General features: G+C 71.1%; 55 protein-coding genes and 1 pseudogene (2 of these 56 running past the window's edge). 38 read left to right on the plus strand and 18 right to left on the minus strand.

The annotated features are described in order from the left end of the window. The 8 genes from AB0O15_RS09745 to AB0O15_RS09780 form a co-directional block, all read left to right on the plus strand. Positions 1 to 351: the final stretch of a histidine kinase gene (locus tag AB0O15_RS09745; protein WP_364316361.1), read on the plus strand. Its footprint begins 777 nt before the window's first position; 351 of the gene's 1128 nt are visible here — the last part of the coding sequence; the start codon falls outside the window, past its left edge; it ends in the stop codon at positions 349 to 351. Then, positions 348 to 1007: a response regulator transcription factor gene (locus AB0O15_RS09750; RefSeq protein ID WP_364316363.1), complete on the plus strand. Its 660-nt coding sequence runs from the start codon at positions 348 to 350 to the stop codon at positions 1005 to 1007. Before AB0O15_RS09745 ends, AB0O15_RS09750 begins: the two co-directional genes overlap by 4 nt. 124 nt (positions 1008 to 1131) lie before the next feature. Then, the gene (locus tag AB0O15_RS09755) at positions 1132 to 5319 is read left to right on the plus strand and encodes a GH92 family glycosyl hydrolase (RefSeq protein WP_364316366.1); all 4188 of its coding nucleotides are present in this window, start codon (positions 1132 to 1134) and stop codon (positions 5317 to 5319) included. Between the two features lie 140 nt (positions 5320 to 5459). Then, on the plus strand, positions 5460 to 6122 hold the full coding sequence (locus tag AB0O15_RS09760; RefSeq protein ID WP_364316369.1) for an HAD hydrolase-like protein: 663 nt from the start codon (positions 5460 to 5462) through the stop codon (positions 6120 to 6122). 88 nt (positions 6123 to 6210) lie between these two features. Next, a complete protein-coding gene (locus tag AB0O15_RS09765; protein WP_364316371.1) occupies positions 6211 to 6969 on the plus strand; it encodes an SDR family oxidoreductase in 759 nt (252 codons plus the stop codon). Beyond that, entirely contained in the window at positions 6969 to 9986 is a 3018-nt protein-coding gene (locus tag AB0O15_RS09770) for an SUMF1/EgtB/PvdO family nonheme iron enzyme (RefSeq protein ID WP_364316374.1), read from the plus strand. Before AB0O15_RS09765 ends, AB0O15_RS09770 begins: the two co-directional genes overlap by 1 nt. After that, the gene (locus AB0O15_RS09775) at positions 9983 to 10204 is read left to right on the plus strand and encodes a hypothetical protein (protein WP_364316376.1); all 222 of its coding nucleotides are present in this window, start codon (positions 9983 to 9985) and stop codon (positions 10202 to 10204) included. Before AB0O15_RS09770 ends, AB0O15_RS09775 begins: the two co-directional genes overlap by 4 nt. A gap of 122 nt (positions 10205 to 10326) precedes the next feature. Continuing rightward, positions 10327 to 11178 (plus strand): hypothetical protein, encoded by an 852-nt coding sequence (locus AB0O15_RS09780; RefSeq protein ID WP_364316378.1) that lies wholly within the window; start codon positions 10327 to 10329, stop codon positions 11176 to 11178. Here AB0O15_RS09780 and AB0O15_RS09785 read toward each other — a convergent pair. The 5 genes from AB0O15_RS09785 to AB0O15_RS09805 form a co-directional block, all read right to left on the minus strand. Further along, on the minus strand, positions 11143 to 11595 hold the full coding sequence (locus AB0O15_RS09785; protein ID WP_364316380.1) for a hypothetical protein: 453 nt from the start codon (positions 11593 to 11595) through the stop codon (positions 11143 to 11145). The genes AB0O15_RS09780 and AB0O15_RS09785 overlap by 36 nt on opposite strands. Positions 11596 to 11690: 95 nt before the next feature. Continuing rightward, entirely contained in the window at positions 11691 to 12635 is a 945-nt protein-coding gene (ligD, locus tag AB0O15_RS09790; protein ID WP_364316383.1) for a non-homologous end-joining DNA ligase, read from the minus strand. A gap of 1 nt (position 12636) precedes the next feature. Further along, positions 12637 to 12978 carry a hypothetical protein gene (locus AB0O15_RS09795; RefSeq protein WP_364316385.1) on the minus strand — a complete coding sequence of 114 codons (342 nt, stop codon included), beginning with the start codon at positions 12976 to 12978 and terminating at the stop codon, positions 12637 to 12639. Between the two features lie 45 nt (positions 12979 to 13023). Further along, complete coding sequence (locus AB0O15_RS09800) at positions 13024 to 14028, minus strand: MerR family transcriptional regulator (RefSeq protein ID WP_364316387.1); 1005 nt, start codon at positions 14026 to 14028, stop codon at positions 13024 to 13026. A 67-nt stretch (positions 14029 to 14095) separates the two neighbouring features. Further along, a complete protein-coding gene (locus AB0O15_RS09805) occupies positions 14096 to 15187 on the minus strand; it encodes an acyltransferase (protein WP_364316390.1) in 1092 nt (363 codons plus the stop codon). Positions 15188 to 15354: 167 nt separating this feature from the next. Here AB0O15_RS09805 and AB0O15_RS09810 point away from each other — a divergent pair, with 167 nt between their 5' ends. From AB0O15_RS09810 to AB0O15_RS09825, 4 genes are all read left to right on the plus strand, one after another. After that, a complete protein-coding gene (locus AB0O15_RS09810; RefSeq protein WP_364316393.1) occupies positions 15355 to 16356 on the plus strand; it encodes a LacI family DNA-binding transcriptional regulator in 1002 nt (333 codons plus the stop codon). A gap of 118 nt (positions 16357 to 16474) precedes the next feature. Further along, positions 16475 to 17737 carry an extracellular solute-binding protein gene (locus tag AB0O15_RS09815; RefSeq protein WP_364316396.1) on the plus strand — a complete coding sequence of 421 codons (1263 nt, stop codon included), beginning with the start codon at positions 16475 to 16477 and terminating at the stop codon, positions 17735 to 17737. 86 nt (positions 17738 to 17823) lie between these two features. Continuing rightward, positions 17824 to 18696: a sugar ABC transporter permease gene (locus tag AB0O15_RS09820; RefSeq protein ID WP_364317158.1), complete on the plus strand. Its 873-nt coding sequence runs from the start codon at positions 17824 to 17826 to the stop codon at positions 18694 to 18696. After that, positions 18693 to 19583, plus strand: a complete 891-nt coding sequence (locus tag AB0O15_RS09825) for a carbohydrate ABC transporter permease (protein WP_364316399.1) — start codon at positions 18693 to 18695, stop codon at positions 19581 to 19583. The genes AB0O15_RS09820 and AB0O15_RS09825 overlap by 4 nt, the downstream gene beginning before the upstream one ends. A 221-nt stretch (positions 19584 to 19804) precedes the next feature. Here AB0O15_RS09825 and AB0O15_RS09830 read toward each other — a convergent pair whose 3' ends face one another. Continuing rightward, positions 19805 to 20152, minus strand: coding sequence for an MmcQ/YjbR family DNA-binding protein (locus tag AB0O15_RS09830; RefSeq protein ID WP_364316402.1), 348 nt, complete (start codon positions 20150 to 20152; stop codon positions 19805 to 19807). Between the two features lie 46 nt (positions 20153 to 20198). Continuing rightward, the gene (locus AB0O15_RS09835) at positions 20199 to 21515 is read right to left on the minus strand and encodes a hypothetical protein (protein ID WP_364316405.1); all 1317 of its coding nucleotides are present in this window, start codon (positions 21513 to 21515) and stop codon (positions 20199 to 20201) included. Positions 21516 to 21591: 76 nt separating this feature from the next. On the opposite strand from AB0O15_RS09835, the gene AB0O15_RS09840 reads away from it, so the two are divergent. Continuing rightward, positions 21592 to 22464 (plus strand): DUF1932 domain-containing protein, encoded by an 873-nt coding sequence (locus AB0O15_RS09840; RefSeq protein WP_364316406.1) that lies wholly within the window; start codon positions 21592 to 21594, stop codon positions 22462 to 22464. Positions 22465 to 22478: 14 nt separating this feature from the next. Here the strand turns inward: AB0O15_RS09840 and AB0O15_RS09845 are convergent, their stop codons facing one another. The 3 genes from AB0O15_RS09845 to AB0O15_RS09855 are packed head-to-tail and all read right to left on the minus strand — an operon-like array spanning position 22479 to position 25069. Next, positions 22479 to 23621 (minus strand): epoxide hydrolase family protein, encoded by a 1143-nt coding sequence (locus tag AB0O15_RS09845; protein WP_364316409.1) that lies wholly within the window; start codon positions 23619 to 23621, stop codon positions 22479 to 22481. Beyond that, entirely contained in the window at positions 23618 to 24445 is an 828-nt protein-coding gene (locus AB0O15_RS09850; protein ID WP_364316411.1) for an LLM class flavin-dependent oxidoreductase, read from the minus strand. Before AB0O15_RS09850 ends, AB0O15_RS09845 begins: the two co-directional genes overlap by 4 nt. A 12-nt stretch (positions 24446 to 24457) precedes the next feature. After that, positions 24458 to 25069: a TIGR03086 family metal-binding protein gene (locus AB0O15_RS09855; RefSeq protein ID WP_364316414.1), complete on the minus strand. Its 612-nt coding sequence runs from the start codon at positions 25067 to 25069 to the stop codon at positions 24458 to 24460. A 51-nt stretch (positions 25070 to 25120) separates the two neighbouring features. Here AB0O15_RS09855 and AB0O15_RS09860 point away from each other — a divergent pair, with 51 nt between their 5' ends. Next, positions 25121 to 25564 (plus strand): MarR family transcriptional regulator, encoded by a 444-nt coding sequence (locus AB0O15_RS09860; RefSeq protein WP_364316417.1) that lies wholly within the window; start codon positions 25121 to 25123, stop codon positions 25562 to 25564. A 21-nt stretch (positions 25565 to 25585) separates the two neighbouring features. On the opposite strand, the gene AB0O15_RS09865 is transcribed toward AB0O15_RS09860, so the two are convergent. The 3 genes from AB0O15_RS09865 to rnhA form a co-directional block, all read right to left on the minus strand. After that, positions 25586 to 27097, minus strand: coding sequence for a multicopper oxidase domain-containing protein (locus AB0O15_RS09865; protein ID WP_364316420.1), 1512 nt, complete (start codon positions 27095 to 27097; stop codon positions 25586 to 25588). Further along, the gene (locus tag AB0O15_RS09870; RefSeq protein WP_364316421.1) at positions 27094 to 27579 is read right to left on the minus strand and encodes a hypothetical protein; all 486 of its coding nucleotides are present in this window, start codon (positions 27577 to 27579) and stop codon (positions 27094 to 27096) included. Before AB0O15_RS09870 ends, AB0O15_RS09865 begins: the two co-directional genes overlap by 4 nt. 73 nt (positions 27580 to 27652) lie before the next feature. Further along, complete coding sequence (gene rnhA, locus AB0O15_RS09875) at positions 27653 to 28168, minus strand: ribonuclease HI (protein ID WP_364316424.1); 516 nt, start codon at positions 28166 to 28168, stop codon at positions 27653 to 27655. 272 nt (positions 28169 to 28440) lie between these two features. On the opposite strand from rnhA, the gene AB0O15_RS09880 reads away from it, so the two are divergent. From AB0O15_RS09880 to AB0O15_RS09985, 22 genes and pseudogenes are all read left to right on the plus strand, one after another. Then, a complete protein-coding gene (locus AB0O15_RS09880; protein WP_364316426.1) occupies positions 28441 to 29469 on the plus strand; it encodes an ABC transporter ATP-binding protein in 1029 nt (342 codons plus the stop codon). Then, positions 29466 to 30224: an ABC transporter permease gene (locus tag AB0O15_RS09885; protein WP_364316428.1), complete on the plus strand. Its 759-nt coding sequence runs from the start codon at positions 29466 to 29468 to the stop codon at positions 30222 to 30224. The genes AB0O15_RS09880 and AB0O15_RS09885 overlap by 4 nt, the downstream gene beginning before the upstream one ends. Before the next feature lie 144 nt (positions 30225 to 30368). Continuing rightward, on the plus strand, positions 30369 to 31229 hold the full coding sequence (locus AB0O15_RS09890) for an ABC transporter ATP-binding protein (protein ID WP_364316431.1): 861 nt from the start codon (positions 30369 to 30371) through the stop codon (positions 31227 to 31229). Beyond that, a complete protein-coding gene (locus tag AB0O15_RS09895) occupies positions 31226 to 32035 on the plus strand; it encodes an ABC transporter permease (protein ID WP_364316433.1) in 810 nt (269 codons plus the stop codon). The genes AB0O15_RS09890 and AB0O15_RS09895 overlap by 4 nt, the downstream gene beginning before the upstream one ends. A gap of 228 nt (positions 32036 to 32263) precedes the next feature. After that, on the plus strand, positions 32264 to 33556 hold the full coding sequence (locus AB0O15_RS09900; RefSeq protein WP_364316436.1) for a sensor histidine kinase: 1293 nt from the start codon (positions 32264 to 32266) through the stop codon (positions 33554 to 33556). 41 nt (positions 33557 to 33597) lie between these two features. Continuing rightward, positions 33598 to 34248: a response regulator transcription factor gene (locus AB0O15_RS09905; protein WP_364317160.1), complete on the plus strand. Its 651-nt coding sequence runs from the start codon at positions 33598 to 33600 to the stop codon at positions 34246 to 34248. An 89-nt stretch (positions 34249 to 34337) separates the two neighbouring features. After that, positions 34338 to 34562, plus strand: a complete 225-nt coding sequence (locus tag AB0O15_RS09910) for a hypothetical protein (RefSeq protein ID WP_364316438.1) — start codon at positions 34338 to 34340, stop codon at positions 34560 to 34562. 2 nt (positions 34563 to 34564) lie between these two features. Continuing rightward, positions 34565 to 35467, plus strand: a complete 903-nt coding sequence (locus tag AB0O15_RS09915) for an FAD:protein FMN transferase (protein WP_364316441.1) — start codon at positions 34565 to 34567, stop codon at positions 35465 to 35467. Next, positions 35464 to 36099, plus strand: a complete 636-nt coding sequence (locus AB0O15_RS09920; RefSeq protein WP_364316443.1) for a ferric reductase-like transmembrane domain-containing protein — start codon at positions 35464 to 35466, stop codon at positions 36097 to 36099. Before AB0O15_RS09915 ends, AB0O15_RS09920 begins: the two co-directional genes overlap by 4 nt. 364 nt (positions 36100 to 36463) lie before the next feature. After that, positions 36464 to 37531, plus strand: a complete 1068-nt coding sequence (locus AB0O15_RS09925; protein WP_364316446.1) for an NADH-ubiquinone oxidoreductase-F iron-sulfur binding region domain-containing protein — start codon at positions 36464 to 36466, stop codon at positions 37529 to 37531. After that, the gene (locus tag AB0O15_RS09930; RefSeq protein WP_364316449.1) at positions 37528 to 37737 is read left to right on the plus strand and encodes a ferredoxin; all 210 of its coding nucleotides are present in this window, start codon (positions 37528 to 37530) and stop codon (positions 37735 to 37737) included. The genes AB0O15_RS09925 and AB0O15_RS09930 overlap by 4 nt, the downstream gene beginning before the upstream one ends. Positions 37738 to 38068: 331 nt before the next feature. Continuing rightward, positions 38069 to 39586, plus strand: coding sequence for a sugar transferase (locus AB0O15_RS09935; protein ID WP_364316451.1), 1518 nt, complete (start codon positions 38069 to 38071; stop codon positions 39584 to 39586). A gap of 82 nt (positions 39587 to 39668) precedes the next feature. Next, entirely contained in the window at positions 39669 to 40469 is an 801-nt protein-coding gene (locus tag AB0O15_RS09940; protein WP_364316454.1) for a phosphatase PAP2 family protein, read from the plus strand. Then, on the plus strand, positions 40466 to 41416 hold the full coding sequence (locus tag AB0O15_RS09945; RefSeq protein WP_364316457.1) for a glycosyltransferase: 951 nt from the start codon (positions 40466 to 40468) through the stop codon (positions 41414 to 41416). Before AB0O15_RS09940 ends, AB0O15_RS09945 begins: the two co-directional genes overlap by 4 nt. Before the next feature lie 8 nt (positions 41417 to 41424). Continuing rightward, the gene (locus tag AB0O15_RS09950; RefSeq protein WP_364316460.1) at positions 41425 to 43344 is read left to right on the plus strand and encodes a hypothetical protein; all 1920 of its coding nucleotides are present in this window, start codon (positions 41425 to 41427) and stop codon (positions 43342 to 43344) included. Between the two features lie 30 nt (positions 43345 to 43374). Continuing rightward, positions 43375 to 44994, plus strand: a complete 1620-nt coding sequence (locus AB0O15_RS09955) for a hypothetical protein (RefSeq protein ID WP_364316462.1) — start codon at positions 43375 to 43377, stop codon at positions 44992 to 44994. After that, positions 44987 to 45898 carry a glycosyltransferase gene (locus AB0O15_RS09960; RefSeq protein ID WP_364316465.1) on the plus strand — a complete coding sequence of 304 codons (912 nt, stop codon included), beginning with the start codon at positions 44987 to 44989 and terminating at the stop codon, positions 45896 to 45898. Before AB0O15_RS09955 ends, AB0O15_RS09960 begins: the two co-directional genes overlap by 8 nt. A 1-nt stretch (position 45899) precedes the next feature. Further along, positions 45900 to 47180: an O-antigen ligase family protein gene (locus tag AB0O15_RS09965; RefSeq protein ID WP_364316467.1), complete on the plus strand. Its 1281-nt coding sequence runs from the start codon at positions 45900 to 45902 to the stop codon at positions 47178 to 47180. After that, positions 47177 to 48685 carry a polysaccharide biosynthesis C-terminal domain-containing protein gene (locus AB0O15_RS09970; RefSeq protein WP_364316469.1) on the plus strand — a complete coding sequence of 503 codons (1509 nt, stop codon included), beginning with the start codon at positions 47177 to 47179 and terminating at the stop codon, positions 48683 to 48685. The genes AB0O15_RS09965 and AB0O15_RS09970 overlap by 4 nt, the downstream gene beginning before the upstream one ends. Continuing rightward, positions 48682 to 49566 (plus strand): sulfotransferase, encoded by an 885-nt coding sequence (locus tag AB0O15_RS09975; RefSeq protein WP_364316472.1) that lies wholly within the window; start codon positions 48682 to 48684, stop codon positions 49564 to 49566. The genes AB0O15_RS09970 and AB0O15_RS09975 overlap by 4 nt, the downstream gene beginning before the upstream one ends. 113 nt (positions 49567 to 49679) lie before the next feature. Further along, a pseudogene (locus AB0O15_RS09980) lies at positions 49680 to 49787 on the plus strand (GNAT family N-acetyltransferase); the annotation flags it as partial. Between the two features lie 88 nt (positions 49788 to 49875). Further along, positions 49876 to 50133 carry a GNAT family protein gene (locus AB0O15_RS09985; protein WP_364316474.1) on the plus strand — a complete coding sequence of 86 codons (258 nt, stop codon included), beginning with the start codon at positions 49876 to 49878 and terminating at the stop codon, positions 50131 to 50133. A 10-nt stretch (positions 50134 to 50143) separates the two neighbouring features. On the opposite strand, the gene AB0O15_RS09990 is transcribed toward AB0O15_RS09985, so the two are convergent. From AB0O15_RS09990 to AB0O15_RS10010, 5 genes are read right to left on the minus strand one after another with little or no spacing between them, the layout of a single operon-like run. Next, positions 50144 to 50824 carry a hypothetical protein gene (locus tag AB0O15_RS09990; protein ID WP_364316477.1) on the minus strand — a complete coding sequence of 227 codons (681 nt, stop codon included), beginning with the start codon at positions 50822 to 50824 and terminating at the stop codon, positions 50144 to 50146. Positions 50825 to 50884: 60 nt separating this feature from the next. Next, a complete protein-coding gene (locus AB0O15_RS09995) occupies positions 50885 to 51583 on the minus strand; it encodes a GNAT family N-acetyltransferase (protein ID WP_364316479.1) in 699 nt (232 codons plus the stop codon). Positions 51584 to 51592: 9 nt separating this feature from the next. Further along, a complete protein-coding gene (locus AB0O15_RS10000; RefSeq protein WP_364316482.1) occupies positions 51593 to 52831 on the minus strand; it encodes a hypothetical protein in 1239 nt (412 codons plus the stop codon). Positions 52832 to 52834: 3 nt separating this feature from the next. Then, positions 52835 to 53635: a glycoside hydrolase family 16 protein gene (locus tag AB0O15_RS10005; protein ID WP_364316485.1), complete on the minus strand. Its 801-nt coding sequence runs from the start codon at positions 53633 to 53635 to the stop codon at positions 52835 to 52837. A 12-nt stretch (positions 53636 to 53647) separates the two neighbouring features. Further along, complete coding sequence (locus AB0O15_RS10010) at positions 53648 to 54376, minus strand: alkaline phosphatase (RefSeq protein WP_364316487.1); 729 nt, start codon at positions 54374 to 54376, stop codon at positions 53648 to 53650. A 102-nt stretch (positions 54377 to 54478) separates the two neighbouring features. Here AB0O15_RS10010 and AB0O15_RS10015 point away from each other — a divergent pair, with 102 nt between their 5' ends. Together AB0O15_RS10015 and AB0O15_RS10020 are read left to right on the plus strand one after the other, a co-directional pair. Further along, a complete protein-coding gene (locus AB0O15_RS10015) occupies positions 54479 to 55666 on the plus strand; it encodes a hypothetical protein (protein WP_364316489.1) in 1188 nt (395 codons plus the stop codon). Positions 55667 to 55790: 124 nt separating this feature from the next. Next, the coding region annotated (locus AB0O15_RS10020; RefSeq protein WP_364316492.1) for a Calx-beta domain-containing protein crosses the window boundary (this coding region is incomplete at its 3' end): on the plus strand, positions 55791 to 55940 show 150 of its 3077 nt. Its footprint extends 2927 nt past the window's final position.

Here is a 55940-nt window from a genome sequence, read left to right on the forward strand (position 1 = left end):
GCCGATCAGGTGCGCGACGCGGGTCTGGCGGTGTCGGTGACCGAGGATGGCGACCGGCGGGACGTGTCGGCGCCGGTGGCGACGGCGATCTACCGGGTGGTGCAGGAGGCGTTGACCAACACGATGCGGCATGCGGGCGCGACCAAGGTCGCGGTGAGTCTGCACTATCGACCGACGGAGGTGCAGGTGGAAGTGGTTGACGACGGGCGCGGCGGCTCGGCTTTCACCAGCGGGCACGGCATTCCGGGGATGCGCGAGCGGGTGGCCGCGCTGGGCGGCGTCTTCTTCGCCGGCGATGGTGACGGCGGCTTCGCGGTACGCGCGACGATCCCGGTGAGCCCGGTCGCATGACCATCACCGTCCTGCTCGCCGACGATCAGCAGCTGGTCCGCGCCGGCTTCCGCAGCCTGCTCAAGCGAGACCGGGAGATCACCGTGGTGGCCGAGGCGTCGACCGGCGACGAGGCGGTCCGGACGACGAAGGCGACGAAGCCGGACGTGGTGCTGATGGACATCCGGATGCCGGGGCTGGACGGCATCGAGGCCACCCGGCGGATCGTCGCCGACCCCGGCCTGCGGGACTGCCGGGTGATCATCCTGACCACGTTCGAGACCGACGAGTACGTGTTCGCGGCGCTGGAGGCCGGGGCCAGCGGCTTCCTGACCAAGGAGGTCGACCCGGAGGGGCTGCGGCACGCGGTGCGGGTGGTGGCGGCGGGGGAGGCGCTGCTCTCGCCGTCGGTGACCCGCCGGGTGGTGTCCCAGATCGGCCTCCGGAAGACCACCCGGCCGGCGGGCAAGCGGCTCGCCGCCCTCACCGCCCGCGAGGTGGAGGTGGTCCGGCTGGTCGCGACCGGGCTGTCCAACGAGCAGATCGCGGCCGAGCTGGTGATCAGCCCGCTGACCGCGAAGACGCACATCACCCGGGCGATCGCCAAGCTGGGCGTACGGGACCGGGTGCAGCTGGTCATCCTGGCCTATGAGGACGGGCTGGTGGCACCCGGCTGACATCGATGTCATCAGGGTCTTGTGCATCGATGTCGGTGACGGTCAGGATGTGTCGGGTGTGTTAATTGCCCGCCCCCACCATCCTCTTGGAGTCCGCATGCAACCGGCTCGACGGGTCGCCGCCATGGCGTCCTTAGCGCTGCTGGCCTCGCTGGCCACCGGCAGCCCGGCGCACGCCGCCGACCCGCCCTTCGCGTCCTCGTTCGAGGCCGGCGACCCGCAGCCGACCTGGTCGGACACGGTGGACACCGGCGCGGACGGCCCGCGGGCGAGCGGCGTCTCCGGCCCGGTCCGCTCCGGCCCGCCCGGCAGCCTGCGCGACAGTGTCATCGCGATCACCGCGAACGCCCAGCCGAACTCCAGCGAGGGTGCGAACAACCTCAACGACGGCGATTCCGAGACCAAATGGCTGGTGGACACGCCGACCAGCTGGGCCCAGTACGCGCTGGACGCGCCGGCCCGGGCGATCCGGTACACGCTGACGTCGGCCAACGACGCCCCCGAGCGTGACCCGCGGGACTGGCAGCTCCTCGGCTCGAACAACGGCGCCGACTGGACCACGGTGGACGCCCGGACCGGGCAGACCTTCGCCGACCGGCACGTGACCAACACGTACGAGATCGCGACCCCGGGCTCCTTCTCGATCTACCGGCTGAACATCACCGGCCACCCGTCCGGCAACCTGACCCAGCTCGCCGACTGGGAGCTGAACGACGGCACCACCTCGGAGCCAGAGCCGTTCATGGTCAGCCACATCGGCGCCGGCCCGACCAGCTCGCCGACCGCCAAGGCGGGCGTGGGCTTCTCGGGGCTGCGGGCGTTCCAGATCGCCGGGCGGCACACCGCGGCCGGGCGCGCGTACTCGTACAACAAGGTCTTCGACGTCGATCTGGCCGTCACCGCCGACACGGAACTGTCCTACCTGGTCTTCCCCGAGAACACCAAGGACGACCTGAGCAACCCGGCCACGTGGACCGCGGTCGACCTGGCCTTCACCGACGGCACCTACCTGTCCCAGCTGAACGCCGTCGACCAGCACGGCGTCAAGGTCAGCCCGGCCGCGCAGGGTGAGTCGAAGACGCTGTACACGCAGCAGTGGAACCTCGTCAACAGCCGCATCGGTCAGGTCGCCGAGGGCAAGACCGTCGACCGGATCCTGATCGGCTACGACAAGCCGGCCGGGACCGCGCAGTTCAAGGCCTGGTTCGACGACATTTCGGTCGCTCCCGTCACGCCGGCGGCTTCGAAAGATCACCTGTCCGACTACGTCGACACCCGCCGCGGCACCAACGCGTCCGGCGACTTCTCGCGGGGCAACAACTACCCGGCCACCGCGGTGCCGCACGGCTTCAACTTCTGGACGCCGGTGACCGACGCCGGCACGACCCGGTGGCTGTACGAGTACCACCGGGACAACGACGCCAACAACCGGCCGAACATCGAGGCGTTCTCGCTCAGCCACGAGCCCAGCCCGTGGATGGGTGACCGGCAGACCTTCCAGGTGATGCCGTCGGCGGCGTCGGGCACCCCGGACGCGAACCGGGCCGCGCGGGCGCTGGCCTTCGGGCACGAGAACGAGGTGGCCAAGCCGTACGGCTACGGCGTCACCTTCGACAACGGGATGAAGACCGAGTTCGCGCCGACCGACCACGCCGCGATCTTCGACTTCACGTTCACCGGGAACAGCTCGAACCTGATCCTGGACAACGTGGACGGCGACGCCGGCCTGACCATCGACGCCGCCAACCGGACCTTCTCCGGCTGGTCCGACGTGAACAGCGGCGACGGCTCGGCCGGCGTCACCCGGATGTTCGTCTACGGCACCGTCGACGCCCCGGTCACCGCGAGCGGGCTGCTGCCCAGCGGCAACCGGCCGTCCACCGGCTACCTGAAGTTCGACACCACCATCGACAAGACCGTGTCCATGCGCGTCGCCACCTCGCTGCTCAGCGTCGACCAGGCCAAGAAGAACCTGAACCTGGAGCTGGCGGCCGACGCCACGGTCGACTCGGTCAGCGCCGCGGCCCGCGCCCTGTGGGACCAGAAGATGCACATCATCGAGGTCGAGGGCGCGTCGCCGGACCAGCTCACCACGCTCTACTCGAACCTGTACCGGCTGTTCCTCTTCCCGAACTCGGCGCACGAGAACACCGGCACGGCCGGCGCTCCGGTGTGGAAGCACGCGGTGCAGTCGTCGACCACCACCCCGCCCAGCACGCCGACCGAGACCGGGGCCCCGGTCAAGGACGGCAAGGTGTTCGTCAACAACGGCTTCTGGGACACCTACCGCACCACCTGGCCGGCCTACTCGCTGTTCACCCCGTCCGAGGCCGGTGAGATGGTCGACGGCTTCGTCCAGCAGTACAAGGACGGCGGTTGGATCTCCCGCTGGTCGGCCCCGGGCTACGCCGACCTGATGGTGGGCACCAGCTCGGACGTCGCGTTCGCCGACGCGTCGCTCAAGGGCATCAAGTTCGACCAGAAGGCGGCGTACGAGGCGGCGCTCAAGAACGCGACCGTCACCCCGCCCAACAACAACGTCGGGCGCAAGGGGATGGCCACCTCGATCTTCAAGGGCTACACGCCGAGCGACTCCACCGGCGAGGCCATGTCGTGGGCGATGGATGGTTACATCAACGACTTCGGCATCGCCAACATGGCGGCGTCGCTGGGCCACGACGAGGAGGCGGAGTACTTCCGCAACCGGGCGCTGAACTACGTCAACATGTTCGACCCCTCGGTCGGCTTCTTCCAGGGCAAGAACTCGGCCGGTGGCTGGCGGCAGGGCCCGCAGCAGTACGACCCCGAGGTGTGGGGCTACGACTACACCGAGACGGACGGCTGGAACATGGCCTTCCACGTGCCGCAGGACGGGCAGGGCCTGGCCAACCTGTACGGCGGTAAGGCCGGGCTGGCGAAGAAGCTGGACACGTTCTTCGCGACGCCGGAGACGGCCACCAAGCGCGGCTCGTACAACTCGGTCATCCACGAGATGCTCGAGGCGCGGGACGTGCGGATGGGCCAGTACGGCCACAGCAACCAGCCGTCGCACCACATCATCTACATGTACGACTACGCCGGTCAGCCGTACAAGGCGCAGAAGCTGGTCCGCGAGGCGCTGTCCCGGCTCTACCTGGGCAGCGAGATCGGCCAGGGCTACCCCGGCGACGAGGACAACGGCGAGATGAGCGCCTGGCAGGTGTTCGGCGCGCTGGGCTTCTACCCGCTCCAGATGGGCAGCCCGCAGTACGCGATCGGCTCGCCGCTGTTCACCAAGGCCACGGTCAACCTGGAGAACGGCAAGAAGATCGTCGTCAACGCGCCTTCGAATTCCGCGACGAATGTGTACGTGCAGTCGCTGAAGGTGAACGGTTCTGAGTATTCGTCCACCTCGTTGCCTCACGACCTGCTCGCCGACGGCGCGACGCTGGACTTCGAGATGGGTTCGCAACCGTCGTCGTGGGGCGCGTCATCGCCCCCGCCGTCGATCACCACCGGTGACGCGGTGGCCGATCCGCTGCGTGACCTGACCGGTCCGGGCAAGGGCACCGCGTCCGAGGCCGCCCTGGTCGACGACACCACGGCCACCCGGGCCACCCTGGCCGGGAACGCGTTCCAGTACCAGTTCGCCTCGGGCGGCGAGCAGGCCACCTTCTACACGCTCACGTCCGGCAACACGGCGGGCGACCCGGCGGCGTGGAAGCTGCGGGGCTCGTACGACGGAACCACCTGGACGACCCTGGACGAGCGCAGCGGCCAGACTTTCGACTGGCGCCTGCAGACCCGCCCGTTCAAGATCGCCAGCCCCGGCCGGTACGCCTACTACCGCCTCGAGGTGACCGCCGGCACTCCGGCGCTGGCCGAGGTCGAACTCCTCGGCAAGCCGAAGCCCGCCTGCACCACCACGATCGGTGACCGGGTCGTCGGCGGCTTCACCGTCCGTTCCGGCGTCACCTGCCTCACGGCCGGCGCCACCGTCAACGGCACGATCACGGTCAAGGACGGCGCCTCGCTCTACACCAACGGCGCCACGATCAAGGGCGACGTGACCGCCGCCGGCGCGGGCACCCTCTCCGTCCTGAACAGCACGATCACCGGCACCCTCAAGGCGGTCGACTCGGGCCCGGTCAGCGTGGAGAACTCAGTCGTCCGCGGCACCGTCACCATCCGCCGCAACAACACCGCCACGGTGATCGCCGCCAACCGCATCACCGGCACGCTGACCTGCTCCGGCAACGACCCGGCGCCGGTCGACAACGGCCTGCCCAACCGGGTCAGCGGCAGCAGACAGGGCCAGTGCGCCAAGCTCTGAGGTAGTTCGACATCGGGTGTGCCCGTACCGCTTTTCATGGGTACGGGCACACCCGCGTTCCGTCCCCACTCCGCGACCTGAGCGGCCCGTCCAGGCCGTGCCGCGCCCGCCGGGCGTGAGTGGTGCGAGACCATGACCCGATGAAGGCGCCTCTCGACTCCGTCCTGCTCGACCTCGACGGCACGCTGGTGGATTCCGAAGCGGGCATCCTCGGATCCCTCCGCGCGGCGTTCGCCGAGGTGGGGCTGCCCGTCCCTGAGCAGGGTCTCGGCCGTGACCTGCTCGGGCCGCCGCTCTACGTTAGCCTGCCGCCGCTGGTGGGCGAGGCCGCGACCGAGGCGATCGTGCTCGCCTACCGGCGGATCTACGCCGACACCGGCTGGCTGCTGAGTACCCCGTACGACGGAATCGGCCCGGTGCTGCGCCGCCTCGCCGACCGCGGTCTGACGCTCGCCGTGGCCACCAGCAAGCAGGAGGCCGCGGCCGAGTTGATCGTCGAGAAGCAGGGCTGGGGCGATTTGATCACCTACGTCTGCGGCGACACTCCCCGCGCGGAGCGCCCCACCAAGGCGGCGGTGATCGCCGAGGCGCTGACCCGCTTGGGCAGCAGGGCCGGGGTCATGATCGGCGACCGGCACTTCGACGTCGAGGGCGCCCGGGCGCACGGTCTGGGCTGCATCGGCGCGGGCTGGGGATACGCCGCGCCGGCTGAATTGATCGAGGCGGGCGCGCTGACCGTATGCGCCCATCCCGCCGACCTCATTCCGGCGATCCCTCAAATGATCCCCGCCGGACGAGGGTGATCGCCCTAGCCGATTCCGTGAGCGAAGTACTACCCTGCGCTATGGGAGACGCGGTCTCCAATAGACGGTCGTCCATGGCGGAGGCGATATGCTGGGTCCGGCCGGCAGTGAGGTCTCGAATCCACTCCAAGTGCTGGTCACCGGTGGAACCGGCACTCTCGGCGAGGCCATGGTCGTCGCATTCGCCAAGGCCGGTCACCGGATCACCTTTCAATATCTCCGCAACGACCGGGCCGCCGATCGGATTGTGGACACTTTCGGCGCCACCGCATTTAAGATCGACTTTTCTCGCGATTTCGAGCTTCCGACGGCCGACTTCGACGTCCTGATCAATTGCGCGGGCATCAACGTCTCCGAGGACGAGTCACACGCGGTCGACCCGGCCGTCTGGGACCGCATGCTGCGGATCAACGTGACCGTCCCGTTCCTGCTCGCCCAGGCGATCGTCCCGGGCATGCTGCGCCGCGGATGGGGACGGATCATCAACATCGGCTCGATCTACAGCCTGCGCGGCGCGACCCGGCGGGCTCCTTACGTGGCGTCCAAACACGCGCTGAGCGGGTTGACCAAGGTGATGGCGCTGGAGTACGCCCGCACCGGCGTCACCTGCAACGAGATCTGCCCTAGTGCGGTCGAGTCGGACATGATCAATCGCATCGCCCAGATCCGCGCCGGAATGCGCGGTTCGACGGTCGACGACGTACTCGACGAATACCGATCGTGGAACCCGTTCGGCCGGATGGCGACGGCCGGCGAGATCGCCGCCGCCGTTCTATTCCTGGCGAGCGCCGAGGCCGGATTCGTCAACGGCGTATCCATCCCGGTCGACGGTGGGCAGATCGTCTGATGACCGCGGAGCGATCGGGGCGGAACATTCGATTCGGGATCTGGGGTGAGAGCCACGTCGCGGCGGACGAGTTGCGGCTGCGACTGTCCGAGGGTGGTCAGCAGGCGGTGATCATGAACGGCGACCGGGACACGCTGATCGAGTGTCTGGTCGTGCTGACCCGTCGCGAGCTGCGCCGAACGGAACTGGCCGCGCTCACCGATCTCGCCAACCGCGCGACGATGACGGTCGGGGTGGAGCCCAGCTCGGACACCGGGAACCCGGCGGGCTGGCCGCGGGACGCGAGCCTGCGGTGGAACGGCCAGATCGGAGACCTCGTCAAGGTGGCCGGCGACCTGATGAGCCTGGTCCGGCCGACCGGTCCGGTGTTCAGCACCCTGCCGATGCTGCTGCCCACCGAGGAGCCCCCGCCCGAGGCCGCGGTCGCGGACAGCCGGGAGGCGCTGGTCGACCGCCTCAACAGGTCGGTACGCCCGCGCGTCGTCCCGGTGACCATGACGCTGTGGCAGGAGCTGTGCCGGCCGGGCCGAGCGGTCAGCGGCCTGGACTACGACCTGCGGCGCCTGGCCGCCTGGACCACCCACGAGCGCAGCCGCGCCTTCATCAACATGCGGCTGGCCCGGCCGGAGGACGTCACCGTGGGGCTCACCGGCCCGCTGTCGCTGGACGACGTCGTCGACGACCCGCTGACCCGGCCGCTGGTCATGCTCCTCGGCGAGCCCAGTTCCGGTAAGAGCCTGCAGCTGAAGTTCTACGACGCCCACGCGGCGTCCCACTCGATCCGGCAGCGGTCGGCGGGGGCCGTCGCCCCGACGACGTTCTACGTCGCGCTGGCCGAGCAACCCGCGAAGCCGAACATCTCGCTCGACTGGCTGCGGCAGCGGTGGAAGGCGGCCGTCGACGTAGCCCGCTGGTGTGACCTCGACCAGTTCCTCGGCGACGGCGGGACGGTGCTGCTCGACGGGCTGAACGAGGGCGGCATCCGGGGGCTGGCCCTCGAGCAGTGGATGCACCAGTGGCTGGACGTGATCCACGAATTGTTCGAGCGCGGCGCGGGGAAGGTCGTGGTGAGCTGCCGGACCCGCGATCAGGTGATCCGGATGCGCGCGCCCCGCGACCAGCCGCCCACCGCCGTCACCATCCTGCCGCTCTCCAGGCCGGACATCCTGGCCATCGCGGCCGAGCGCGACATCGACATGGCGCGCCGGCTGGCCCGGGCCTTCGACGCCGATCCGGGCCTGCTCGAGCTGTACTCGACCCCGTTCCGCCTGCAGACCTACCTCTCGTCCGGCACACCGTGGGTGGCGACGACCGGCGCCCGGCTGTTCGGCGTCGACCTCTCCGCCGCGGTCGTGCGGGAATGGGAACAGGACAACCCACACGGCCGGCTGATACCCAGCCGTCAGGCCAGCAGCCTGGACGCGATCGCCCGCTCGGGTGAGGACCCCTGGCCGGTGCTGGAGACCATTCCGCTGATCCGCGGGCTCGGCTTGCTGGCCCGGGAGCTCTCCCTGCCGGCGCTGCCGAACGGGCAGGCCCGGCTGGCGATCCCGCAGGGCGACGCGGGCAACCTGCTGGCCCGGGCGATCCAGCAGGTCGACGGCCAGGCGGTCGACCCGCAGGAAGCCCTCGACACGGCCAAGGACCTGCATGTGCTCCGGGTCGATCGGGGCAAGATCCGGTTCAGCCATCCGTCGGTGCAACATCTCTTCGCGGCCGTCGGCAGCTCGCTCGAGGAGATCGTGCAACTGGCCGAGCAGGAACGGGGTGGGTGGCAGTCGGCGATCTCACCGACCGGGGTTCCCTCCGGCGCCCCGCCGAACTACTACCACCACCGCTACGACGAGCTCTTCCAGTTCTCGGCCCAGCTGCGCGGCATCGAGGTGGCGGACCGGCTGCTCGCGGTCGATCCGGTGCTCGCCGCGCGGGTCTACCTCTCGATCCGGGAGCCGGACGCCTCGGTGGCCGACCGGATCGTCGCCCGCCTGCGCGCCGACCTGGACGAGGTGTTCGTCCCCGCGGCGCGCTCCGGCATCCTGGCCGCGCTCGGCGACCTGGGCTGGACGCTGCCGTCGGCCGCCGAGGGTGGCCGCGGGGCCACCATGCTCGTGCCGGCCGGGCTGTGGCATCTGGGACAGCGGGGCGAGGCCACCAGTGCCACGCGCAGTGTCGCGAGCGAAGTCCGGGCGATCGAGCTGCCCTCGTTCCGGATCTCGCGCTTCCCGGTGTCCAACACCGAATACGCGGGGTTCGTCGCCGACGGCGGCTACGAGGATCAGAGCCTGTGGTCGCCGGAGGGCTGGGAGTGGCGGACCCGCAGGCGGACGGTCGAGCAGTTCGTCGCCGACTGGGTCCGCCGGCAGAAACGGTTGCGGCTCGACCATCCCGGCAAGGCGATCCGGCTGCTGCGGGAGAGGAAAGCGACCCCGGCCGGGGCGGCGGCCCTGGTCCGGTTCGCAGCGATGGCCGAGTCGGAGATCGTCGACTACGCCCGCGCCCTGCAGGCCCGCCCGGTCACCGCTCCGCGGTACTGGCACAAGAAAGCGCTGCGCAACCGGCTCCAGCCGGTGGTCGGCGTGTCCTGGTTCGAGGCGAACGCGTTCTGCCGCTGGCTCGGCCGGCGCCTGGGCGCCGCGGTCCGGCTGCCCAGCGAGAACGAGTGGGAGGCGGCCTGCCTGCACTCCTGGGGTCTGACCCGGACCGTGGACGTGGAGAACGCCCTCGGCCCGGCCTTCGGTAACACCCACGACCAGGGCTGGCCCGCGACCACGCCGGTCGGGACGTTCGCCGTCCGGGAGCAGGCCCATCGGCAGCTCGCGGTGGAGATGCTGGGCAACATCTTCGAGTGGGTCTTCGACTTCTATGCCCCCGGCGATCACAGCCGCCGGATCGTGAAGGGCGGCTCGTGGCGGCATGACAGCTGGCGTGCACATCCCGCCTACCGTGGACGTGGCGACGTCGACGCGCAGAACGACGACATGGGATTCCGCTACGTGATCACGGAGGGCCCGACATGAGTGGCGGCACGACCGCCGGGCGGCCCGGCGACGAACGGTCACGAGGCGGCCCGCCCACCGCGGACGATCCGATCGGCCAGATCGTCGCGCTGGCCGACGACAAGGACTCGGACGACCGGGAGATCCTCCGGAAGCTCGAGGCTCTCGGCGCGACCCTGGACGCGGACGAGATCTTCGCGGTCCTGGTCCGTTACGACACCCCGGACGTGTTGGGCTGAACCGAAGATCGGGCGTCATCGGCCCGGTTGTGCTTCGTTGGAGACCTAAGGACGCGGAGTCCGACCAAGCGGTCTATTCTGTCGCCCTTCACCTAGCGTAGCGACGGTCAGCGGAGGTTCAGGTGGTCGTAGGCGGGGCGGAGCGGCGGCTCCGGAGGCTGGTGCCGCGGGACCGGCCGGCCCTCTGGCTTCCGCTGGATGACGGCCTCATCTCCGGCCCCGAGGACCATCTGCGCGACGTCCGCGCGCTGCTGACGCCCGACGTCGTCGAGAACGTCACGGCCGTCCTGGGCTTCCGAGGTTCGGTGGCCGCGGCCCACGAGAAGCTCCTCGAACTCCCCGTTGTGATGAATCTCAGCGCCAGCACCACCCTGGTGGACCACACCCGGAAGGTGGCGGTCGGCTCGGTCCTTGACGCGGTGCGGGCCGGTGCCGACGCGATCGCCTGCCATGTCAACATGACCTCGCCCTATCAGGCCGAGCAGCTGGCGATGCTCAGCACGCGGGTCAGCGAGGCGGACAACTTCGGGATGCCGGTGGTCGCCTTCGCCTATCCCCGTGGCCTCGACTCGCAGGGCGTCGACGACAACCATCTCGCGCTGCGGGAGCGGAGTCCCGAGGAATTCGCCGCATTGGTCCGACACGGTGTCCGAGCCGTGATCGAGCTGGGCGCGACCGTGGTCAAGACGATCTACACAGGCACGGTCGACTCGTTCCGCACGGTCGTGGAGTCGGCCATGGGAGTGCCGGTGCTGATCGCCGGCGAGTCCCTCAGCAACGAGGCCGAGGCGATCGTCAAGGCGACCCAGGCGATCCAGGCGGGCGCGTCCGGAGTGGCGTACGGGCGGCAGATCTTCTCCCGGCCGCGGCCCGTCCCGTTCCTGGCCGAGCTCCGCAAGACCCTGGAGGTCGAGTGGCTGAACAGCCGTTCCCCGGGCTCAGCGGAATTCCCATCGGAGCTGGGTTCCCGCTGACGGCGGCGAACCCGCGTGTGTGAGTCGTTCCAGGACACCGTCGCCGCGGCGGATCCAGGTTCGGCCGTGCGAGTCGATCACGATCAGGGCGAGGTCGCCGGAGCGGCCTTCCAGATCGACGGAGAGCATCAGATCCCGGGTCTCGCCTGGGCCGAGGCCGAGCGGGTCGGAGCTGGCCTCGTCGTCCGGCAGAGCGGCTCGCACGGTCACCGCGACGTCGTTGCTGTTGCGGACCCGTGCCTTGCGGGGGTTCGACCACCAGAGGGTCACGCGGGCCGCTTGGGCGCGTTCCGCCTCGTCCAGGGTTCGGCGGCGGTCCTTGGTCGCGCGGTAGTAGGTGAACGCGGCGATCACCAGCGATGACCCGGTGAGCAGCGAGCTGACCCAGGACGAGACGCTGCCCCACTCGGTGGTCATGCCGTGAGGATACGGGCAAGCCCGGAATTCGCGGCACGGCCCGGACGAGCCGCCTCGGTCGCGGAGCGGGGACGGGGGCTTGGTGGGCCCGTACTCTAGGAGGTTTTCTTGCGCTCCTGGGCCTTGCGCCGTTTGCCCTCGTGCATGGCGGCCACTCGGGCGATCGGGATGGTGTGGCCCTCCTCGACCAGGCCGGCGTCCAACGGCTGCGGCGGCGGCATCGCGTCGGCCCACGGGTCGCGGTCGGCCAGGCGCTCGACGGCGTTCCTGATGGTGAAGTCGGACGGTTTGACGCCGTCCAGTTCGGACCAGGAGAGCGGGAACGACACGGGGGCGCCGGGGCGGATGCGGGGGCTGTAGGCCGCCACGACCGTCGCGCCGCCGGCCCGGGTCGAATCGAGGAAGACCTTGCCGTGGCGGTCCTCGCGGATGAACGCGGTGGTGGCCAGGGCCGGGCCGAGGCGTTCGGCGCGGGCGGCGATGGCCCGGGTCGCGGCGGCCACGTCCTCGACCGGGGCGTCGTCGGGCAGCGGGACGAACATGTGCACGCCCTTGGAGCCGCTGGTCTTCAGGGCGTGGCCCATCCCGGCGTCGTCGAGGACCTGCCTGACGAGGCGGGCAGCATCGATCACCTGGGCGAAGGCGCCGCCCTCGGGCGGGTCGAGGTCCATGATCAGGTGGGTCGGGTGGTGGCGGCCGGCGAGCATCAGGGCCGGGTGGTACTCGATGGCGCGCTGGTTGCCGAACCACAGCAGGGTGCGGCGGTCGTTGCAGAGGGCGTAGTTCACATTGCGGTGCGAGGCCTCGGCCCACACCTCGGTCCGCCGCACCCAGTCGGGCGTGTACTTGGGCAGGTTCTTCTGCATGAAGGAGTCCTGGCCGCGCAGGACACGGATCACCGACAGCGGGCGGTCGGCGAGGACCGGCAGGATGCGGTCGCTCATCGCGTCGAGGTAGTCGATCAGGTCGCGCTTGGTCACCCCGGCCTCGGGGAAGATCTCCTGGTCGAGGTTGGTGAGGTTGACGCCCTCGAGCTCCATCTCAGGCCCACCCCGCGATGCCCAGCGCCGGGAAGACCATCACCAGGGTGAGCACGATGTAGAGGCCGCCGAGCCGGCCCTGGTGGTTGCTGACCGCGATGACCGCGGCCACGAACGGCAGCAGGATGGCGACCAGCGCGGCCGCGTAGCGTTCGGCGCCGGCCGGGCCGGGGCTGGCCAGGCTCCAGCCCAGCAGCAGCGCCATCGTCACCAGCCAGGCCAGGGTGACCGCGGTGACCCGGAGGACCACCTCGGTCCGCCGGGCCACCTCGCGCCGGGGTTCGACCTTCGCCTGGGCCAGCCGCAGGGCGAACCCGGACTGCTGCTCGTCCACCGTCGTCACGGGGTTCAGCCTAGGGGCGCGCGGCCCCGCCCGCAGGGTTCGTCATCAGTCCGCGACCAGCACATCCGCGACGACCACGGCGACGTTGTCGGGGGCGCCGTGCGTGTGGGCCAGCTCGAGGAGCCGGTCGGCGGCGGCGGCCGGGTCGCCGCCGGGCAGCGCCGCCGCCAGGTCGGCCGGTGGCACGGCCGCCCACAGGCCGTCCGAGCAGAGCAGATAGCGGTCGCCGGCCAGCATCGCGCGCTGTCCCAGGTCGGGTTCGTCGGCGGTCGCGCCCAGCGCGCGGACCAGCACCGGGCGCTTGGGGTGCCCGGCCGCCTCGCCCGGCGCGATCGTCCCGGCGTCGACCAGCGTCTGCACGTACGAGTGATCCTGGGTGAGCCGGAACATCTCGCCGTTGCGCAGCAGATAGGCGCGGGAGTCGCCGATGTGGGCCAGCAGCAGCCGGTCGCCGGAGCGGACCAGCGCGGTGAGGGTGGTGGCGGGGCCGTCCATCGCCTTGATCTCCCGAGCCGCGGCGGCGATGCGGTCCCCGAGGTCCCCGAGGTCGCTGATCCCGCCACGCAGGGCGTTGACGGCGGATGTCGAGGCGTCGCGGCCGTCCGGGCGCCCGCCCAGGCCGTCGGCGACGGCGAGCACGGTGTCGTCGGCGTACGCCACATCTTCGTGGCTCTCCCGCACCGACCCGATCGCGTCGCGGGCGGCGGACTTCAGTCGCAGCGTGGTCATCGTCGTTCCTCTCAACGAATCGACGAGGAGGTCGACCTCATGGGCCCGTCGTTCGAGCCCGGACCGGAACGCCGCGACCGCCTCCGCCACCTCGGCGGGCGGCAGGTCGCACAGTTCCCGGATACGGGCGAGCGGCATCTCCACCCTGCGCAGGCGGGCGATCAACCGGGCCCGATCGAGCTGTTCCGGGGCGTAGAACCGGTATCCGGTCACCGCGTCCACCGCGGCCGGGCGGAGCAGTCCCTGCTCGTCGTACAGGCGCAGGGCCTTGGCGCTCAGCCCGGCGGCGCGGGCGAACGCGCCGATCGTCAGCAGCTCCACTCGTACCCTCCTCGTGCCGGCCTGGTGACCGGCACGAGCAAGCCTGGGGCTTCACCCAACGGGAAGGTCAAGCAGCGACCGGCTGGGGTTCGACCGATCTGGCGGGTACGGGCGGAGCACGGCGCTTCGGCCGGGGGAACGGGGACAACCGTGGCTTGCGACGGGCCGCGATGTCCTCGACCCAGCCGAGGCTGAGCACGGCCACGGCGAGCAGGGCGATGGCGATGCTGAAGTCGGTCACGTCCTCGAGGAACTGGGTCGGGATCTCCCACAGCCTCAGCGGGTCGAACAGGACCACCGCGATGGTGATCGCCACGTTGTGCCACAGATAGATGGTGACCGCCCGGTTGTTGACCATCGACACGAACCCGTCCAGCGGCCGCACCTTGGCCAGCCACGCCATGGTCGGCGACCAGCGCATCAGGGCCAGGACAAAACCGATGCTGAAGATCGCGTACGCCGGCGGGATGCCGACCAGATCGAAGCCCTGGTCCGAGGGGTGGGTGAAGGCCCAGGCCAGCGCGCCGCCGACGCAGGCGACGGCGAGCGGGTAGACGTACCGCTTGCCGACCTTGCGCAGGTCACCCTCGCGGTGGGCGAAGCCGAGCATCCAGCACGTCGCGTAGGCCAGCACGTTCTGCACGACCTCGCCGGCCCGCTGGCCGAACATGTCCGGCCGCATCATGAACACCGCCAGCAACGCCAGGGGGAGCAGCAACGTCGCGATCCGGGCCCGGCGGTAGAGCTTCAGCAACAGCGGCGAGAGCAGAACCAGCCAGAGGTACGTCACCAGGTACCAGAGGACACCGGCGGCCGGGAAGCCGAACTCGGACGACGGCGGCTGCGCGACCGGGACGACCCAGAGCAGCAGCGACCATCGCGCGTGATCCTCCCAGCCCAGCCGGAGCATCAGCGGCACCAGGATCAGGCCCATCGCCCAGAGCGCCGGCAGCAGCCGGCGGATCCGGTTGCGGATGGTCCGCGACACCGACCGGTCGAGCGACTTGACCATGAGCGAACCGCCCAGCGCGAACATCACGCCCATCGAGGGGAAGACCAGCTCGAGAGCGGCGAACGGGAAAGCGTGGAACAGCACCACCCGGATCATCGCTAATGCACGCAGAGTATCGAAGTACCGATCTCGGCTCGCGGCCTTCATGCTCGGCATGGTGCTCCTAGCTGCGTCTTTGTCGGAACCTGCTCTGGGCAGCAATTACCGAACGTAGTTTCTTTCGCGTGGTTGCGCCCCGCCCGAACGGCCAGAGGGCGGGGGCCGACAGTTCGCGGCAGATGATCCGAAACGACATCGATGTCATACTTGCCGCCATGTCCGCGCTGCGTCGTCCCACGCTCACGCAGGTGGCGTCGCTGGCCGGGGTGAGCCTGAAGACCGCCTCCCGCGCGCTGAACCGCGAGCCGAACGTGGCCGAGGACACCGAACGCCGGGTGCGCGACGCCGCCGACGTGCTCGGCTACCGCCTCAACGGCATCGCCCGTGAGCTGCGCCGGGGCGCCACCTCGGCCCTGGTCGGGCTGATCAGCGGCGACCTGGCCAACCCGTTCTACTCGGCGGTGGCCAGCGGCATCGAGCGCGAGCTGCGCCAGCACGGTCTCCAGCTGATCACCGCCAACACCGACGAGGACGCCGAGCTCGAGCGCAGCCTGGTCGACGCGTTCCTGGAACGGCGGGTGCGGGCGATGCTGGTGGTGCCCAGCGCCGAGCGCCACGACCACCTGGCCGCCGAGGGCGCGGGCGGGGTCCCGTTCGTCTTCCTCGACCGGCCGCCGCTGGGTGTGGCGGCCGACGTCGCGCTGATCGACAACCTCGGCGGCGCCCGGTCGGCCGGGGAACATCTGCTGGCCGGTGGCCATCGGCGCATCGCCCTGGTCTCCGACCTGGCCCGCAAGGCGCCCCAGCGGGACCGGATCGAGGGCTTCGTGCAGGCGATGCAAGCCGGCGGCAACCGTGACTGGTTCTTGACGACCGACGTCCATGACGTACGCCGGGCCGAAGACGTCGTCCGTGACCTGCTCGCCTCGGAGCAACCACCGACGGCGATCTTCACGACGAACAACCGGCTCACCACCGGTGCTTTGCGTGCGTTCCGTGATCACCCTGGCGCGCCGCCGGCCCTGATCGGCTTCGACGACTTCGACCTGGCCGACGTCCTCGGCATCACGGTGGTCGCCCACGACATGGTCGCTTTAGGAAGGGAAGCCGCGCGCCTCGCCTACGCCCGGATCAGCGGCTACGAGGGTCCAGCTCGGACAGTGGTGATCTCGACGACGGTGATCCCTCGCGGTTCGGGTGAGCGCGCGCCCGCTTAGCGTCACGTTACGGCCCGGAAACGATGCCGCAATCGCTCTTGACGATGTTCGGTGTTGAGCGGCAGTGTGCGACCGGTTGTCTTTGACAACGATGTCAAATAACGAGCTTGGGGGACATATGCGCTTCACGCGAGCGGCGGTTGCCGTTGTCGGCATAGCCGCCCTGTTGACCGCTGCCGCGTGTGGCAGCGGCGACGAGGGTGGCGAGGGTGGATCGACCAAGGTCGAGGTGTTCACCTGGTGGGCCGACGGTGGTGAGAAGGCCGGTCTGGACGGCCTGGTCAGCACCTTCGGCACCGCGTGTGCCGGGCAGACCTTCGAGAACGGCGCCGTGGCCGGTGGCGCCGGGGCCAACGCGAAGTCGGTTCTCGCTTCGCGGCTCCAGCAGAACACGCCGCCGGACACCTTCCAGGCGCACGCCGGCGCCGAGCTGCTCGACTACATCGACGCCGGCCAGGTCGAGGACATCAGCGCCGACTACGACAGCTGGGGACTCAAGCAGGCCTTCCCGCAGGGCCTGATCGACAACCTCACCGTCGACGGCAAGATCTACTCGGTGCCGGCCAACATCCACCGCGCCAACGTGGTGTGGAGCAACAAGAAGGTCACCACCGAGGCCGGCATCACCGCCGACCCGAAGGACCTCAACGAGTTCTTCGCCGCCCTGGACAAGCTGAAGGCCAAGGGCGTCACGCCGCTGGCCGTCGGCAAGGACTGGACCCAGCTGATGCTGTTCGAGTCGGTGCTGATCACCGACCTGGGCCCGGAGAAGTTCACCGGCCTGTGGAACGGCACCACGCCGTGGACCGACCCGGGCGTCGCCAAGGGCATCGCGGACTTCAAGAAGCTGCTCACGTACACCAACAAGGACCGTGACGCGCTCGACTGGACCGACGCCGAGAAGCTGGTCATGGACGGCAAGGCCGGCTACCAGCTGATGGGTGACTGGGAGGCCGCCGACCTCGACGCCAAGGGCTTCAAGGACTACGCCTACTTCACGTTCCCGGGCAACGGCACCACCTTCCAGTGGCTGGCCGACTCGTTCGTGCTGCCGAAGGGCGCCAAGAACGCCGAGGGCACCAAGTGCTGGCTGAAGACGGTCGGTTCGGCCGAGGGCCAGAAGGCGTTCAACACCAAGAAGGGCTCGATCCCGGCCCGTACGGACGCGGCGCCCGCCGACTACCCCAAGTACCAGCAGGCCGCCATGGCCGACTGGAAGTCGGCCAAGCAGGTGCCGTCGTGCGCCCACGGTTCGGCGTGCTCGCAGGGCTGGCAGGGCGCCGCCAACTCGGCGCTCGGCGCGTACAGCACCAACCAGGACGACGCCGCCCTGACCAAGGCGCTGACCGCGGCCGCCGAGCAGTTCGGCAAGAAGAAGTAACTCTTACTGCGCATTTTCTGCGTGACGAGCGGGTGGGGCGGCTCCGGCCGTCCCACCCGTGTACCTGAGGAGCTCCGATGCGCCGCATGCGGCAATGGGGGCCGGGCCTGCTGCTGCTGTCCCCGTCCCTGATCCTGCTCGCCGTCTTCGTGTACGGCCTGATCGCCTGGACCGCCAAGGTCTCCTTCTCCGACGAGCACAACGCCCGCGGCTCGAAGGGCTTCGTCGGGCTGGAGAACTACGCCAACCTGTTCACCAACGACATCAACGACCGGTTCCAGCACTCGCTGAAGAACCTGCTGGTCTTCACGGTCGTGTTCCTCGTCGGCACGATGCTGCTGGGCCTGCTCTGGGCGTTCCTGCTGGAGCGCGGGGTGCGGGGCGAGGGCTTCTTCCGTACGGTCTACCTGTTCCCGATGGCCGTCAGCTTCGTCGCGTCCGGTGTGGTGTGGCGCTGGCTGATGAATCCGGCCGACGGCGGCTTGAACGCCGTGTTCGACGGCTTCGGCCTCGACTTCCTGAAGAACACCTGGTGGACCAACCCCGACTGGGGCATGGCGGCGATGGCGTTGCCGGCCGTCTGGCAGCTCAGCGGCTATGTGATGGCGCTGTTCCTGGCCGGTTTCCGGGGCATCCCGCAGGAGCTGCGCGAGGCGGCGGCGATGGACGGCGCGAGCACCTACCGGCTCTACCGCAACGTCATCTTCCCGCAGCTGACTCCGGTCGCCCTGTCGGCGCTGATCATCCTCGGGCACATGTCGATGAAGATGTTCGACCTGATCATGAGCGTGTCCGGCGCGCAGTGGCTGTCCGAGGTGCCCGCCGTCTACGTCTGGCAAGCCTTGCTCACCAGCGACTACTCGAAGGCCGCGGCGATCTCGATCATCCTGCTGCTGCTCGTGGCCGTCGTCATCGTGCCCTACCTGATCTACACCAACCGGGCGGAGAAGAGCCGATGACCACTGTCGCTTCCGCGCCGCCGACCGGCCTGGAGCCGTCGCCCGGGGTCCGCGCCCGCCGTCGTCGGTCCTTCGGTATCGGCCCGGTGATCAAGTACGCCCTGGCCATCATCTTCGTCCTCATCGTGCTGATGCCGGCCTACGTGCTGGTGGTGACCAGCTTCAAGGCGGGCAACGAGATCGGCGTGACCGGTCAGTGGAACCTGCCGACACACTGGACGGTCGCCTCCTGGGGCAAGGCCTGGACGGCGTTGCAGCCGGCCTTCCTCCGCACCTTCCAGCTGGCCATCCCCGTGGCGCTGATCAGCTCACTGATCGGGGCGGCGAACGGTTTTGTGCTGTCCCGGTGGCGGTTCCCCGGCGCCGACGTCGTCTTCACGCTGATCCTGTTCGGCATGTTCATCCCGTACCAGGCGGTGATGATCCCGCTGCGCGAGATCGTTACCCAGATCAACCTGCAGCCCGGCATCCCCACGCTGATCTTCGTGCACTGCATCTACGGCATCCCGATCTGCACCCTGATCTTCCGGAACTACTACGCCACCACGGTTCCGGAGGACCTGATCGAGGCCAGCCGCATGGACGGCGCGGGCCTGCTGCGCACCTTCTGGTCGATCATCCTGCCGATCTCGATCCCCGGCTTCGTGGTCACCATCATCTGGCAGTTCACCAGCGCCTGGAACGACTACCTCTTCGCGATCTTCCTGTCCAACACCCGCAACGGGCCCATCACGATCGCGTTGAACGCCCTGGCCGGGGCGCAGAGCCCCGACTACGCCGCCTCGATGGCCGGCGCCCTGATCACGTCCTTGCCGACGCTGATCGTCTACATCCTGCTGGGCCGCTGGTTCATCGGCGGCCTGATGGCGGGCTCGGTCAAGAGCTGAGCCCCTCCGGCGGCGCCGCCCTCCTGACCCAGCCGGGCGGCGCCGCTGGTCCCTCTCCTTCTGCTCGCCGCCTTGTCTGCGCGCTGGTTCCACCGCGCTGGTTCCTTTTCGCGCTGGTCTCCCCGCGCTGGTTCCCTTTCGCGCTGGTCTCCCCGTGCGGGCTCCTTTTCGCGTTCGTCTCCCCGCGCTGGTTTCTGTCTGCGCGGGCCTTCTCCCTGCGGCTAGCCTCTCGCGGCGATGTAGGCCGCCGAAACCTTCTTCGGCACCACCATCCGCCAGGCGTCGATCACCAGCTCCTCCATGAGGGCGTGATCGAGCTCAGCCATCCAGGCCTGCACCCACTGAAAGCGCATGTTGGCGGCATCAGGCAGATGAAAGACCCGCGGCTGGGTAGCGACCAGAGCGGCCCGTTCCTCCCGCGGAAACGCGAACCCCATGACAGTCTCATCCCGCGAGAACGCCACATAGACGATCGCCCCGACCCGAAACTTCACCCTGTCTCGAATCAGATGCTCCGAACTGCGTGGCAGCGGCCGCGCAACCTCCCGCACGTCATCAACGGTGACCATGCGAGAACGCTATCCCCGAGGTACGACACTCCTCATCCCACCGCCATCACGACGACCGAGGCTTGGGCACAGTCCGAGGAACCTCGTCCCCTTCCTTGATGCTGCCCGGCACCTTGGCCCGAGCAACCCGATCAGCCGACAACCGATAGGTCGAAGCCTGCACCAACTCATCCGGCACGTAATGCCGCCCCCGCCGCGGCACCTCAGCCTCCTGCCCTTCACCGCCCGGCTCCCCGACCATCCGTCCTGCCGCTACTCCTGGGTCTCGCCCTTCGGCCGCGCCGCCCGCTTCTCGCCTTCCGGCCGCGCCGCCTCGGGCTCGCCCCTCGGCCGAGCCTCCTCGATCTCCCGTCTCGGCCGCGCGTCCTGGGTCTCTCATCTCGGCCGGCGCTTCGTCCTGGATCTCGGCTGCTCGTCCTGCGTCTCTCACCACCGGCGCGAAGAATGCTCCCGAGTCTTCAACGGCACGCCTCCTGGCCGCTGCACCGTCTCGCTCAAGCTGATGCGCGTCCTCAGCGCCGTGCCGACGTCCGGCCGCAGCGTCCGCCGACTCGCCGCCGAAGGAATGAGGCGCAGGCGCCGAAAACTCTTCCTCCAGCTGCTCGCGGTGGCTCATGTGCCGATACCCGAGCGGCATGCCAACAGCCGACTCGGCAATCGGCGACAACACATCCGCGGTCTCGTCGTCTTCGCCGACCCCGCCCCGGCCGTCCCAACCCGCCGGAGCCGACCGAACACCGGCACTTGCCGCGTCACGGCCGCGCCCATCGGAGAACGTCGCAGCGCTTTCCGCCAACTGCCCAACCCCGTCGACGGCCGCCTGTTCGCGTTCTTGCGCTGCGCGTGCGGCGTGTTCGCGTTCTTGCGCCGCGCGTGCCGCTTGTTCGCGCTCCCTGACCGCACGTGTTACGTGTTCGAGTTCCTGTGCCGCCAGCGCCGCGTGCTCACCTTCTTGAGCCTCGCGCGCGGCGTGTTCACGTTCTTGCGCCGCGTGTGCCGCATGATCGCGTTCTTGAGCCGAGAACGCCGCGTGATCGCGCTCCTGGGCTGGGAGCGTCGTCGGTGGCGCGGTTGGCGCGAGGGCCGTTCCCAGGGCGCCGGCGGATGACGTTGCCAGGGCCGCCTGTGCGGCGATGGGCGGGTCGGACAGGGTGGCGGTCGGAGTGGCCGCGGTGGGCTGCGCGGGCTGGGAAGCGATGCGCGCGGCCGTGCTGAAGGTGCTCTCGGTGGCCGCGTCGAAGCCGTCGCGGTAGGCGTCCTCGCGATCCGTCGCGCTCCGCTGCCATTGGTGGTAGCGACCGGCGGCGTAACCCGCGAGCGCGAAAAGGACAGCGAAGATCGACGACACGAGGGGGGCGGTCATCCCCCGATTCTGGCGATAAGTATCGACTGAGAGCTATGGCCCGTTTGATTTACCCCGATCGTGTAAGGATCAATAAATGACGACTGTGGGTCTGGTGAGTCCGGGATACATGGGGTCCGGCATCGGCTGGGCCCTGCGACAGGGCGGCGCCCGGGTCGTGGCCACGGTCGCGGAGAGGTCGGCTCGCACGCGCCGCCTGGCCGACGAGGCCGGCCTCGAACTCGTGCCCACCCTGTCCGACGTGGTGGCCGACGCCGACGTCGTACTCTCGATCACCCCGCCGGGCCGCAGCCTCGCCGCGGCCGGGGCCATCGCCGCCGCCTTGAAAGCCACCTCATCGCGCGCCATCGTCGCCGACCTCAACGCCGTGTCGCCCACCACGATGACCGCCGTGGCCCACGAACTGTCGCCCGCGCCCGTCGTCGACGGCGCGATCTCGGGCGCGCCGCCGAACGTTCGCCCCGGCGCGCGCATCTTCCTGAGTGGCGAACACGCCGCCGCCATCGCCGATCTGCCCTGGTCGGGTCAGGTTCAGCCGATCATCGTGGGCGCCGAGGTCGGCGCCGCCAGCGCGACCAAGATGTGCACCGCCAGCGTCTACAAGGGTTTGGGCGCCCTGCTGACCCAGGCCATCCGAACGGCCGGCCACCACGGCGTCCTGGACGCGGTCGTGGCCGACCTGAGCCGGAACGACGTGGCCGACCTGGCCGGCGTCGTCTCCTCCGCCACCAAGGCCCACCGTTTCGTGGACGAGATGCACGAGATCGCCACCACCCAGTCGGCGGCCGGCCTCACCCCCGACCTCTTCACCGCGATCGCCGCCGTCTACCAGGACGTATCCACCACGACCCTCGCCGAGGGCGACCCTGAGACCACCGACTTCGCCCTCCCGGCCGCCGAGATCGTCGACCGCCTCAACCATCGACGTCCCGCTCCACCATCGGCCTGAGCTCTCCGCGGAGATCATGAGCTGGGGATATCGCTGGTCAGGGCACGAGCGCAGGCGATCACTTCGGCGGCAAAGAGGGCGGGTTGTTCGAAGGCCGCGAAGTGGCCGCCGCGCGGGGGCTCGCTCCAGTAGCGGATGTCGGTGAAGCGGCGTTCCGCCCAGCGGCGCGACGGGCGCGGGTTCTCCTTCGGGAAGATGGTGCAACCGGTCGGCACGTCCACCCGGTCGGCGACGCCGCCGCGGAAGCGGGTCTGCACCCGGGCGAAGCTCTCCGCGTACAGTCGCGCGGCCGACGCTCCCGTCCCCGGCAGCCAGTAGTGCATGAGGTTGTCGAGCAACTCGTCGCGCGTCAGCACGCTCGCGAGGTCGCCGTCGCAGTCGGTCCACGCCTGGAACTTCTCGATGATCCAGGCGCACAGCAGCGCGGGGGAATCCACCAGGCCGTAGCCGATGGTCTGCGGCCGGGTCGCCTGTTCCAGGGAGTAGCCGTCGCCCGTGCTGGCCGAGGTCAGCGACGCGGCGGCCGCCTGCTCGGCCGGGGTCCAGTCGGCGGCGGTGGCCGTGTCGGGCGGAACCAGCGGCGGCATCAGGTGTAGCCCGATCACCCGGTCGGGGCGGCGCTTGCCGATCTCGGTGCTGACGCTGGTGCCCCAGTCGTGGCCCTGCGCGATGAACCAGCCGTAGCCGAGCCGCGTCATCAACTCGGTCCAGGCATCGGCCGTCCGCTCCACCGTCCAGCCGGGGCCGTCCGGCCGGTCGCTGAAGCCGTACCCGGGCAGCGACGGGCAAACCACGTGGAAGTGTTCGCTCAGCGGCCCGAGGACCTTCTCGAACTCGATCACCGAACCGGGCCAGCCGTGCGTCATGATCAGCGGAGTCGCGTCGGGCCGAGCCGATCGCACATGCCAGAAGTGGATCGCGAGCCCATCGATCATGGTGCGGAACTGTGGCACCGCGGCCAGCCGCGCCTCGGTGGCCCGCCAGTCGTACTCGTCGGCCCAGTAGCGGCAGAGCTCACGCACGTAGGCCAGCGGCGGCCCCTGCTCCCACCCGGGCGTCGTGGCCGGCTCGGGCCAGCGGGTCCAGCGCAGGCGGTTGCGCAGCTCGGCGATCTGATCGTCGCTGACCCGGAAGCGGAACGGCTCGATCGTCGTCATGCCGGGCTCCGGGGCGGCCCGGCCGCGATCCGCTCGGTGATCTGAGCCATGCGGTCGTCGCTGTTGTGTGGCATCTCCCAGCGCGTCTCCATCCACCACGTGCAGCCCGCCGCGGCCAGCGGCCGCACCGCCTCCCACGCGGCGGCCGCGTCGTCGGCCGGCGTCTCGCCCTCGGCGAGGATGTCGAGACCGGCCGGACCGCCCTGTTCGGCGAGCCAGGCTCGGGTGTCACGGATGTTCGCCGGCGTCTGCTCGTGACCGGGAATGAGCCCGTCGCACTTCAGGACACGGCGCATCGACCGGGGCCGCGGCCACTTCGCCACCACCCAGATCGGCACCCGCTCCTGCACCGGACGGCCGACCTCGGCCAGGTCGTTGCGGTCCACCGCGTACTGGTAATGCACGCCCTCGGCCCGGGCCTCGCCGGCCCACAGCGCGCGTATCAGGTCGATGCCCTCGTCCATCATGTCGGCGCGGGTGTGGAGGTCGAGCTCCTCGCCGGTCTGTGGCAGGTCGGTGGTGATGGCGCCGACCCCGATGCCGAGGATCGCCCGGCCGCCGGAGAGCTGGTCGACGGTCGCGACCTGACTCGCCACCTTCCACGGCCGGCGCCACGGGAGCGGCGTGAGGATCGTGCCCAGGCGGACCTGGGAAGTCTGCACGGCGATCGCGGCGAGCAGGCTCCACGCGTCGACGCCGTAGGCCGCCTCCCACACGAACACGCCGTCCCACCCCGAGCGGTCGGCCAGGACCGCCTGCTCGAGCTGCTGAGTCGCGGTGCCGCCAGGAAGGATCACGCCGTAGCGCATCGTCTGCTCTGCCATGCTCCTGTCCTATCAGGCGAGCCCGACAGTTTTCGGCCGCCAGCTCACCGACCTGCCCAGCCGAGCGAGAAATTCGGTCTCGGGCGACACACCGGGCGGGAACGGAACGCCCGGCGCGAAGGCGGCGCCCGCCTGCGTGCGGGAGTCGTCGTCGGGCACCTGGCGGGCGACGGGCAGCGCCGCCGCCAGCGCGTCCGGCGGCGGCGACCAGGGCAGGCCGAGCGTGGCGGCGACATCCCAGCCATGCGCCAGGTAGTCGACCAGGTGGAAGCTGATCGCGAGGCGCCCGGGCACCGGTTCGGGACGGATCTCGGGCAGGTGGAACGGGTGGTCGAGCACACCGTCGGCTTCGAACGCCGAGAGCACGACGGCGGCGCTCACGGCGTACCCCTCGAGGGGTTTCGGGTCTTGCCACCTCGGGCGCCAGGCCGCCTCATCGGGCCCGCGCTCGATGGCGGCCGCGGCGAAGCCCTCGTGTTGGGCGGTCATGTGGGCGAGCAGGGCGCGCAGATTCCACCCGTCGCACGGCGTTGGCCTGGTCAGGTCGTCGGGCGTCACGCGGCTCACCAGGTCGACGGTGGCTCGGACGGCTTCGGCGTCGGCTCGGATCAGATCGATATGCATGCGCTTACGATCTACCTGAGCGTACGATCTGTCAACGGGTATCGTCGCGGCGTGACAAGCGACACGGATCGGCCCGATCTGGGCGCGATGGCGGCCCGGCTGGCGCGTCTGCTGATCACCCTGGAGCAACCGATCCTGGCCGAGAACAACCTGTCGATGTGGGCTTATGTGGTGCTTTCGGCCCTGCGCGACGAGCCCATGCGTACGCAGGCGGCGCTGGCCAAGGCCATCGGCGCGGACAAGACGCGGCTCATACCGGTGCTCGACGACCTGCAGCGGCGGGGGCTGATCGAGCGCGAGCCCGACCCGGCCGATCGGCGGGTCCGGCTGCTGGCGCTCACGGCCGCGGGGCAGGACGTCCACTCGGTGGTCCGGGTGGCGATCCGAGCGACCGAGCGAGGCCTGCTCGATCGGTTATCCACAGGGGATGAGCAGGTCTTTCTCCGTTGCCTCGAACATTTGTCGGAGGGTGGTGCTAAACCTGACGCCAACTGAGGGAGGTCCTCGATGCAGGCGTCAGATCACGTCGAAGTTGGCCATCATCGCCATGTCCTCGTGCTCGAGGTTGTGGCAGTGCAACATGTACTTGCCGCGGTGGCCGGCGAACTTCGCCAACACCTCGACCGTTTCGTACGGTCGTACGTCCACCGTGTCCTTCCAGCCCGTCTCCCACGGCTCCGGCGAGCGACCAGAACGCGACAGCACCTGGAAGTGGGCCAGGTGCACGTGGACCGGGTGGTGGAAGTCGCTGGTGAAGCGCCACAGCTCGACGGTGTCCAGCCGAGGCGCGGCCAGGCTGCCGGCGGGGTCGTAGAGCTGGCGGTTGACCGTCCACCGCCCCTCGTCGTAGCGGAAGTCGAACTGCCGCTCGGTGACCGCGTCGGCCGTGGTGAGCGGGGACTCCGCGGCGGGCACGAGCCGGTCCGGCACCCGGCTGTCGTCGGCGGCCTTGCGGGCCACCGCGAAGCGCATCACCTCGGCGGTCGTGCCGATGCCGAAGTCGTTGACCAGGGTCACCTCGGTGCCGATCGGCAGGGCGGCGAAGTCCACCACGACGTCGTAGCGTTCGCCGGGCGTGACGATGATCTCGGTGTGCGTGATCGGCGCGGGCAGCAGCCCGTCGTCGCTGCCGATCTGGATCATCGGCAGCCGTTTCCCGCCGGCCTCGAGGGCGAGCCGGTAGCGGCGGGCGTTGGAGGCGTTGACCAGCCGCAGCCGATAGCGCGCGGCGTCCACCTCGTGCCGGGGCCACGGGGCGCCGTTGACGAGGATCACGTCGCCGAAGACGCCGGTCACGAACTGGCCGCGGGCGCCCGGCCGGTGCATCGCCATGTCGTGCGACGGGTAGGCGAACGAGCCGTCCTCCTCGAAGGCGCGATCGCAGATCATCAGGGGCAGGTCGCGGTCGTCGCGGGGCAGCGGCAGCGCCTCTTCCCGCGGGTCGGTGATCTGGTAGAGGCCGAGCAGCCCGCGCCACACCTGCGGGCCGGTGAAGTCCATCCGGTGGTCGTGGTACCAGAGCGTCGCCGCCCGCTGATTGTTCGGGTAGCGATAGTCGCGGCTGACGTCGTGCACCTGGCGTGCCATCGGCGGGGCCGGCGAGTAGCCGCGCGGGACGGTCAGGTCGGTGGGGAAGCCGTCGGAGTCGGGCGGGGTGACGCCGCCGTGCAGATGGGTCGAGGTCGGCACGGGCAGTTCGTTGCGTATCGTCACCACGGCCGGTCGGCCGGCACGGACCCGCAGAGTCGGCCCGGGGAAGGTGCCGTCGTAACCCCAGATGCGGGTCGTCCGGCCGGGCAGCAGGCTGACGTCGGCGGCCTTCTGGGTGAGCACGTAGTGGTCGGCGTCGGCGGTGACCCGCACCGGGCGAGCGATCGCGGGGATCGGCAGCGGGGCGGTGAACCGGGCGGGCAGAGCCTTGCTGGTCAGCAGCCGACCGGTGCCCGGCCCGTCGGAGGCTCGTCCACATCCGGCCGCCGCGGCGGCCACGCCGGCGAGCGTGAGGAGGCCGCGCCGGGTCAGGCTCATCGACGGGTCCGATATGCGCAGGTCCACCAGGCGAAGCCGCCGATCAGGCCCATCAGCGCCACCCCGATCGGGATGTGCAGGCCGACCATGCGGGCGAAGCCGAGACCGGCCTGCACGGTGATCAGGAACCAGATGCCCGAGGTCAGCGCGATCGGCCACCACGGGCCCCGGCCGGGGCGGACCAGCAGAACCGCGCCGACGACGAGCAGTCCGGCGGTCAGGAACAGCAGGGTGCCGTTGGCGCTGTGCAGGCCGAGCAGCGAGACGTCCCCGGTGATGAAGCCGCCGGCCAGTGCGGCTTGGAGCAACACCTGGATAAGGACGAGCAAGGAGACGCCGCGGAGCAGCGCGATCGGCCAGCGCGCGCCCGGCCGGCGCCCGGCTAAGGGGACCGGAGGGGGCGCGGCGCCCGGCGGTTCCAGCGCGGCGCTCACGGGCATGGGCGTGGACGGGTTTCCGGGCAGACCAGGGTTCTTGAGCACGGCTTCATCCTTCTGGCGAAGGCGAACGAGCGGATCCGGCGCCGTACCTAAGGGTGGGCCGGATTTAGGCAGCTCAGAAGAGGCCGACGGGCCCGGGTTCGCTCAGGGTCGGCGTCGCCGGTGGGAGATTGACGGCGCCGTCGACGGCCTCCTGGAGCCCGCGGGCCGCCAGGCGGTCGGCGCGTTCGTTCTCCGGGTGCCCGGCATGGCCCTTGACCCAGTGCCACGCCACCTGATGACGGCTCACCGCCGCTTCCAGGCGCTGCCACAGGTCGACGTTCTTGACGGGCTGCTTGGCGGCGGTCTGCCAGCCGTTGGCCTTCCACCGGGGCAGCCACTTCGTGATGCCGTCGCGGACGTAGACGCTGTCGGTGTAGAGCATCACGGTCAACGGCGCCCGGGTCAGCGACTCCAGCGCGCGGATCGGCGCGGTCAGCTCCATCCGGTTGTTCGTGGTGGTGCTCGCCTCACCGCCGCAGAGGTCACGCTCGACGCTGCCGTAGCGCAGGACCGCGCCCCAGCCGCCGGGGCCGGGATTCGGGATGCAGGCCCCGTCTGTGTAGATCTCGACGACGGTTCGGTCGGTCATGGCGGGCACCCTACCGATCGCGATGGGCTGAGTCTCGCGCGCGGCCGGGGGAGAACGGGTGCGGACGCAACAGTTCCACCTCAGGGAGGAGCAGTGCGGCCGCGGGGAGGAGGAAAGGGCGCCTCCGGCCCGGTAGGCAGGGGGAGCGGAACGGGAGAGGCGGGACAATGCTGGTGACGGAACGTCGCGAGGCTCGGCGTCGGGCGGAGGCCGGGCGCAACGTATCGTGGCCGGAGCGGATCCGCCGGGATTCGCCGGGACGATGGGGCGGGATGAGTCAGGCCGGGGCCGTCGAGGTGCGGGACGTGGTGGTTCGCTACGGCGACGTCACCGCTGTCGACGGTGTCTCGCTGACCGCTCCGCGTGGGCAGGTGCTCGCCCTGCTCGGCAACAACGGCGCCGGGAAGACGAGCCTGCTCCAGGTGTGCGAGGGCTTCCGGCGGCCGGATGGCGGGACCGCCACGGTGCTCGGGCTCGACCCGGTCGGCGACCACGACGCGCTGATGCCGCGGATCGGGATCATGCTGCAGGCCGGGGGCGTCTACCCGTGGGCGACCGTGGGAGAGATCCTGGAGTTGTTCGCCGGGTTCGCCGCGACGCCGCTGGACACCGGGATGCTGCTCGACCGGCTGGGGCTACGCGGGGTACGGCGTACCCGCTGGCGGCGGTTGTCCGGCGGCGAGCAACAACGGCTCGCGCTCGCGGTCGCGCTAGTCGGCCGGCCGGAGATGGTGTTCCTCGACGAGCCGACGGCCGGCATGGACACCGAGGCGCGGCACACCACCTGGCGGCTGGTCGAGGAACTCCGGGCCGACGGGGTGTCCGTCCTGCTCACCACCCATCTCTTGGACGAGGCCGAACGGCTCGCCGACCAGGTCGTGATCATGCGGTCGGGCCGGGTGGCGGCGACCGGCACGCCGGCCGAGCTCACCGCGGCGGCCGGCATCGACCTGCTGGAGGTTCGCGCCGACGCCGGGCTGCCGGTGGCGCGGCTGGCCGAGCGCATGGATGCCAAGATCGACGAAGGGTCGCCGGGTGAGTACGCGGTCGCCGGGGAACTGGACAGCGCGGCGATCGCCGCGGTCCTGTCCTGGTTCGCGGAGGTGGGTGCCCAGGTGACCGCCGTGAACTCGCGCCGGCGGACGCTCGAAGATGTCTACCTCGCGCTGACGTCGCCGAAGGCGCACGCCGAGCCCGGGGCGCAAGCCGAGGCCGGGGGGCAAGCCGAGGCCGGGGGGCAAGCCGAGCCTGGGGCGCAGGCCGGGGCGGCGGCGCAGGCCGGGCCGGGGGCGCCGCGATGAGCGCCGGGACCTTCGCGCCGGCGCCGGGGCGGGCCGCGCGCGGCACCGTGATCCGGCGGCAGATCAAGATGGAACTGCTGCTCACGGCGCGTCGCGGCGAGGCGGTCGTGCTGGCCATGGGTGTGCCGCTGCTGGTGCTGCTCGGCGCGGGGCTCACCGATGTGACCAACGTGCCGGGCGACGACCGGCTGGCGTACGTGGTGCCGGGGGTGCTCGCCCTCACGGTCATGTCGACGGCGTTCACCGGGCAGGCGATCACCACCGGGTACGAGCGCAGCTACGGCGTCCTCAAACGACTCGGGGCGTCGCCGCTGACCCGGTCCGGGCTGCTGTTCGCGAAGACGTCGGCGATCCTCGGGCTGGTCCTGGTGCAGTTGCTGGCACTGGCCCTGGTCGGGCTGGCGGTCGGCTGGCGGCCCGAGTTCGGGCACCTGCTCCCGGCGGTCGGGATCACGGTGCTGGCCGTGGCCGCGTACTCGGGGCTGGCCCTGACGATGGCGGGTCTGCTCCGGCCGGAGACGGTGACCGCCGGCGCGACGCTGATCTACGTGGTGATGCTGTCGGTGGGCGGGATCATGTTCGCGGCGCCGGACCTGGGCGTGGCGGGGTGGTTCGTGCTGCCGCTGGCGGCGCATGCGCAGGCGTTGCGGGATGCGCTCGGAGGCACGGCGATCCCGGGGTCGATCTGGCTGAGCCTGGCCGCGTGGGCGGCACTCGGCGTCACCGCGGCGACCCGGTTCTTCCGCTGGGAGTAGCCCGCAGCGCAGTAGCGGGGGAGCAGCCCCCAGCGCAGTAGCGGGGAGCAGCCGGAGGCCGGTCGTGTCCATCGATCGGTTGACACGGGATGACGGCCGCGTGGACGTCGCGGTGGGGTGTCGTCAGGCGGAAGTCTCTACGACATGACAGCTATCGAGGTTCGTGGGCTGCGGAAGGCTTACGGGGGACGGGACGCCGTGGCCGGTGTCGACCTGAGCGTGGCCGCCGGCGAGGTGTTCGCGTTGCTCGGGCCCAACGGTGCGGGGAAGACGACGACCGTCGAGATATTGGAAGGGCATCGGCGGCGGGACGCCGGTGACGTGCGGGTGCTCGGGATCGACCCGGGCGCGGCGGGACGGGCGTGGCGGGCCCGGATCGGGATCGTGCTGCAGACGGCCACCGACGCGGCCGACCTGACCGTGACCGAGATCGTGCGGCACGTGGGCGGGTTCTATCCAGATCCGCGGCCGGCCGCCGAGGTCATCGAGATGGTCGGGCTGACGGACAAGGCCAAGTCCAAGATCCGGGCGCTGTCCGGTGGGCAGCGGCGCCGGGTCGACGTGGCGCTCGGCGTCGTCGGGCGGCCCGAGGTGCTGTTCCTGGACGAGCCGACCACCGGGTTCGACCCGGAGGCGCGGCGACAGTTCTGGGATCTGATCCGGGCGCAGGCACGCGAGGGCACCACGATCGTGCTGACCACGCACTACCTCGATGAGGCCGAGGCGCTCGCCGACCGGCTCGCCGTGATCTCGGCCGGCCGGATCGTCGCCGAGGGCAGCCCGGCCAGCCTCGGCGGGCGCGCCACGGCCGAGGCCACCGTCCGCTGGGACGGCCACGCCGAGTCCACCGCCAATCCGGCCGAGTTGATCGTCAAGCTGCACGCCGAGGGCGCCGACCTGAGCCGGCTCACGGTCAACCGGCCGACGCTCGAGGACACCTACCTGACCTTGATCGGCGAAAGCAACAGGACCGGCGAAACCGCACAGAACGGAGAGACGCGATGACCGCTCTGCCGTCGACCCTGCACAACGGGCTCAGCCGCGGCTGGGTCGAGTTGTTGCAGTTCGTCCGGGACAAGACCGCGATGATCTTCACGTTCTCGTTTCCGGCGCTGCTGCTGGTGCTGTTCGGGACGATCTTCGGGAGCGACTACAACGAGCTCGGGATCAACGGCGCGCAGATCTTCGCGGCGAGCATGATCGCGTACGGGATCGTCTCGACGTCGTTCATCACGATGGGTATCGGGCTGGCCGTCGACCGGGAGGACGGCACGCTCAAGCGGTTGCGTGGCACGCCCGTCACCGCCACGGCGTACTTCATCGGGAAGTGGATCTTTGTGGCGGCGATCAGCCTGCTGGAGGTGGCTGTCCTGCTCGCGATCGGGGTGTGGGGCTTCGACATGCCGCTGCCGGGTGATGCCGGCAGTTGGTGGACGTTCGCGTGGATCTTCGTCCTCTCGGTGATCTCCTGCACGTTGCTCGGCATCGCGGCCAGCTCGCTGGTCCGCAACGCGCGCACCGCCGGGGCGATCCTGAACGTGCCGGTCGTCGCGCTGCAGTTCCTGTCCGGGATCTTCATCAACCCGATCACGCAGCTCCCGGACTGGATGATCAACCTGGCGTCGGTCTTCCCGGTCAAGTGGATCGGGCAGGGCTTCCGCTCGGTCTTCCTGCCCGACGCGATGGTCCGCGACGAGGTCGCCGGCGCGTGGGAGCTGGGGCGGGTCGCGCTGGTGCTCGGCGCCTGGTGCGTGGTCGGCCTGGTCCTGTGCCTGGTCACCTTCCGCTGGACCGATCGCCGCGATCGCTGACCCAACCCCAAGATCAAGATCGATCCGACGGGTACGCGGCGCGGCACCGCCCGCCGACTCAGGGGCCGGCGGGCAGCGATGCGCATGCGTGCTCAGAGCAAGGGGTCGCGCCGCGCAGCGATATACCTGGGTCCAGGGCAAGGTCGCGCTGCGGGTGTTGCCTATATGCGCTCAGAGCAAAGGCGTCGATGGAGGATGGTCGCGGGGATGCGCGGAGGCGGTGGGGACATGACGGCGTCGGCCGAAAAGCAGGGGCGCGGCGATGAACAGGGGCACGGCGATCAGGAGGAGCGCGGCGAGGAGGAAAGGCGCGGCGAGGAGCAGAGGCGCGGCGAGGAGGAAAGGCGCGGCGAGGGGCAGGACGGGGAGCGGCACGAGACGGCGGGTGGGGGTGCTGAGGCTGATCGGCGGTGGGGGCTGTTTCTGGGGATTGTCGCCGTGGGGGTGATGGTCGCCACGCTCACCGTTACCGAGATCGAGCTGGGGCGGCGGCTGGTGGGGGCCGCGTCGATTGTGGTTATCGCGGTGGTTTATGTGGTTTGGGGGCGGTCGCTGCTCACCCGGGATGATGTGCGGGCCGGGACTGTGGTCGTCGGGGTCGTGCTTCTGGTCTTTGCCGTCGGGACCTACGAGGCGTCGGTCGTCAGTTATCTGCTCTTCGCGGTTTGTCCGCTGATTTTCCTGCTGTTGCCGTTGCGGCCGGCGGCGCCTCTGGTTGTTGTCGCCTGTTTGGTTCCGGTGCTCTGTGCGGTGGCCCGGGATGGGTGGAGCACCGAGATCCTCACCCACCTCGGGTCGATCTTCCTGGTCTCGGCCGCGCTCGCGGTGTGGCTGGGCACCTGGATCAACCGGGTCATCGCGCAGAGCCGGGAACGCGGTGTGCTCATCGCCGAGCTCCGGGCCAGCCGGGCCGAGGTCGTCCGGCTGTCGCACAAAGCCGGGGTCGCGGCCGAGCGGGCGCGGCTGGCCGGCGAGATCCATGACACGCTCGCCCAAGGGTTCACCAGCATCATCACGCTGGTGCAGGCGGCCGATCCGGCGCTGGCCAACGAGCGCCTGGCGCTGGCCGTACGCACCGCTCGGGAGAATCTCGCCGAGTCCCGCGCCCTCATCGCCGCGCTCGGGCCCTCCGCGCTGGCCGACGCCTCGCTGGCGGAAGCCGTGCGGCGGCAGGCCTCGAGCTTCAGCGAGACCACCGGCATCCCGGCCACCGCGCGGGTCACCGGGGAACCGCGGGCGCTGCCGACGGCCATCGAGGTCGTGCTGCTCCGCGCGGCGCAGGAGGCGCTCACCAACGTCCGCCGGCATGCGGGGGCGCGGGAGGCGGACGTGCTCCTGGCGTACCGCGACGAATCGGTTCGGCTCGTGGTGCGCGACGATGGGCGCGGCTTCGGCCCGGACGGGGCGCGGGGCTTCGGGCTGACGGCGATGCGGGCGCGGGCCGAGCAGGTGCGGGGGTCGCTGCTGGTGCGGAGCGACCCCGAGACGGGTACGACGATCGAGCTGGAGGTCCCGGCGTGAGCGTTCCCGGCATTAGAGGCGCCGGCATGAGCGGCGCCGGCATGAGCGGCGCCGGCTCCGAGAGGAACGGGGGCGCGATCCGCATCCTGCTGGTCGACGACCATCCTGTGGTCCGGCACGGGTTGCGCGGCATGCTCGACGCCGAGCCCGACCTGACCGTGGTGGGCGAGGCGTCCTCCGGCGACGGCGGCGTCGAGCGGGCGGCCGAGCTGCGCCCGGACATCGTGCTGATGGACCTGCGCATGCCGGACGGCGACGGGGTGGCCGCGACCGGCCGCATCCTGGCCCGGGTGCCGAAGACCCGGGTGGTGGTGCTGACCACCTACGAGACGGACCGGGACATTCTGCGCGCGATCGAGGCCGGCGCCTGCGGCTACCTGCTCAAGGACGCGTCGCCGACCGAGCTGGCGGACGCCGTGCGGGCCGCGTACCGCGGGGAGACCGTGCTCGCGCCCAGCGTGGCCTCGACGCTGGTTCGGCAGGTCCGCAAGCCGGCGCCGCCGGCGCTGTCGGCGCGCGAGGCGGAGGTGCTGCGGCTGGTCGCGCGGGGCCGGACCAACGCCGAGATCGGCAAGGAGCTGTTCATCTCGGAGGCGACGGTCAAGACGCATCTGCTGCGCGTGTTCAGCAAGCTGGACGTCGCCGACCGCACCGCCGCCGTTACGACCGCTATGTCCCACGGGCTGCTGTGACTCTCACAGGGACTGCTCAGGGCCGACACAGACGAGAGCTAGCCGCGTCGGGCATTTTTGGTTGAGCCGTCAACCAAGGGAGATGCCCGATGGACCGCGACACCGGACTTCGCCGCAGCGTGGCACTGACCCTCGCGCTGATCGGCGCCAGCATCACCGGCGCGACCGGGGTGGGGATAGCCGCCTACGCCGCGTCCTCTCAAGAGGCGACCGACGAGCAAGAGACGACCGATCAGGGCGCCACCAGCGACTCGCCGGCGATCACCGACAGCGGGGACAGCGACAGCGGCCAGGCCACCTCCGGGGGTTCCTGATCATGCCGCTCGTCGAGTCACTGCCGATCACCGAGAACACCGCCCAGTGGCCGGTCTGGGGCACCACCGCCCGCATCGTCGTCACCGACCCGCGCCGCCTGGCCGCCGCCGTGGTCCTGGTCCGCCACGAACTGGCCGCCGTCGACACCGCGTGCAGCCGCTTCCGTCCCGACTCCGAACTTCGTCGCGCCTGCGCCACCAAAGGCGGGATGAGGGTGAGCCCCCTGCTCGCCGACCTGGTCGAGGCCGCCCTGGCCGCGGCCGAGCAGACCGGCGGCGACGTGGATCCGACGGTCGGCGGCATCCTGGCGGGCCTCGGCTACGACCGTGACTTCGCCGCCATCACGGGGCGCCCGGCCGCACCCGCGATCCGCGTCTTCCCCGCACCGGACTGGCGCGCCGTATCGCTGAACGGCGACCGTCTGACCGTACCCGAGGGGGTTCTGCTCGATCTTGGCGCGACGGCCAAGGCCGCGGCCGCCGACCGAGCCGCACGCACCGTGACGACCCGGCTGGGCGTGGGCGTGCTGGTGGCCCTCGGCGGCGACATCGCCACGGCCGGTGACGCGCCCGAGGGCGGCTGGCGGGTGCTCGTGCAGGACCGTCCCGGCGATCCGAAGTGCACGGTGCGGTTGCCCGCCGGCACCGCCCTGGCCACCTCGAGCACCCAGTCCCGCCGCTGGTCACCGGGCCTGCACCACATCATCGACCCGCGCACCGGTCGCCCGGCGCCGGACGTCTGGCGCTCGGCCTCCGTGGCCGCTTGGTCGTGCCTGGCCGCGAACACCCTGAGCACCGCCGCGCTGGTCCGCGGCCACCGCGCCACCGCGATGCTGGCCACCGTGCCGAGCCGGCTGGTCACCGCGACCGGCGACGTGCTGCGCCTGGGCGGGTGGCCGGCATGACCGACGCGCTCTGGTACACCGGCCGTGGCACCGGTGTCATGACGTTGGTGCTGCTCAGCATCGTGGTCGCCCTGGGCATCGCCGCCCGCGACGGCCGTACCGCCTTCGGCCTGCCCCGTTTCGTGGTCAACCTGGTGCACCGCAACGCCGCCCTGCTCGCCCTCACGATGCTGCTGATCCACGTGGTGACGCTGCTCTTCGACCCGTACGCCAAGCTCACCCCGCTCGACCTGATCGTGCCGTTCGCCGGCGACCGCCGCCCGTTCTGGCTCGGCCTCGGCACCCTGGCCCTCGACACGCTGGCCGCCATCGCCATCACCACCGCGCTGCGTCACCGCCTCGGCGTCCGCACCTGGCGCATCGTGCACTGGCTGGCCTACCTGAGCTGGCCCTTGGCCCTCCTGCACGGCATCCAGACCGGCACCGACGCCCGCGCCTGGTGGATGTGGACGATCGTCGCCGCCTGCGGTGCGCTGGTCCTGGCCGCCGTCGCGTGGCGCCTGTCGCCGAACTTCGGAAGACCAAGACTGCGTAGGTACGGGCACAGCACAGTCCCGCCTTCTCGACCGGCCAGGACCTCGGTCCAGGCCGTCCCCCGCAGCCGGGTTGTCCTGCCGGGAGACCCCGGATGAAGCGCCCTGTGGACAGCCCCCCAATCCTGTCGTACCCCCCGCCTACATTTGCGCCCACCCAGTGCCGGGGTGGGGGAGGGGGCGGTGCGCCGCGACGACAAATGATCTTGAGAGGCGCGAACCGATGACCGTCCTGACGAACACCCTGACCAGACGGCTGCTGGCCGACGACGCACAGCCGCGAACCGGAGCGCAGAGCTCGGCGCGTCTCGGAGCGGCGCGTGCCGAAACGGCGCGTCTCGGAGCGGCGCGTCCCGAAACGGCGCGTCCCGAAACGGCGCGTCCCGAAACGGCGCGTCCCGAAACGGCGCGTTCCAGAGCGGCGCGTTCCGGAGCGGCGGGGCTCGGAGCGGCGCGTCGCGAGGTGGCGACTCCGCGGCTGAGCCGGGAAGCGCTGATCGGCCTGTTGCGGGAGGCCGGGCTCACCGGGCGTGGTGGCGCCGGCTTCCCGGTGTGGCGCAAGCTCGCCGCCGTCGCCGGCGCCCCGGTCGTCATCGGCAACGGGTCGGAAGGGGAGCCCGCCAGCGCGAAGGATCGTGTGCTCCTGACGTACCGGCCGGATCTGGTCCTCGATGGTCTGCGCCTGGTGGCGGATGCGCTGGGCGCCCGGGAGTCGCACCTCTATCTGCCGGCCGACCTGCTGCCCCATCTGGCCGCACACCAGCGGGCCGTGACCCTCACGGCCGCGCCGGAGCGGTTCGTGGCGGGTGAGGCCTCGGCCGTGGCCAACGCGGTCGCCGGCCGGGCCGCCGTGCCCTCGGACCGGACGGCCCGGCTGGCGCAGCGGGGCATCGTGGTGCAGAACGTCGAGACGCTCGCCCACATCGCGCTGATCGCCCGCCACGGCCCGGCCTGGTTCCGTGCGGCCGGCACGGCCGACGAGCCGGGCACCTTCCTGGCCACGGTCGGCGGCGCGGTGGCCCGGCCGGGGGTGCTGGAGGCGGGCTACGGCGTGACGCTGGCCGAGCTGGTCGACGGGGCCGGCGGCGCGACCGCCACGATCCAGGCGGTGCTGGTCGGCGGCTACCACGGCGCCTGGGTCCCGCCCCGGCCCGGCCTGCCGGTGAGCCGGGCCGCGCTGGCGCCGTACGACGCTTCTCCGGGCGCCGGCGTCGTCCACGTGCTGCCCGCCGACGCCTGCGGCCTGGCCGAGACCGCGCGCATCGCCGGCTACCTGGCCGACCAGGTGGCGGGCCAGTGCGGTCCCTGCGTCAACGGCCTGCCGCGGCTGGCCGACGCGCTCATGCGGCTGGTCCATGGCGAACCCGATGTCAAGGAGGTCACGCGGCTGGCGCGCAGCGTCGAGGGCCGCGGCGCCTGCCACCACCCGGACGGCACGGTTCGCCTGATCAGAAGCAGCCTGCGCACCTTCGCGGCCGACGTCGACGCCCACCTGGCGGGCCACTGCCGGGCGAACGGAGCACCCCGATGACCCAGCGCCTGCACATCGACTGGACCGCGTGCGACGGCCGTGGCCTCTGTTCCGAGCTGCTTACCGAACTGCTGGTCGAGGATGAGTGGGGATTCCCCCTGGCCCGCGACGGCGCGTCCGAGCCGGCCGTGCCCGCGGCTCTCACCGGTGTCGCCGAGAAGGCGGTCCGCCGGTGCCCGGCGTTGGCCCTTCGACTTCTACGCTGATCGATATCCGCCGGACCCGTCCCGCTCTGTCCATTGTCAGTGGCACTTGTCACGATTCATCGACGTCCCTCTCTGGTCTGACCTGCCTCCTGTGTTAACGTTCGGTGCCCCCAATCGCACCGGACCAAAGAATCTTGAAGCTCATTGTCCGATGTAGAGCCGGGCCGATGAATGGCGCTCGAATCAAGCTCGCAACCAAGTTGTGAGGTTCTTTGGGGAAAGGTGTCGGTATTCTCTCGGACCTCACTTGAAGTTCACCGCAATTGGGGATCGGCGGGCGAATGATCGTTATGCCTCGTGGGCGTGGGGACTCACTCGAAACAGGGGCGTCGTGACGACGACGGACATGACGGCGGACGACGCCGACACCGGATCGATACCGACTACGACTTCGTATTTCGGCGTGACCGAGCGCGACCTCGGCGACGCCACCGGACGCCGGCTCGCCGACCGCTGGGTGTGGGAAGCGCGCTACGTCAAGTGGCTCTTCATGGTCGACTTCGCCGCCACGCTGGTCGCCACCCTGGTGGCGTATGTGCTGCGGTTCCAGGGCGCCGCGTACGCGACCTGGTACCTGGTGTTCTCGGCGCTGCTCCCGCCGGTCTGGCTGGGGCTGCTGGCGCTGACCCACGCGTACGAACGACGCCTGCTCTTCGTCGGCACCGACGAATACCAGCGCGTGCTCCGGGCCGGCGCCCGCCTCACCATCGGCCTGGCCCTGTCGTCGTACGTGCTGAGGGCCGAGCTGGCCCGCGGCTACGTCCTGATGGTCCTGGTGCTGACCACCAGCCTGTCCCTGCTGGGCCGATGGCTGCTGCGCCAGCGCCTGCACGGCGCCCGGGCCAAGGGCCGCGCCATGCACCGCGTGCTGGTGCTCGGCCACGCCACGGCGGTCGCCGAGATGACCCGTCAGCTGCACCGCCGCTACCACCACGGCTTCCAGGTGATCGGCGCCTGCCTGCCGGCCAACCAGCTCGACGGCGCCGCGAGCGTGGTCGACGTGCCGGTGTTCGGGGCGCTGGCGGCGGCGGCCAACTCGGCGGCGGCGGCCGGGGCCGACACCGTGATGGTGCTGTCCTGCCCCGAGCTGGACGGCCCGATGCTGCGCCGGCTGGCCTGGGAGCTGGAACGCGACGACATCGACCTGATCGTGGCCTCGTCGCTGGTGGACACCGCGGGTGACCGGATCACCGTGCGGCCGGTCGACGGGCTGCCGATGATGCATGTCGAACACCCCCGGCTGATCGGCGGCCGGCGCCTGATCAAGGGCGTCTTCGACGTGACCGGCGCGGCGTTCCTGCTGCTGCTGTTCGCGCCGGTGTTCCTGGGCATCGCGATCTGGATCAAGCTCGACACGGGCGGCCCGGTGTTCTTCCGGCAGACCCGGGTCGGCCGCGACGGCGAGTCGTTCCGGATGTTCAAGTTCCGCACGATGCACGTCGACGCCGAGCAGCGCCGCGAGACGATGGACCAGAGCAACGACTTCGCCGGCGTGCTGTTCAAGATGCGGCACGACCCCCGGGTGACCCGGGCCGGCCGGGTGCTGCGCCGGCATTCGCTGGACGAGCTTCCGCAGCTCATCAACGTGCTGCGGGGAGAGATGTCGCTGGTCGGGCCGCGTCCTCCGCTGCACGCCGAGGTCGAGCAGTACCCCGAGGACATGCGCCGGCGACTGGTGGTGAAGCCCGGGATGACCGGGCTGTGGCAGGTGAGCGGCCGGTCGGATCTGTCCTGGGAGGACTCGATCCGGCTCGACCTGCGGTATGTGGAGAACTGGTCGCTCACGGTCGACCTGGTGATTCTCATGCGGACCGCGATGGTCGTGATGCGGGGCCAGGGGGCCTACTGACGGACGCGGGGGCGGGAGCGAGCGGTCAGGGACGGGCCGCGGGAAACGGGTTCAGGCATTGGTAACGCTTTATCTCATCGCCGTGCTGGCGGTGATTGTGCCGGTGGTGTTCGGACCACTGCTGGCGTACGGACCGGGGCGACGGCTGGCCCGCGGCGAACTGGCGAGCCGGATCGGCACGGCGGTGGACGGCCTGGTGACGGCGTTCGGCCGGCCGGGCGCCGCGCTCACCGTGGTGCTGGCCTGGTCGGCGGCCGTCGTGGCGGTGTTCTGGCCGATCGGCGAGCTGGCCCACGGGCTGGAGAAGGCCGTCGACCGGCCGGTGCTGACCTGGGTGGCCACCCGGCGCAGCCCCGGCTTCGAAGCCTTCAACTGGTTCTACACCGGGCTCGGCGACCGCTACCCGCTGAAGTGGGTGACCGTCGTCGGGGCGGTGGTCTTCGCCGTGCTGTGGCGGCGCCGCTTCTGGATCCCGCTGCTGGCCATCCCGGCCCAGTTCGTGCTGGAACAGTACGTGCAGGCGATCATCGCCGGGATGGTCGACCGCGGCCACCCGCCGACCGGGCTGGGCACCTACCCGTCCGGCGGCATCGCCCGGATCGTCATGGTGTTCGGCACGCTGGCGCTGTTCGCCGCGCTCACCTGGCGGTTCAACCGCAAGATCCAGGTCGCGCTGGGTACGGCCGTCCTGCTGCTCGCCAGTTACGAGGGGTACTCCCGCGTCTACGTGCAGAAGCACTGGCTGACCGACGTGCTCAGCGGCCTGCTGTTCGGCCCGGCGCTGTTCGCCGGCTTCGCCCTGGCCGTGTGCGTGCTGGCCGGGGTCACCGGGGCCGGGGTCAGAGGGAACGCACCGGCGACGAGCCTGGAGCCGGTGTCATGACGGCGCTCCTGGTCGCCTCGACCGGCGGGCACCTGGCCGAGCTGCACGACCTGGTGCCGCGCCTCGACGTGCCCGACCGGCGCTGGGTGACGTTCGACAGCCCGCAGAGCCGGTCGTTGCTGGAGGGCGAAGACGTCGTGCACGTACGCCCGTCGACCACGCGCGACGTGGCCGGGATGCTGCGGACCATGATCGTGGCCCGGCGGATGCTCCGGAGCGGGCGGTACGACGAGGTGTTCAGCACCGGGGCGAGCATCGCGCTGTCGTTCTTCGTGCCGGCCGTCGCCACGGGCGTGCGGTGCACGTACATCGAGAGCGCGACCCGGACGGACGGCCCGTCGCTGACCGGCCGGCTGGCGGCGCGCCTGCCGCGTACCCGGCTCTTCACCCAGCACCGCTCCTGGGCCGACCACACCTGGCGCTACGGCGGGTCCATCTTCGACAGCTTCCGCGCCGAGCCGACGCCGCCACGCCCGGTGCGCAAGGTGGTCGTCACGCTCGGCACCCATCCCGGGTACGCGTTCCCGAGGCTGCTCAACCGCCTGGTCGACGTCCTCCCGCGCGGCCTCGACGTGCTGTGGCAGGTCGGCGCGACCACGATCGAGCGGATGCCGGCCGGCGCCCGCGCCCAGGTGCCGATCGCCGAGATGCGCCGGGCGCTGCGCGACGCCGACGTGGTCATCTCGCACGCCGGGGTCGGGTCGGCGCTGGCCGCGATGCAGGCCGGCCGCCGGGCGCTCTACGTGCCGCGCCGCCGCGCGTACGGCGAGCACGTCGACGACCACCAGGTCGCCATCGCCCACGACCTGGAGAAACGCGATCTCGTGGTGGCCCGCGAGGCCGACGAGATCACCTTCGCCGACCTGGAGACCGCGGCCGGCTGGTCGGTGCGCAGTCGCCCGGGTGTCACACCGTTCCGTCTCACGTCCGAGCAGTTCGTTCCCTAGGAGGGCACGTGTCCCTACTCCGTCGGCTCCTGGTGCCGGCCGCCGTCGCAGGTCTGGTGGTCGGGCTGACCGCCGTGCCCGCCGCCGCGGTGTACGTGCCGGCACCGGCCGCCGCGACCATCGTCTCGGCCGATCCCGTCGATTACACGCCGCACTTCCAGAACGGCGACGTGCGGGCGTTCACCCAGATCGGCAACACGATCTACGCCGGCGGGGCGTTCACCGGGGTCAAGGCCTCCGGCGCGTCGAGCTGGTCGGCGGCGAGCTACCTGGTCGCGTACGACGCCACCACCGGCGCGCTGAAGACCGGCTTCACGCCGGCCTTCGACGGGGCGGTGCAGGCGCTCGCGGTGAACCCGGACGGCAAGCTGATCGTGGGCGGCAACTTCGGCACGGTGAACGGCGTGGCCCGCAAGAACCTGGTGGCGATCGACCCGGCCACCGGCGACACCGTGGCCAGCTGGGTCGGCCGCGGTGACGGCGGCGTGGTCCGGCGTACGGTCGTGAAGGGCAACCAGCTCTACATCGCGGGCGCCTTCCACTGGGTCAACGGGACCGAACACTCGCTGCTGGCGCGGCTGAACGCGACGACCGGCGCGATCGACGCCGGCTTCCAGGTCGACGCGAGCGGCGCCCGCCCGTACGACAACTCCTTCGAACTGGTCTGGGCCCTGGCCCTGTCGCCGGACGGGAACACGCTGGTCGCCACCGGCAACTTCACCGTGGTGAACGGGCAGAGCCGCAACCAGGTCGTGATGGTCGACGTCAGCGGCGTGCCGGCGGTCGCCAACTGGACCACCGACCGCTACGTGGCCGCCTGCGGATCCGGGCGGTTCCCGTTCTACGCCCGCGACGTCGACTTCTCCGACGACGGCGGCTACTTCGTGATCGGCGCGGACGGCGCCAGCGGCGACGCGTACTGCGACTCGATCGCCCGCTTCGAGACCTCGCACCGCGGCGCGGTCACCGCCACCTGGGTCGACTTCACCGGCACGGACTCGGTCACCGCGATCGAGGCGGCCGACGGCCTGATCTACGTCGGCGGGCACTTCCGCTGGCTGAGCAACGCCAACGGCAGCGACGTCAGGGGCCCGGGCGGCATCGACCGGTACGGCTTCGGCGCGCTCGACGCCACCAACGGCCTGCCGGTGGCGTGGAACCCGGGCCGCTCGCCCGGCGACGCGCTGCCGCCCGGCGGCACCGAGTGGGGCCCGATCGTCTGGGAGATCTGGAAGGGCTCGAACGGCGTCTACATCGGGCAGGACTCCGACGGCGTGGCCCAGGAGTACCACGGCCGGCAGGCGCTCTTCCCGACCGCGGGCGGCCGGACCATCGCGGTGCAGAACGCGCCGGCGGCCACCAGCGGCTACCTCTACCGGGGTGGGGGCGCGACCGCGTTCACCAAGGTCGCGTTCAACGGCACCGCGCTGGGCGCGGCCACCAGCAGCACGCAGACCCAGCTCAACGGGGCCAAGGCGGCGTTCTCGCTGAGCAACAAGGTCTACTGGTCGACCACCGCCGGCAAGCTGAACGCCTCGGTCTTCTCGGCCGGCTCGGCCGGCGCGCCGTGGGAGGCCAGCGGCTTCAACACCTGGTTCAACGCGTCGACGATGACCGGCGCGTTCTACCTCAGCGGCCGGATGTACTACACGCTGTCGGGCAGCAACGCGCTCTACTACCGCTACTTCACGCCGGACGGCTCGATCATCGGCTGCACCCAGTTCACGTTGCCGACGACCGGCGTCGACTGGTCGACCGTCCGCGGCCTGGCCTGGGCCAACGGCAACGTCCTGTACGGATCCACCACCGGTGTCCTGAAGCGGGCGGCGTTCAACCCGGCCGCGGCCAACGCGGTCGTCGGAACGACCGCGTCCCAGATCGCCGGTTCCGGCTGGAACAACCCCACGCTGTTCTTCGCCACCAGCTAGACCGCTCCAGCGGCGCAGAGGGAGTAACTCATGGATGTCATGGATTCCGTGGCCGGTAACCGGCAGCGGGTGGTCGGCTTCGCCGACGTCGTCCGGATCCCGCTGCGCCGCTGGCGCATCGTGCTCGCCGCCACCGGCCTGATGCTCCTGGCCGTGGCCGGCTATCTGCTCCTGCTGCCGGCCACCTATCACGCCACCACCGTGGTCGTGCTGCGCCCGGTGGTGACCGACCCGTTCACGCTGCCGTCCAGCGGCGCCGACCGGGCCATCAACATGACCGCGGAGACCGGCGTGGCGCTGGGCAACGACGTCATCGACGCGACCTCCCGCGCGCTGGGCCGAGACGCCGACGACGTGCGGGAGGCGCTCAGCGTCGAGGTGCCGACCGGCGGCGCCGTGCTGCGTTTCGGCTACGCCGACGACGCCGAGGACCGCGCGATCGCCGGGGCCAACGCCGCCGCCAAGACCTACCTGCAGGTGCGCGAGGCGCTGTACCAGAAGCAGCGGGAGGGGCTGCTGCTCTCCTACGACAGCACCCTGCGCCAGGTCACCGACCAGCGGAAGGCCGCGCAGAAGGGCATCCCGGACGAGGAGGACGGCCAGGAGGGCACGCCCGCGCGTACGCAGGCCATGCTCGACCAGGTCGCCGCGCTGAACGACCAGATCGCCCAGCTCGCCAACCAGCGCGCGAAGATCGCCTCGGCCGACCTGACCCCGGGCGCCATCACCGGCGCGGCCCGCGCGCCGCTGCCCTCCAGCCACGACGCCTGGCAGCTCTACGTGCTCGGCGCGCTGCTCGGCGGCCTGCTCGCCGGCGCCGTCGTGGCCCACGCCCGGGAGGCGCTGGACGGGCGGGTCCGCTCCCTCGAACAGGCCGCCGACCTGATCGGTGTGCCCGCCCTGGGCACCGTGCGCGCGGCCGGCCGGCACACCGCCGACGCCGCGGCGGCGGACGCCCGCTACGTGTCGCTGGCTCTGCTCAAGTGGATCCGGCTCAACCCCAACCGGCCGCTGGTCATGCTCTCCGGCCGGGACGACGAGGGCCGCACCGCGGTGTCGGTGAACGTCGCCGTGGCGATCGCCGAGGCCGGTCAGGACGTGTGGCTGGTCGCCGCCCCGGAACTGCACGAAACCCTGCGGAACGTGCTCTTCACCGCGCAGAAGCGCACCCCGCCGCGGGCCCGGGTGCTCCGGGCCGGTGAGGCGCAACGGCACAACGGCTCCCCGGCGCCGGGCGTCACCCTGCTGCCCGCGGTGCCCGGGCCGCCGCAGGCCGACGACCCCGAGGCCACCATGGTCATCGAGCACGAGACCGGCCAGTCCGTGCTCGCCCCGCCGCGGATCTACACGCCCGCGTTCGGCGACGCCTACGGCTCGGACGGCCGGCGCCCCACCGTGGTGGCGATCGGCGGCGGCGTGGTCCGGCTGGTCGCCCTGAGCGACCAGCCGATGGCCGGGGTCATGGTGGTCGACGCGCCGCCGTCCGACGTGGACGAACGAGGGGTACGCGCGGCGCAGTACGGGACGGCCGTACTCGTGGTGGCCCGCGACCGCACCCGCAACCGCGACCTGACCCGCCTGGTCGACCGGCTCCGCTCGGCCGGCGCGCAGACCGCCGGGTTCGTGCTCACCGGCGGCAAGGGTGCGTAACCCGCCCACCGTCAGCGTCGTGGTCGCCACCCGCGACCGGCCGGGCCTGCTCGAACGCGCGGTCGCCAACATCCTGGCCCAGGACTACGCCGGCGAGATCGAGTGCCTGGTGGTGTACGACCACGCCCCGATCCGCGAGTTCGAGATGCCCCACCGCCCCGGCCGCAAGCTGCGCTTCCTGCACAACTCGCGAACCCCCGGCCTGCCCGGCGGCCGCAACAGCGGCGTCGAGGCGGCCTCGGGCGACCTGCTGGCCTTCTGCGACGACGACGACATCTGGCGCCCGGCCAAGCTCACCCGCCAGGTCGCGCTCCTCGACGACCCGGCGATCGGCGCGGTGAGCTGCGGGCTGCGCCTCAAGGGCCCCGGCATCGACCGGGAACGGGTGCTCGACCGCGACCGGGTCACCTTTGACGAGTTCCTCGCCGACCGGGTGATGGAGGTGCACTCCAGCACGATGCTGGTCCGCGCCACCACGTTCGCGGCGGCCGGCCCGGTCGACGAGGAGATCCCCGGCGGCTACGGCGAGGACTACGAGTGGCTGCTCCGGCTCAGCCGGCACACCGACGTGGCGATCGTCCGCGAGCCGCTGGTCACCGTCGACTGGCACGGCGGCTCGTTCTACTTCGGCCGCTGGGCCACCATCGTCGAGGCCCAGCGCTACCTGCTCGGCAAACACCCGGAACTGGCCCGCAGCCGCGCCGGGACGGCCCGCATCCGCGGCCAGATCGCGTTCGCCCTGGCCTCCAGCGGCCGCCGCGTCGAGGCGATCCGTGAGCTCGCCGCGGTGGTGCGGCTCAACCCCCGCGAGAAGCGGACGCTGGTCATCGTCCCGGTGATCACCGGCCTGCTCTCCGGCGACCGCGTGCTGCGGATGGCCCAGAAGCGCGGCAAGGGGATCTGAGGTGGCGATCGAGGTCGCCCGGCCGCGGCAGTCCTGGCTTGTCCGCCCGGCCGGCCTGCCGCTGTGGCCGCTGTACGCGATGTTCGCGCTCATGCCGGTCTGGTGGGGCCTCGGCGTCCTCTACTTCGTCTGGCCCTTCTTCGGCCTGGTGCTGTTCATCCTGATGGCCACCCGCGGCCGCATCCGGCGACCGGCCGGCACCGCGTTCACGCTGGCGTTCCTCATCCTGGTGGCGATCAGCGCGATCCGCCTGGAGAAGTCGACCACGGCGCTGGTCTTCAGCCTGCGGCTCGGCCACCTGCTGACCGGCTTCCTGCTCGGCGTCTACGTCTACAACCTGGCCCGCGACGGGGTGGCGTGGTCGCGGATCGCCAACCCGCTGATCCTCTACTGGCTCGGGCTGGTCGCGCTGGGCTGGTTCGGGGTGCTGGCGCCGACATTCCACGTGCCCAGCCCGTTCGCGCTGCTGCTGCCGGACGGCATCGCGTCGGAACGCTACGTCTCGGCGCTGACCACCCTGTCGTCGACCGAGTTCAACCCGGCCAGCCAGAACCCGATCTACCGGCCGGCGGCGCCCTACCCGTACACCAACAACTGGGGCACCGCGTACTGCTTCTTCGTACCCATCGTCCTGGCCTGCCTCACCGCGATCCGCAACCGGCGCACCCGCGTCGTGCTGTTCGTCTCGCTGCCGCTCTCGGTCGTCCCCGCCTACCTCACGCTCAACCGCGGCATGTTCATCGGCCTCGGCGCCGGCCTGCTCTACCTGCTCGGCCGCGAGATCGCCCGCGGGCGGGTACGGCTGATGCTGCCGATCGCGGTGATCGTGCTCGCCGGCTGGATCATCACCCTGTTCATCCCCGTGGTCGAGCTGATCGACAACCGCACGTCGACCACCGCCAGCACCCGCGACCGCCTCGACATCTACGCGCAGACCTGGTCGGCGGTGATGCGGTCACCCTTGATCGGGTACGGCCACCCGACCACCGTGGACACGACCTACGCGGCCGAGCCGCTGGGCACCCAGGGCCTGCTCTGGCAACTGCTCTACAGCCACGGCATCCCCGCCACGATCGTCTTCTACCTGATCTTCGCGGTGATCGCCCGGCGGATGGCCGCCGCCGTCACGCCGACCGGGCTGTGGCTCAGCTCGCTGCCGGTGATCGCGGTCATCATCACGCCGTTCTACTCGTACGTCGACCCCAACCTGGCCGTGCTGTTCGGCGCCATCGGGCTGGGGCTGGCGGCGGTCGACGGGCCGGTCAACCGGGGTGCCACATGACGCTGCTGGACGCGCGACGCGTCTCCCGGGGCGGCGCGATCGGGGTGGCGGGGGCGGCGGTCAACGGCGTGCTCGGGTTCGTGCTCACCACGGTTCTGACCCGGGTGTACGGGGTGGACGGCGCCGGGGTGCTGTTCACGGTGATCGGCTTGGTCACGATCGCCGGGGCGGTCTGCTGCCTGGGCGCCGACACGGCGTTGATGTGGGCCATGCCACGCCTCCAGCCTGTGGACAACCCGGTCGAGCCATCGAGTTCGTCGGCTACGGTGACACCCACCCAGTGCCGGGGTGGGGGTGGCGGCGGAAGCCGCGCGAAGATCAAAAATCGACCGGATCGCGAACGCGGCATGCTCGTCGCCACGGCCCTGATCCCGAGCATCAGCGTCGCGGTGCTCGTCGCGATCGCGGGCGTGGCGCTTGCCGAGCCGCTGGCCCGCGCGCTGGACCTGCCCGATCCCACGCTCCTGCGGATGGCTTTCGGCGGCGTTCCGCTCATCGTCGCCGCCACCGTCCTGATGGCCGCGGTCCGCGCCACCCGGCCGGTCACCGCCTACGTCGCCGTGCAGTTCGTGCTCGTCCCGCTGCTCCGCCCGGCGCTGCTCGTCGCCGCGGGCGGCTCCCTGCTGCTCGGCTTCGGCGCCTGGCTGGCCCCCCTCACGGCGGCGCTGGTCATCGGCGCCGTCCTGGCCCCGAGACCGAAGAAACCCAAGGCGTGGCGGGTGTTCTGGGGTTATGCGCTGCCACGCGCGGCCTCGGCGGCGGTCGACGCGAGCAGCATGTGGGTCGGCGTGCTGCTCACCGGCGCCCTCAGCGGCCCGGGCGAGGCCGGTCTCTTCGCCGCCGCGGGCCGGTATGCGCTCGCCGGACTGCTCATCATGCAGGGCCTCCGGGTGGCGATGGCCCCGCACCTCTCGCGCCTCCTGGGCGGGAGAGGCGCGGGACAGCGCCACGAGGCCGCCACGCTCTACCGGAAGACCACGCAGGCGATCGTGGCGCTGTCCTTCCCCGCGTACCTTCTGCTCGCGGTCTTCGCACCGGCCTTTCTCGGCCTGTTCGGCGGCGATTTCCCCCGGGCGGCCGGCCCGCTCGCCGTGCTGGCCGGCGCGATGCTGGTCAACGTCGGTGTCGGCCTGGCCCAGACGGTTCTGCTGATGAGCGGCAACAGCCGGGGCCACCTGTACGCGACGCTGACCGGTCTGGCCGCGAACGTCGCGGCCGCGTTGCTGCTGGTCCCGAGGTACGGGGCGATGGGCGCCGCGCTGGCCTGGTCGCTCGGCATCGTCGCCGAGAACGTGATCGCCGCCGCGCTGGCCCGCCGCGCTTTGCGGGAGCCGCTATCCTCGCGTCCGCTGTGGCTCACCGCCGCCGGCGTGACCGCGGTGACGGGACTGGCCGCAGCGGCGGGCGTGGTCGCGGGCGGCCGCGGGCTGGGCGGGCTGGCGACGGCGCTGGCCCTGCTCCTGCCGGTCGTGTTGGTCGCCGCGGTGCTGAGGGGGAGACGGTGACGGCGAAGGATCTCATCAAGGGCGTCGCGCCCCGGCAGGCGCGCGAGCAGATCCGCGAGGTGCTGGTCCGGTACGGCGTGCGGACGAGCGACCAGCGCCCGCTGCCCGACTTCCTGATCATCGGCACGAAGCGCGGCGGCACCACGTCGCTGTGGAACTACCTGCTGCAGCACCCGCTGGTTCCGCGCCTCTTCCCGGCCTGGAACACCAAGACCAGCCACTACTTCGAGGAGAACCACCACCGCGGTGAGGCCTGGTTCCGCTCGCACTTCCCGACCGCCAAGCAGCGGGCGGCGCTCGAACGCAAGCACGGCGCCCCGCCGAAGGTGGGTGAGGCCGCGCCGCTCTACATGTTCCACCCGCTGGCGGCGGCCCGGGTGGCCCAGCTGATGCCCTGGGTCCGCATCATCGTGCTGCTCCGCGACCCGGTCGAACGCGCCTTCTCACACTGGAAGGAACGCCGCGGCGAGGGCGTCGAGCCGCTCTCCTTCGAGGACGCGCTGGCCGCCGAGCCCGATCGCACGGCCGGCGAACGAGCCAAGATGATCGTCGACCCGCACTACTTCTCCCAACCCTACGACTGGTACGCCTACCGTGAGCGCGGCGTCTACCTGGACCACCTCTACCCGTGGCTGGACCGCTTCGACGAGTCCCAGTTCCTCGTCCTGCCCAGCGAGTCCCTCTACGCGAGCCCCGCCGCGACGTACGCCCGGGTCCTGGATTTCCTGAACCTCCCACCGCTCGACCTGCCGTCCTACCAGGCCCACAACACCCGGCCGAGCCCGGCGATGAACCCGGCCACGAGGGCCGAGCTGGCCGCCTTCTACGCCCCGCACAACGCCGCCCTGGCGGCCCACCTGACCATGACGTTCCCCTGGTGACGCTCTCCACGCCGCCGGTCATCGCCGCCGGGTCGCTGTCGGCGCGACCACAGCCGCTGCTGTCCGCGGCGGGTGGCCTGCTCCTGCGGCCCTGGGAAGCAACCGACGCGCCGGTGTTCCACGCCGCCTATCAGGATCCGGAGCTGCGGCGCTGGCACACCAACCGGCCCGACTCGGAGGATGACGTCCGCGGCTGGTTCGACGGTTACCGGGCCGACTGGGAACAGGAGCGCGGCGCCCACTGGGCGGTGACCCGCGGCGGCGAGGTCGCGGGCCGCATCGCCGCGGGGCTTCGACTTCGGATCGGGTGTGGCCGGCTGCGCCTACTGGGTGGTGCCGGCCGCACGCCGTGCCGGGGTCGCGTCGGGCGCGCTGGCGGCCGTCAGCGCGTGGGCGTTCGGCCCGGCCGGCTTCCACCGGCTGTATCTCGATCACTCGACCCGCAACATCGGTTCCTGCCGGGTGGCGACGAAGGCCGGCTTCGAGGCCGAGGGCGTCATGCGCAGCGCCGCCGTCCACGACGACGGCCGCCACGACATGCACCGGCACGCCCGGATCAGGGTATGACGGACCGGGCCTACTCGGTCGGGAGCTTGACCTGCGAGATGTTCGTGCGGACGAACGTGCCGCCGTCCCACTTGTAGGTCTGCGTGATCTGCAGGTCGGGGCAGCAGGTCGGCGCCTTCTTGCTCAGCGCCTTCGAGGTGACCGTGACCCGGCGGCCGTCGATCCGCACCGCGGCCGAGGTCAGGTCCTGGTCCTGGCCGATGTCGACCAGCGGGATCAGGTTCTCGATGTCACGGTCGTTGCCGGGGTAGATGAGCACGTGGGCGCCGTCCGCACCGCTCAGGTAGACGCAGGTGCCGGCGACCACGACCTCCTTGCGGCCGTCGCCGGTGAGGTCGACCCGCTTGGTGCTGTAGACCTGGGCCCGGCCCTTCGCCTCGGGAACATCGGGGCAGTTGAGGTCGTAGAACATCTGCTTGCGGAAGTCGACCTTGGCCCAGGTGACCTTGTCACTCGCGCCGCCACCACTACCCCCGGAGGTCGTCGAAGGCTTGGCCGGCTTCGACGAGGTGGGCTTCGACGGAGCTGAAGGCGTGGCCGGCGCGGTCGGCGCGGTCGGCGCGGAAGAAGGAGGCGTGGCGGCCGGGCCCGCGGCGCCGGGCCGGGCGGCCGGTCCGGTGCAGCCCGCCGCCGCGGTCAGAGCGATACCGGCCGACAGGCCCGCGACGACGATCTTCTTGACGTGCGACATCCGAGGTCTCCCGTGTTCGTTGTGAGGAGTTCAGCTTCTTGGATCTCGCCGCCGGTGTGCTCACGGTTTCGTGCCAGCCGCCCCCGCTGTCGTGTAGCTGGCAAAACGGGTCCGGCCGCGCCGCGTGAACCCCATCGACTCGTAGAGCCGGATCGCGGTCGTGTTGAACGCCGCGGTGTGCAGGAACGGGACGTCGCCGCGGCCCCGGATGTTCGCCGCCACCGCCCGGACCAGCCGGGTGGCCAGCCCGCGACCGCGGTACGCCGGGTCGGTGCACACCGCGCTGATCTCGGTCCAGCCGGGCGGGCGCAGCCGCTCACCGGCCATCGCCACCAGCCGTCCGCCGGCACGCAGGCCCAGGTACGTACCCATCTCGACGGTCCGGGGTTCGAACGGCCCCGGATCGGTCCGCTGCACCAGGTCGGCGATCTCGGGCAGGTCGGCCGGCCCGAGCACCACCGCCTCGGCGTCGGGCGCGACCGCCACCCCGTCGCCGGCCATCTGCACGCCGTCGACGCCGCGGAAGAACGTCCAGCCGGCCGGGATCGTGTCGAACGGCCCCATCAGCGTGATCTTGCCGCCCGGCCCGGCCAGCGTCGCCGCGTCGGCCCAGGCCGCCGGGTCGGCGGGGTCGTCCAGCGCGTGCCAGGGTGACATGTCGGCCGGGTAGCGCGCCGCCCGGCCCGCCCGCTCCGCGAAGTGCGCGTGCGGCCCGGTCAGCGCGGCCCACGCGGGGTTGTCGAGTACCGAATCGTCCACGGGACGACGCTATGCCAGCCGCCCGGCGAGGGTGTCGAGCAGGGCCGGGTGCAGCCGCCGGTTCCAGCCCGCGCCGCCCGAGAGCTGATAGGCGCGCAGCCACAACTCGATCAGGTAGGCGTCGCCGACGAACCGCTGCCGCCGCTCGTCCAGCCCCAGCTCCCGGCCGTGCTCACGCAACGCGTCGTCCATGGCGGCCGCGCTCGGCCCGGTCGCCGCGCCGCCCGACAACGCCATCTGGAAGAACTGATGAGCCAGATCAAATCCCAGTGGTACGTCCGGAGCACTGTTCTCCCAGTCCCAGAGCAGCAGCCGGCCGTCGTGGCGGCCCATGTTCCACGGCACCCAGTCGCCGTGCCAGTGCCCGAAGGCCAGGTCGAGATCGCCGTCCCGGGCCACCAGCGCCTCGATCGCGTCGTCGACGGTGATCGCGCCCGGTGACTCGGCCGCGGCCAGCCCGGCGCCGGAGGCCCGCCGCCGCCAGCCGGCCAGGAAGCTCGACGACGCGAACGGCGCCCGCGGCCCGGCGACCCGGGCCACCGCCAGCATGGCCGCCGTCCGGGGCGAGGCCGGTCGCCGGACGCCGCGGACCTGCCGGGGCATCGGGGCGATCACCGCGATCTCCCGCTGCTGCCACTGGGTGTGCAGCAGGAGCCCGGGCGCCTCCGGGAAGTCGGCGGCCGGTGGCGGCAGGGACGCCAGCGTCGCCGCCTCGTCGCGCACCATCGCGCGGGTGCCGGCGTTCCAGCCGATCTTGGCGTACCCCCGGGCCCGGCCCTGATCGTCGAAGAGTTGCAGGGTCGGCTTGTGGTGCGGGTCGGGCGGGCGGATGCCGATGGCGGCGTGCAGTCGCGGCGTCCCGAGCAGGTCGGCGAGGTGCTCCCAGAGCAGGGGGCCGCCGGTGACGGTCAGGATCGGGGCCCGGGTGAGACCGAGCAGTCCGGCGCGGGCGAGGCCGCCGACCACGGCCCGGGTGGCGCGGACCCGGGGCGGCCGCAGCGCGTTGTAGGCCAGCACCGACGCCGCGGTCACCCGGCGCGAGGCGAGCGGGAGCAGGAACTTCGCGTCATCGAGGGACGGCAGCACGGCGTACCGGACGGCCGGCGGCCCTTGATCGCCGACCGTGAGCCGGAGCATCGGGTCGGGGAAGACGGCCCGGGCGACCCAGCCGAGCCCGTCGGTGCGCGAGCGCGGATCGCCGGGCGGGAACTCGGGCTCAGCCGACGGCCTTCGCTGACGCGGGATCACGGGCTAGACCATAGGCGAGCGTTGATAGACACGCACATGGTCGACGACGAATTCGGCGGGGAAGGCGGTGGCCGCGTCCGGGGCGCCGAGCCAGCCGCCGACCTGCAGGTTGAGGCGCAGGTTGTACGGCTTGTGGAAGATCTCGTCGAAGAACGGCGTGGTCGACCGGTCCCGCCGCCACACCTGGTGGCCGTCGATGGACCAGGTCAGCGCGGTCGGCGTCCACTCGGTGAGGTAGGTGTGGAAGCCGTCGCCGGGCGTGCCACCGCTGGGCAGCATGACCCGGATGTCCTGTTTGACCGGCGAGTAGTCGTAGAAGATCGCCGCCGTGGCCCGGTCCTGCCAGCGGTCGCCACCCGGCAGCTCGACCACGTCGATCTCGCCCTTGCCGCCGTCCTCGGGCCGCAGCCAGAAGGCCGGCCAGATCCCGGCCGACGTGCCCGCCCGGGGTGATCGGGCCCGGATCTCGAACCGGCCGTAGGTCCACGCGGCCCGGCCGATGGTGTCCAGGTACGCCTGCGTGTACCGCCGCGTCTCCGGCCCGCAGCGCACGGTTTTCCGCAGCCCCCGGATGACCAGGAAGCCGTACCGGATGTAGGAGTTGGCCGGGTCGTCGACGTTGCAGCCGAGGTCGACGTCGCGGCCCTCGCCGTCCCGGATCGTCCACTTCGTCCGGTCGATCGTCCGGGCGTCGAACTCGTCGCCCCAGACGAGGCGCCAGCCGTCCGGTTTGTCCGGGGACGGCGACGGCGGCGTGCAGCCCGCGATCAGGATGAGGAGCACCAGGATCCGGAAGGGCCGCACGCCGCCACGGTACTAAGACCAGTTCCACATTCGCAGCCTGGAGAAGCGTCTCGGAAGCGAATGGGAAACCGGTCTTAAGAGACGCCGAGCGCGCGCCGCATGGTGACGTTGGTGCGGCTGGGCCGCGTTGCGGGCGGTGTTCAGGGCGCAGCGCGACGGCGCGGTCCCGGTGCGGGTCGGCTTGGGGCCCACCCACTCCAGGTCCATGTTGTTCGGCGCGAAGGCGCCGAGAACCGGGCCCTTCGGGTTGGCCGGGAGGCCGGCCAGGCCGGTGACGATCGAGTAGCCGTTCACCTGGGCCTGCTGCAGCACGGTCAGGTCCTTGTACGTGCCGGCCTTGACCTTCTGGTCGAAGTACTGCTTGCCGCCGCCGACGGTGACGTCGGCCCTGGTCTCGACCAGTTGCTCGGCGATCGAGCCGGCGCCGCCGTTGACCTTGTCGTTGACCGCGCAGGTGGCCATCGCGTCGGGGCCCTTGCAGTCGCGGTTGACCACGTGCGAGACGAGCACGGCCGGGGTGGCGTCCTCGAGCTCGGCGGTGGTCACGTTGCCGGTGCGGAAGCCGGCCGTCTTGGCCTTCTCCAGGATGGTCGGCTTCGGCCGCCCGTCCGGCGTGACCGAGATGGCGCCGTTGTAGGTCTTGTGGCCGGTCGCCCAGCCGGTGCCGGACGCGGCCGAGTCGGTCACGTAGTCCGGGACCGTCGTCCTACATGTGTGAACGGTGGTCAGGGCCCACGCCATCAGCCCCGTGAGGACCGCAGTTTAACGCGGCCTGAACGGCTCTGACCGAAACGGCGATCTGTCCCCGCTTTCACCTGGCCGGGGCTTCCTATCATCGGGCGCGTGCGGATGATCCGGGTGCTTCGGGCAGGACTGGCCGTGGCCGTGTGCCTGGGCGCGCTGATCGCGGCGGTCCGGCTGGTCGTCGCCGATCACCACCCCGCTTCGGTACGCCGTCAGCTCGCGTTCGTGCGGTCCGAGCTGGAGTCGGGCGCCGCCCACGACGCCCAGGCGATGTTTCCCGAGGGCTATTTCTTCATGTACGCCCTCTACGGCCTGACCGAGGTCGACCTGGGCCGGGGCGAGCCGCCGCCGGACCGCGCCGACGAGCTGGCCGCCGCCCGCTGGGCCCTCGCCGCCCTCGACTCGGCCGACGGCCGCGCCCCCTTCGACGCCGGCCTGATCCCGTCCTTCGGCGTCTTCTACCGTGGCTGGAGCAACTGGCTGCGCGGCGGCATCGTCGCCCTCGACCCGTCCGGTCCGGAGGCGACCCGCTTCGAGCGTGACTCCGCCGAGCTGGCCGCCGCCTTCGACGCCTCGCCGACGCCGTTCCTGGCCGCCTACCCGGGCCAGTCCTGGCCGGTCGACTCCACCGTGGCCATCGCCTCGCTGCGGCTGCACGACAAACTCTTCCCGCCGCGCTACCAGCCGGCCGTCGACCGCTGGGTGGCCGCGGCGAAGCAGCGGCTCGACCCACGGACCGGTCTGTTGCCGCACCGCGCTGACCCGGACACCGGCGCGCCGATCGAGGTGGCCCGTGGCACCTCGCAGAGCATGATCCAGCGGTTCCTGGTCGACGTCGACCCGGCGTTCGCCGCCCAGCAGTACGGTCGGTTCCGCGAGCGATTCCGCGCCTTCGGGCCGGCCATCAGCGAGTTCCCGGCCGGGGTGCCGGGGGAGGGCGACGTGGACTCCGGACCGCTGCTGTTCGGCGTGAGCCTGTCGGCCACGGCGGTGACCATGGGTGCGGCCCGGGTCCAGGGTGACGACCGGCTGGCCGACGCGCTGACCGGTCTGGCCGACGTCGCCGGGGTGCCGATCGACACCCCGCACACCCGGCGCTACGCGTTCGGCGTACTCCCCGTCGGAGACGCCTTTGTGGCCTGGTCGAAGAGCGCGCGCCCGTGGGTCAGTACCCCGCCGGCCGGACCACCACCGGACCTCGTGTGGTGGTGGTGGGTTCCTGTTCTGACGGTTCTGTTGGCGATTGCGTTCTTCTCGGTGGTTCTGAGCGGTATCCGGGCCCGGTAGAGAAATCTATTCGCGCCTTTTGCCAGTAATCCTTCGGTTACGTTACGTCCGACGTACGTGCGATTCCGCCTGAAGGAGACGTTGAGCCATGCACTACTCCTCGGGGGCTCGACGCTCCCTCCGGATGCTCCTGGCGACGGCGGTCGCCGCGTTCATCGGTCTCGTCCCCGCGGTGTTCGTGGCCACTCCGGCCTACGCCGCCGGCGAGGTCGACTTCACCAGCGACCAGGAGTCGGTGGAGAACGACGCCTTCGTCTTCGAGCTCGTCCGCCAG

This window comes from Actinoplanes sp. NPDC089786, from assembly GCF_040684855.1.
Taxonomy (GTDB): domain Bacteria; phylum Actinomycetota; class Actinomycetes; order Mycobacteriales; family Micromonosporaceae; genus Actinoplanes.

What these genes read in the sequence shown, in the direction of transcription:
- AB0O15_RS09750 (WP_364316363.1), top strand. Translation starts at nt 348, where the DNA reads ATGACCATCACCGTCCTGCTCGCCGACGATCAGCAGCTGGTCCGCGCC.
- AB0O15_RS09755 (WP_364316366.1), top strand. Translation starts at nt 1,132, where the DNA reads ATGGCGTCCTTAGCGCTGCTGGCCTCGCTGGCCACCGGCAGCCCGGCG.
- AB0O15_RS09760 (WP_364316369.1), top strand. Translation starts at nt 5,460, where the DNA reads ATGAAGGCGCCTCTCGACTCCGTCCTGCTCGACCTCGACGGCACGCTG.
- AB0O15_RS09765 (WP_364316371.1), top strand. Translation starts at nt 6,211, where the DNA reads ATGCTGGGTCCGGCCGGCAGTGAGGTCTCGAATCCACTCCAAGTGCTG.
- AB0O15_RS09770 (WP_364316374.1), top strand. Translation starts at nt 6,969, where the DNA reads ATGACCGCGGAGCGATCGGGGCGGAACATTCGATTCGGGATCTGGGGT.
- AB0O15_RS09775 (WP_364316376.1), top strand. Translation starts at nt 9,983, where the DNA reads ATGAGTGGCGGCACGACCGCCGGGCGGCCCGGCGACGAACGGTCACGA.
- AB0O15_RS09785 (WP_364316380.1), bottom strand. Translation starts at nt 11,595, where the DNA reads ATGACCACCGAGTGGGGCAGCGTCTCGTCCTGGGTCAGCTCGCTGCTC.
- ligD (WP_364316383.1), bottom strand. Translation starts at nt 12,635, where the DNA reads ATGGAGCTCGAGGGCGTCAACCTCACCAACCTCGACCAGGAGATCTTC.
- AB0O15_RS09805 (WP_364316390.1), bottom strand. Translation starts at nt 15,187, where the DNA reads ATGAAGGCCGCGAGCCGAGATCGGTACTTCGATACTCTGCGTGCATTA.
- AB0O15_RS09810 (WP_364316393.1), top strand. Translation starts at nt 15,355, where the DNA reads ATGTCCGCGCTGCGTCGTCCCACGCTCACGCAGGTGGCGTCGCTGGCC.
- AB0O15_RS09815 (WP_364316396.1), top strand. Translation starts at nt 16,475, where the DNA reads ATGCGCTTCACGCGAGCGGCGGTTGCCGTTGTCGGCATAGCCGCCCTG.
- AB0O15_RS09820 (WP_364317158.1), top strand. Translation starts at nt 17,824, where the DNA reads ATGCGGCAATGGGGGCCGGGCCTGCTGCTGCTGTCCCCGTCCCTGATC.
- AB0O15_RS09825 (WP_364316399.1), top strand. Translation starts at nt 18,693, where the DNA reads ATGACCACTGTCGCTTCCGCGCCGCCGACCGGCCTGGAGCCGTCGCCC.
- AB0O15_RS09830 (WP_364316402.1), bottom strand. Translation starts at nt 20,152, where the DNA reads ATGGTCACCGTTGATGACGTGCGGGAGGTTGCGCGGCCGCTGCCACGC.
- AB0O15_RS09835 (WP_364316405.1), bottom strand. Translation starts at nt 21,515, where the DNA reads ATGACCGCCCCCCTCGTGTCGTCGATCTTCGCTGTCCTTTTCGCGCTC.
- AB0O15_RS09840 (WP_364316406.1), top strand. Translation starts at nt 21,592, where the DNA reads ATGACGACTGTGGGTCTGGTGAGTCCGGGATACATGGGGTCCGGCATC.
- AB0O15_RS09845 (WP_364316409.1), bottom strand. Translation starts at nt 23,621, where the DNA reads ATGACGACGATCGAGCCGTTCCGCTTCCGGGTCAGCGACGATCAGATC.
- AB0O15_RS09850 (WP_364316411.1), bottom strand. Translation starts at nt 24,445, where the DNA reads ATGGCAGAGCAGACGATGCGCTACGGCGTGATCCTTCCTGGCGGCACC.
- AB0O15_RS09855 (WP_364316414.1), bottom strand. Translation starts at nt 25,069, where the DNA reads ATGCATATCGATCTGATCCGAGCCGACGCCGAAGCCGTCCGAGCCACC.
- AB0O15_RS09865 (WP_364316420.1), bottom strand. Translation starts at nt 27,097, where the DNA reads ATGAGCCTGACCCGGCGCGGCCTCCTCACGCTCGCCGGCGTGGCCGCC.
- rnhA (WP_364316424.1), bottom strand. Translation starts at nt 28,168, where the DNA reads ATGACCGACCGAACCGTCGTCGAGATCTACACAGACGGGGCCTGCATC.
- AB0O15_RS09880 (WP_364316426.1), top strand. Translation starts at nt 28,441, where the DNA reads ATGAGTCAGGCCGGGGCCGTCGAGGTGCGGGACGTGGTGGTTCGCTAC.
- AB0O15_RS09885 (WP_364316428.1), top strand. Translation starts at nt 29,466, where the DNA reads ATGAGCGCCGGGACCTTCGCGCCGGCGCCGGGGCGGGCCGCGCGCGGC.
- AB0O15_RS09890 (WP_364316431.1), top strand. Translation starts at nt 30,369, where the DNA reads ATGACAGCTATCGAGGTTCGTGGGCTGCGGAAGGCTTACGGGGGACGG.
- AB0O15_RS09895 (WP_364316433.1), top strand. Translation starts at nt 31,226, where the DNA reads ATGACCGCTCTGCCGTCGACCCTGCACAACGGGCTCAGCCGCGGCTGG.
- AB0O15_RS09900 (WP_364316436.1), top strand. Translation starts at nt 32,264, where the DNA reads ATGACGGCGTCGGCCGAAAAGCAGGGGCGCGGCGATGAACAGGGGCAC.
- AB0O15_RS09905 (WP_364317160.1), top strand. Translation starts at nt 33,598, where the DNA reads ATGAGCGGCGCCGGCTCCGAGAGGAACGGGGGCGCGATCCGCATCCTG.
- AB0O15_RS09910 (WP_364316438.1), top strand. Translation starts at nt 34,338, where the DNA reads ATGGACCGCGACACCGGACTTCGCCGCAGCGTGGCACTGACCCTCGCG.
- AB0O15_RS09915 (WP_364316441.1), top strand. Translation starts at nt 34,565, where the DNA reads ATGCCGCTCGTCGAGTCACTGCCGATCACCGAGAACACCGCCCAGTGG.
- AB0O15_RS09920 (WP_364316443.1), top strand. Translation starts at nt 35,464, where the DNA reads ATGACCGACGCGCTCTGGTACACCGGCCGTGGCACCGGTGTCATGACG.
- AB0O15_RS09930 (WP_364316449.1), top strand. Translation starts at nt 37,528, where the DNA reads ATGACCCAGCGCCTGCACATCGACTGGACCGCGTGCGACGGCCGTGGC.
- AB0O15_RS09945 (WP_364316457.1), top strand. Translation starts at nt 40,466, where the DNA reads ATGACGGCGCTCCTGGTCGCCTCGACCGGCGGGCACCTGGCCGAGCTG.
- AB0O15_RS09955 (WP_364316462.1), top strand. Translation starts at nt 43,375, where the DNA reads ATGGATGTCATGGATTCCGTGGCCGGTAACCGGCAGCGGGTGGTCGGC.
- AB0O15_RS09970 (WP_364316469.1), top strand. Translation starts at nt 47,177, where the DNA reads ATGACGCTGCTGGACGCGCGACGCGTCTCCCGGGGCGGCGCGATCGGG.
- AB0O15_RS09990 (WP_364316477.1), bottom strand. Translation starts at nt 50,824, where the DNA reads ATGTCGCACGTCAAGAAGATCGTCGTCGCGGGCCTGTCGGCCGGTATC.
- AB0O15_RS10010 (WP_364316487.1), bottom strand. Translation starts at nt 54,376, where the DNA reads ATGGCGTGGGCCCTGACCACCGTTCACACATGTAGGACGACGGTCCCG.